46 protein-coding genes, 1 tRNA gene and 3 rRNA genes (2 of these 50 running past the window's edge) are annotated in these 57,671 nt (G+C 50.5%); 31 read left to right on the top strand and 19 right to left on the bottom strand.

Annotation, left to right across the window (positions count from 1 at the left end; translation table 11 throughout):
• The 3 genes from rsgA to mscM form a co-directional block, all read left to right on the top strand.
• Positions 1-530 carry the 3' portion of a small ribosomal subunit biogenesis GTPase RsgA gene (gene rsgA, locus LG384_RS02115; RefSeq protein WP_190284551.1) on the top strand. It extends 523 nt beyond the left edge of the window, so only the last 530 of its 1,053 coding nucleotides appear in the window; its start codon lies off the left edge, out of view; its stop codon occupies positions 528-530.
• A 93-nt stretch (positions 531-623) separates the two neighbouring features.
• Positions 624-1,592 (top strand): archaetidylserine decarboxylase, encoded by a 969-nt coding sequence (gene asd, locus LG384_RS02110; RefSeq protein WP_045438907.1) that lies wholly within the window; start codon positions 624-626, stop codon positions 1,590-1,592.
• 17 nt (positions 1,593-1,609) lie between these two features.
• Positions 1,610-4,924, top strand: a complete 3,315-nt coding sequence (gene mscM, locus LG384_RS02105; protein ID WP_136345329.1) for a miniconductance mechanosensitive channel MscM — start codon at positions 1,610-1,612, stop codon at positions 4,922-4,924.
• A gap of 49 nt (positions 4,925-4,973) precedes the next feature.
• On the opposite strand, the gene yjeM is transcribed toward mscM, so the two are convergent.
• Complete coding sequence (gene yjeM / locus LG384_RS02100) at positions 4,974-6,476, bottom strand: glutamate/gamma-aminobutyrate family transporter YjeM (protein WP_045438901.1); 1,503 nt, start codon at positions 6,474-6,476, stop codon at positions 4,974-4,976.
• A 221-nt stretch (positions 6,477-6,697) separates the two neighbouring features.
• Positions 6,698-7,675, bottom strand: a complete 978-nt coding sequence (gene epmA / locus LG384_RS02095; RefSeq protein ID WP_045438899.1) for an elongation factor P--(R)-beta-lysine ligase — start codon at positions 7,673-7,675, stop codon at positions 6,698-6,700.
• A gap of 324 nt (positions 7,676-7,999) precedes the next feature.
• On the opposite strand from epmA, the gene frdA reads away from it, so the two are divergent.
• Genes frdA through frdD form a run of 4 tightly spaced genes read left to right on the top strand, consistent with a single transcriptional unit; the run spans position 8,000 to position 11,293 of the window.
• The gene (gene frdA / locus LG384_RS02090) at positions 8,000-9,790 is read left to right on the top strand and encodes a fumarate reductase (quinol) flavoprotein subunit (RefSeq protein ID WP_045438896.1); all 1,791 of its coding nucleotides are present in this window, start codon (positions 8,000-8,002) and stop codon (positions 9,788-9,790) included.
• Positions 9,783-10,517: a fumarate reductase iron-sulfur protein gene (frdB, locus tag LG384_RS02085; protein ID WP_045438893.1), complete on the top strand. Its 735-nt coding sequence runs from the start codon at positions 9,783-9,785 to the stop codon at positions 10,515-10,517. Before frdA ends, frdB begins: the two co-directional genes overlap by 8 nt.
• Positions 10,518-10,527: 10 nt before the next feature.
• Positions 10,528-10,923: a fumarate reductase subunit FrdC gene (gene frdC, locus LG384_RS02080; RefSeq protein ID WP_045438890.1), complete on the top strand. Its 396-nt coding sequence runs from the start codon at positions 10,528-10,530 to the stop codon at positions 10,921-10,923.
• A 10-nt stretch (positions 10,924-10,933) separates the two neighbouring features.
• Entirely contained in the window at positions 10,934-11,293 is a 360-nt protein-coding gene (gene frdD / locus LG384_RS02075; protein ID WP_045438887.1) for a fumarate reductase subunit FrdD, read from the top strand.
• Between the two features lie 41 nt (positions 11,294-11,334).
• Here the strand turns inward: frdD and ampR are convergent, their stop codons facing one another.
• The gene (gene ampR / locus LG384_RS02070; RefSeq protein WP_370637011.1) at positions 11,335-12,207 is read right to left on the bottom strand and encodes a LysR family transcriptional regulator AmpR; all 873 of its coding nucleotides are present in this window, start codon (positions 12,205-12,207) and stop codon (positions 11,335-11,337) included.
• A gap of 134 nt (positions 12,208-12,341) precedes the next feature.
• Between ampR and blaCMY the strand changes: the two genes are divergently transcribed.
• A complete protein-coding gene (blaCMY, locus tag LG384_RS02065; RefSeq protein ID WP_225760384.1) occupies positions 12,342-13,487 on the top strand; it encodes a CMY-2 family class C beta-lactamase in 1,146 nt (381 codons plus the stop codon).
• 94 nt (positions 13,488-13,581) lie between these two features.
• Positions 13,582-14,115: a lipocalin family protein gene (locus LG384_RS02060; protein ID WP_045438873.1), complete on the top strand. Its 534-nt coding sequence runs from the start codon at positions 13,582-13,584 to the stop codon at positions 14,113-14,115.
• Here the strand turns inward: LG384_RS02060 and sugE are convergent.
• Positions 14,112-14,429 carry a quaternary ammonium compound efflux SMR transporter SugE gene (sugE, locus tag LG384_RS02055; RefSeq protein ID WP_045438872.1) on the bottom strand — a complete coding sequence of 106 codons (318 nt, stop codon included), beginning with the start codon at positions 14,427-14,429 and terminating at the stop codon, positions 14,112-14,114. The two genes, LG384_RS02060 and sugE, sit on opposite strands and share 4 nt — an antisense overlap.
• Positions 14,430-14,685: 256 nt before the next feature.
• On the opposite strand from sugE, the gene LG384_RS02050 reads away from it, so the two are divergent.
• Complete coding sequence (locus LG384_RS02050; RefSeq protein WP_045438869.1) at positions 14,686-15,285, top strand: LuxR C-terminal-related transcriptional regulator; 600 nt, start codon at positions 14,686-14,688, stop codon at positions 15,283-15,285.
• Positions 15,286-15,315: 30 nt separating this feature from the next.
• Here the strand turns inward: LG384_RS02050 and ecnB are convergent, their stop codons facing one another.
• The 3 genes from ecnB to efp all read right to left on the bottom strand — a co-directional run bounded on the left by ecnB (position 15,316) and on the right by efp (position 16,328).
• Complete coding sequence (gene ecnB, locus LG384_RS02045) at positions 15,316-15,462, bottom strand: lipoprotein toxin entericidin B (protein ID WP_003025482.1); 147 nt, start codon at positions 15,460-15,462, stop codon at positions 15,316-15,318.
• Positions 15,463-15,569: 107 nt separating this feature from the next.
• Complete coding sequence (gene ecnA, locus LG384_RS02040; protein WP_045438864.1) at positions 15,570-15,704, bottom strand: lipoprotein antitoxin entericidin A; 135 nt, start codon at positions 15,702-15,704, stop codon at positions 15,570-15,572.
• A gap of 57 nt (positions 15,705-15,761) precedes the next feature.
• Positions 15,762-16,328 (bottom strand): elongation factor P, encoded by a 567-nt coding sequence (efp, locus tag LG384_RS02035; protein ID WP_005120972.1) that lies wholly within the window; start codon positions 16,326-16,328, stop codon positions 15,762-15,764.
• 41 nt (positions 16,329-16,369) lie between these two features.
• On the opposite strand from efp, the gene epmB reads away from it, so the two are divergent.
• Positions 16,370-17,398 (top strand): EF-P beta-lysylation protein EpmB, encoded by a 1,029-nt coding sequence (epmB, locus tag LG384_RS02030; protein WP_045438859.1) that lies wholly within the window; start codon positions 16,370-16,372, stop codon positions 17,396-17,398.
• Between the two features lie 99 nt (positions 17,399-17,497).
• Here the strand turns inward: epmB and LG384_RS02025 are convergent, their stop codons facing one another.
• The 3 genes from LG384_RS02025 to LG384_RS02015 all read right to left on the bottom strand — a co-directional run bounded on the left by LG384_RS02025 (position 17,498) and on the right by LG384_RS02015 (position 20,087).
• Positions 17,498-17,851 (bottom strand): DUF4156 domain-containing protein, encoded by a 354-nt coding sequence (locus tag LG384_RS02025; RefSeq protein WP_045438856.1) that lies wholly within the window; start codon positions 17,849-17,851, stop codon positions 17,498-17,500.
• A gap of 252 nt (positions 17,852-18,103) precedes the next feature.
• Positions 18,104-19,750 carry a chaperonin GroEL gene (groL, locus tag LG384_RS02020; RefSeq protein WP_045438854.1) on the bottom strand — a complete coding sequence of 549 codons (1,647 nt, stop codon included), beginning with the start codon at positions 19,748-19,750 and terminating at the stop codon, positions 18,104-18,106.
• Positions 19,751-19,793: 43 nt separating this feature from the next.
• Positions 19,794-20,087 (bottom strand): co-chaperone GroES, encoded by a 294-nt coding sequence (locus LG384_RS02015; protein WP_000027827.1) that lies wholly within the window; start codon positions 20,085-20,087, stop codon positions 19,794-19,796.
• Between the two features lie 278 nt (positions 20,088-20,365).
• Here LG384_RS02015 and yjeH point away from each other — a divergent pair, with 278 nt between their 5' ends.
• Positions 20,366-21,613, top strand: coding sequence for an L-methionine/branched-chain amino acid transporter (gene yjeH / locus LG384_RS02010; protein WP_045438850.1), 1,248 nt, complete (start codon positions 20,366-20,368; stop codon positions 21,611-21,613).
• A 32-nt stretch (positions 21,614-21,645) separates the two neighbouring features.
• Here yjeH and LG384_RS02005 read toward each other — a convergent pair whose 3' ends face one another.
• Entirely contained in the window at positions 21,646-22,125 is a 480-nt protein-coding gene (locus tag LG384_RS02005; RefSeq protein ID WP_045438843.1) for an FxsA family protein, read from the bottom strand.
• 337 nt (positions 22,126-22,462) lie between these two features.
• On the opposite strand from LG384_RS02005, the gene aspA reads away from it, so the two are divergent.
• From aspA to LG384_RS01975, 6 genes are all read left to right on the top strand, one after another.
• Positions 22,463-23,899: an aspartate ammonia-lyase gene (gene aspA, locus LG384_RS02000; protein WP_040232935.1), complete on the top strand. Its 1,437-nt coding sequence runs from the start codon at positions 22,463-22,465 to the stop codon at positions 23,897-23,899.
• 115 nt (positions 23,900-24,014) lie between these two features.
• The gene (locus LG384_RS01995) at positions 24,015-25,316 is read left to right on the top strand and encodes an anaerobic C4-dicarboxylate transporter (protein ID WP_045438837.1); all 1,302 of its coding nucleotides are present in this window, start codon (positions 24,015-24,017) and stop codon (positions 25,314-25,316) included.
• A gap of 128 nt (positions 25,317-25,444) precedes the next feature.
• Positions 25,445-25,792, top strand: a complete 348-nt coding sequence (gene cutA, locus LG384_RS01990) for a divalent cation tolerance protein CutA (protein ID WP_045438833.1) — start codon at positions 25,445-25,447, stop codon at positions 25,790-25,792.
• Positions 25,768-27,471, top strand: coding sequence for a protein-disulfide reductase DsbD (locus LG384_RS01985; RefSeq protein WP_200042228.1), 1,704 nt, complete (start codon positions 25,768-25,770; stop codon positions 27,469-27,471). Before cutA ends, LG384_RS01985 begins: the two co-directional genes overlap by 25 nt.
• Before the next feature lie 35 nt (positions 27,472-27,506).
• Complete coding sequence (locus tag LG384_RS01980; protein ID WP_225760383.1) at positions 27,507-28,082, top strand: transcriptional regulator; 576 nt, start codon at positions 27,507-27,509, stop codon at positions 28,080-28,082.
• A gap of 203 nt (positions 28,083-28,285) precedes the next feature.
• Positions 28,286-28,361: transfer RNA gene (locus LG384_RS01975), tRNA-Phe, on the top strand.
• 408 nt (positions 28,362-28,769) lie between these two features.
• Here LG384_RS01975 and rrf read toward each other — a convergent pair.
• The 3 genes from rrf to LG384_RS01960 form a co-directional block, all read right to left on the bottom strand.
• Positions 28,770-28,885: ribosomal RNA gene (gene rrf, locus LG384_RS01970) — 5S ribosomal RNA — on the bottom strand.
• A 91-nt stretch (positions 28,886-28,976) separates the two neighbouring features.
• Positions 28,977-31,883 (bottom strand): 23S ribosomal RNA (locus LG384_RS01965).
• A 233-nt stretch (positions 31,884-32,116) separates the two neighbouring features.
• Positions 32,117-33,658: ribosomal RNA gene (locus tag LG384_RS01960) — 16S ribosomal RNA — on the bottom strand.
• Together the 16S, 23S and 5S rRNA genes form the textbook arrangement of a ribosomal RNA operon.
• 610 nt (positions 33,659-34,268) lie before the next feature.
• On the opposite strand from LG384_RS01960, the gene LG384_RS01955 reads away from it, so the two are divergent.
• The 5 genes from LG384_RS01955 to LG384_RS01935 all read left to right on the top strand — a co-directional run bounded on the left by LG384_RS01955 (position 34,269) and on the right by LG384_RS01935 (position 41,243).
• Entirely contained in the window at positions 34,269-35,900 is a 1,632-nt protein-coding gene (locus LG384_RS01955) for a sensor histidine kinase (protein ID WP_045438823.1), read from the top strand.
• Positions 35,897-36,616, top strand: a complete 720-nt coding sequence (gene dcuR / locus LG384_RS01950; RefSeq protein WP_045438821.1) for a two-component system response regulator DcuR — start codon at positions 35,897-35,899, stop codon at positions 36,614-36,616. The genes LG384_RS01955 and dcuR overlap by 4 nt, the downstream gene beginning before the upstream one ends.
• 750 nt (positions 36,617-37,366) lie before the next feature.
• Positions 37,367-38,707 (top strand): anaerobic C4-dicarboxylate transporter DcuB, encoded by a 1,341-nt coding sequence (gene dcuB / locus LG384_RS01945; RefSeq protein ID WP_045438818.1) that lies wholly within the window; start codon positions 37,367-37,369, stop codon positions 38,705-38,707.
• A gap of 96 nt (positions 38,708-38,803) precedes the next feature.
• Complete coding sequence (fumA, locus tag LG384_RS01940; RefSeq protein WP_045438812.1) at positions 38,804-40,450, top strand: class I fumarate hydratase FumA; 1,647 nt, start codon at positions 38,804-38,806, stop codon at positions 40,448-40,450.
• Positions 40,451-40,610: 160 nt separating this feature from the next.
• On the top strand, positions 40,611-41,243 hold the full coding sequence (locus LG384_RS01935) for a DUF2238 domain-containing protein (protein ID WP_045438810.1): 633 nt from the start codon (positions 40,611-40,613) through the stop codon (positions 41,241-41,243).
• A 54-nt stretch (positions 41,244-41,297) separates the two neighbouring features.
• On the opposite strand, the gene melA is transcribed toward LG384_RS01935, so the two are convergent.
• Positions 41,298-42,653 carry an alpha-galactosidase gene (gene melA / locus LG384_RS01930; protein WP_225760382.1) on the bottom strand — a complete coding sequence of 452 codons (1,356 nt, stop codon included), beginning with the start codon at positions 42,651-42,653 and terminating at the stop codon, positions 41,298-41,300.
• Positions 42,654-42,921: 268 nt separating this feature from the next.
• Here melA and melR point away from each other — a divergent pair, with 268 nt between their 5' ends.
• From melR to pmrB, 7 genes are all read left to right on the top strand, one after another.
• Positions 42,922-43,854 carry a transcriptional regulator MelR gene (melR, locus tag LG384_RS01925; protein ID WP_225760381.1) on the top strand — a complete coding sequence of 311 codons (933 nt, stop codon included), beginning with the start codon at positions 42,922-42,924 and terminating at the stop codon, positions 43,852-43,854.
• 200 nt (positions 43,855-44,054) lie between these two features.
• Entirely contained in the window at positions 44,055-46,322 is a 2,268-nt protein-coding gene (adiA, locus tag LG384_RS01920; protein ID WP_225760380.1) for an arginine decarboxylase, read from the top strand.
• A gap of 320 nt (positions 46,323-46,642) precedes the next feature.
• Positions 46,643-47,404: an AraC family transcriptional regulator gene (locus LG384_RS01915; RefSeq protein WP_225760379.1), complete on the top strand. Its 762-nt coding sequence runs from the start codon at positions 46,643-46,645 to the stop codon at positions 47,402-47,404.
• 127 nt (positions 47,405-47,531) lie between these two features.
• The gene (adiC, locus tag LG384_RS01910) at positions 47,532-48,869 is read left to right on the top strand and encodes an arginine/agmatine antiporter (RefSeq protein ID WP_045438795.1); all 1,338 of its coding nucleotides are present in this window, start codon (positions 47,532-47,534) and stop codon (positions 48,867-48,869) included.
• A 147-nt stretch (positions 48,870-49,016) separates the two neighbouring features.
• On the top strand, positions 49,017-50,654 hold the full coding sequence (eptA, locus tag LG384_RS01905) for a phosphoethanolamine transferase EptA (RefSeq protein WP_225760378.1): 1,638 nt from the start codon (positions 49,017-49,019) through the stop codon (positions 50,652-50,654).
• Between the two features lie 4 nt (positions 50,655-50,658).
• A complete protein-coding gene (gene pmrA, locus LG384_RS01900) occupies positions 50,659-51,327 on the top strand; it encodes a two-component system response regulator PmrA (protein WP_200012879.1) in 669 nt (222 codons plus the stop codon).
• A gap of 9 nt (positions 51,328-51,336) precedes the next feature.
• The gene (gene pmrB / locus LG384_RS01895; protein ID WP_200012946.1) at positions 51,337-52,410 is read left to right on the top strand and encodes a two-component system sensor histidine kinase PmrB; all 1,074 of its coding nucleotides are present in this window, start codon (positions 51,337-51,339) and stop codon (positions 52,408-52,410) included.
• Here the strand turns inward: pmrB and pmrR are convergent.
• Both pmrR and proP read right to left on the bottom strand, forming a co-directional pair.
• Positions 52,404-52,493, bottom strand: coding sequence for an LpxT activity modulator PmrR (gene pmrR, locus LG384_RS01890; RefSeq protein WP_003826741.1), 90 nt, complete (start codon positions 52,491-52,493; stop codon positions 52,404-52,406). The two genes, pmrB and pmrR, sit on opposite strands and share 7 nt — an antisense overlap.
• A gap of 104 nt (positions 52,494-52,597) precedes the next feature.
• The gene (proP, locus tag LG384_RS01885) at positions 52,598-54,100 is read right to left on the bottom strand and encodes a glycine betaine/L-proline transporter ProP (protein ID WP_045438776.1); all 1,503 of its coding nucleotides are present in this window, start codon (positions 54,098-54,100) and stop codon (positions 52,598-52,600) included.
• Positions 54,101-54,799: 699 nt separating this feature from the next.
• Between proP and kdgT the strand changes: the two genes are divergently transcribed.
• Positions 54,800-55,798, top strand: a complete 999-nt coding sequence (gene kdgT / locus LG384_RS01880) for a 2-keto-3-deoxygluconate transporter (protein WP_045438773.1) — start codon at positions 54,800-54,802, stop codon at positions 55,796-55,798.
• A 29-nt stretch (positions 55,799-55,827) separates the two neighbouring features.
• Here kdgT and LG384_RS01875 read toward each other — a convergent pair whose 3' ends face one another.
• Both LG384_RS01875 and crfC read right to left on the bottom strand, forming a co-directional pair.
• Complete coding sequence (locus LG384_RS01875) at positions 55,828-56,721, bottom strand: diguanylate cyclase regulator RdcB family protein (protein ID WP_200012880.1); 894 nt, start codon at positions 56,719-56,721, stop codon at positions 55,828-55,830.
• A protein-coding gene (gene crfC, locus LG384_RS01870) for a clamp-binding protein CrfC (RefSeq protein ID WP_045438762.1) crosses the window boundary here: on the bottom strand, positions 56,718-57,671 show its end. The gene runs 1,401 nt beyond the window's last position; the window shows 954 of its 2,355 coding nt (coding positions 1,402-2,355); its start codon lies beyond the right edge, outside the window; its stop codon occupies positions 56,718-56,720. The genes LG384_RS01875 and crfC overlap by 4 nt, the downstream gene beginning before the upstream one ends.

Below are 57,671 nucleotides of genomic sequence, written 5' to 3'. Positions count from 1 at the left end.
AGCAGATGGATATCTATCGCAATATTGGCTATCGCGTATTGATGGTATCAAGCCGCACAAAAGACGGTCTGAAACCGCTTGAAGAGGCATTGACCGATCGTATCAGCATTTTCGCCGGTCAGTCTGGCGTAGGTAAATCCAGCCTACTCAACAACCTGCTTGGCCTGCAGGAAGAAATCCTGACCAATGATGTCTCCGACAACTCCGGCCTTGGACAACACACGACTACCGCTTCTCGCCTGTACCACTTCCCGCACGGCGGTGACGTCATCGACTCCCCCGGCGTACGTGAGTTTGGGCTGTGGCACCTTGAACCGGAACAAATCACGCACGGCTTTGTCGAATTCCATGATTACCTGGGCCATTGCAAATACCGCGACTGCAAACATGATGCAGATCCAGGCTGCGCTATCCGTGAAGCTGTAGAGAAAGGGGCGATAGCCGAAGTTCGCTTTGAGAATTATCACCGTATCCTCGAAAGCATGGCTCAGGTAAAAACGCGTAAAAACTTTTCTGATACAGACAACTGACAACTAAGCTAAGCATCGCTAGAATCGTCCCCTTTTTTTCCAGGATCCGGCCCACACGCTGGATCAGGAACAAATTATGGCCTGGAGGCTACCTTGTTAAACTCATTTAAGCTTTCGCTACAATACATTCTGCCAAAACTATGGCTCACTCGCCTGGCGGGTTGGGGTGCGAGCAAACGAGCAGGATGGCTAACTAAGCTGGTTATCGATCTGTTCGTGAAATACTACAAGGTCGATATGACAGAGGCGCAAAAGCCGGACACCGCCAGCTATCGCACCTTCAATGACTTCTTTGTCCGCCCATTACGTGACGATGTACGCCCTATTAATACCGATCCAAATGTTCTGGTCATGCCGGCTGATGGCGTGATTAATCAACTGGGAAACATCGAAGAAGATAAACTTCTGCAGGCCAAAGGGCATAGCTATAGCCTTGAAGCGCTGCTGGCAGGCAACTACCAGATGGCGGACAAATTCCGCAATGGTACGTTTGTAACCACTTACCTCTCGCCGCGTGATTACCACCGCGTACATATGCCGTGTAACGGTATCCTGCGGGAAATGCTGTATGTGCCTGGCGACCTTTTCTCAGTAAATATCCTGACCGCGCAAAACGTACCGAACCTGTTTGCCCGTAACGAGCGCGTTATTTGTCTGTTTGATACTGAATTCGGCCCGATGGTACAGATTCTGGTTGGCGCAACCATCGTCGGTAGTATTGAAACGGTTTGGGCCGGCACCATTACTCCGCCGCGTGAAGGAGTCATTAAACGCTGGACATGGCCTGCCGGTGAAAGCGAAGGTTCCGTGGCGCTGCTAAAAGGTCAGGAAATGGGCCGCTTTAAGCTCGGTTCAACCGTTATTAACCTGTTTGCACCAGGCAAAGTTAACCTGGTTGAGCAGTTGCAGGATCTTTCGGTCACTAAAATCGGTCAACCGATGGCAATTTCTACCGAGTCTTTCGTAACGCCAGAAGCTGAACCTAACCCACTTCCGAAGGAAGAGATCGAAGCAGAACACGACGTCAGCCCGCTGGTTGATGACAAAAAAGACGAAGGTTAAACATAGGAATCGCTGCTGTGCGCCTGATTATCACTTTACTGATGGCCTGGTGCCTCAGCCTGGGGGCGCACGCTGCGACGGCCCCCGATGCCAAACAAATCACTCAGGAACTGGAGCAGGCCAAAGCGGCTAAGCCCGCTCAGCCAGAAGCCGTTGAGGCGCTCCAGTCCGCGCTGAATGCCCTTGAGGAGCGTAAAGGCTCCCTTGAGCGTGCCGAACAGTATCAGCAGGTTATTGATAACTTCCCCAAACTGTCTGCAACGTTACGCGCGCAGCTTAGCAATCTGCGTGACGAACCGCGCAGCGTGCCGACTGGCCTGACTACTGATGCGTTAAACCAGGAGATCCTCCAGGTCAGCAGCCAGTTGTTGGAAAAAAGCCGCCAGGCCCAGCAGGAACAAGATCGCGCTCGCGAAATCGCCGACTCATTAAGCCAGCTTCCGCAACAGCAAACCGATGCGCGCCGTCAGTTAAATGATATTGAGCGACGTCTGGGGGCAGCCAGCAGCAACTCTCCACTGAATCAGGCGATGCAGGCTGAATCGGCCAAACTCAAAGCCCAGGTCGATGAGCTGGAACTGGCACAGCTTTCCGCGAACAACCGCCAGGAACTGGCGCGCATGCGCTCCGAACTGGCAGAAAAACAGAGCCAACAACTCGACGCGTACCTGCAGGCATTACGTAATCAACTCAATAGTCAGCGTCAGCGTGAAGCCGAGCGGGCGCTGGAAAGCACCGAACTACTGGCAGAGAACAGTGCGGGGCTGCCAGAAGGCATTGTTGACCAGTTCAAGGTTAACCGTGAGCTGTCTCAGGCCTTAAACCAGCAGGCGCAGCGTATGGACCTGGTCGCCTCTCAACAGCGGCAGGCCACCAGCCAAACGCTGCAGGTGCGACAGGCATTAAATACGTTGCGGGAGCAGTCACAGTGGCTTGGTGCCTCGAATATGCTGGGAGAAGCCCTGCGCGCGCAAGTCTCCCGCCTGCCAGAAATGCCTAAGCCTCAACAGCTAGATACAGAAATGGCGCAACTTCGCGTACACCGAATGCGCTATGAAGATCTCCTTAATAAACAGCCGCAGTTGCGCCAGATCCATCAGGCCGATGGACAACCACTTACCGCAGAGCAAGAGCGTATCCTCAACGCCCAACTGCGTACTCAGCGTGAACTACTGAACTCCCTGTTACAGGGCGGCGATACGCTGATCCTCGAATTGACCAAGCTGAAAGTCTCCAACAGCCAACTGGAAGATGCGCTGAAAGAGGTCAATGAGGCAACTCACCGCTATCTGTTCTGGACGTCTGACGTCAGCCCAATATCACTTTCCTGGCCTGTCGACTTAGTCCAGGATCTGCGTCGTCTTATCTCATTAGACACGTTTAATCAGCTTGGCAAAGCCAGCATTATGATGTTGACCAGCAAGGAAACGCTGCTGCCGCTTTTCGCAGCGCTGGTGTTGGTTGGGTTTAGCCTCTATTCGCGTAAGCACTTCACTCGCTTTCTCGAACGATCGTCAGCGCGGGTGGGAAAAGTAACCCAGGATCATTTTTGGCTGACGTTGCGCACAGTGTTTTGGTCGATACTCGTCGCTTCCCCATTGCCGGTACTGTGGGCAACTCTGGGTTATGGTTTGCAGGAAGCCTGGCCCTATCCTCTGGCCGTCGCGATAGGAGATGGCGTTACCGCAACGGTTCCAATGCTGTGGGTAGTGATGATTTGCGCTACCTTCGCACGCCCTAACGGTTTGTTCATTGCCCACTTTGGCTGGCCGCGTAACCGTGTCGCTAAGGCAATGCACTATTACCTGATGAGTATCGGACTGATTGTCCCGCTCATCATGGCGGTGATCATGTTTGATAATCTCAATGACCGGGAATTCTCCGCCTCTCTGGGGCGCCTGTGCTTTATTTTGATTTGTGGGGCACTGGCGCTCGTGACCCTGAGTCTGAAACGCGCCGGAATACCGTTATATCTCGATAAAGAGGGCAACGGTGACAACATGGTCAACAGTATGCTGTGGAATATGCTGATGGGCGCACCACTCATTGCGATTCTCGCGGCTGCCGTAGGCTACCTGGCAACGGCGCAAGCACTGCTGGCTCGTCTGGAAACATCCGTAGCTATCTGGTTCTTATTGTTGGTGATTTATCACGTCATTCGCCGCTGGATGCTGATTCAGCGCCGCCGTCTGGCATTCGATCGCGCCAAACATCGACGGGCAGAAATGCTGGCACAACGCGCACGTGGTGAAGAAGAACCGCCGCATTCCACCAGCCTTGAAGGGGCGATTGATGTCGATGAAAGCGAAGTGGATCTTGACGCTATCAGCGCACAATCACTGCGCCTGGTACGTTCTATCCTGATGCTGATCGCCCTGCTTTCGGTTATCGTGCTGTGGTCAGAAATTCACTCTGCCTTCGGCTTCCTGGAGAACATCTCATTATGGGATGTCACCTCCACGGTACAAGGCGTAGAAAGCTTAGAGCCGATAACGCTGGGCGCGGTATTAATTGCGATTCTGGTGTTTATCATCACCACTCAGTTAGTACGTAACTTGCCCGCGCTGCTGGAGTTGGCACTGTTACAGCATCTGGATTTAACACCCGGCACGGGTTATGCCATCACCACCATTACCAAATACCTGCTGATGCTGATTGGTGGCCTGGTTGGCTTCTCAATGATTGGTATTGAGTGGTCCAAACTGCAATGGCTGGTTGCCGCGCTCGGTGTGGGGTTGGGTTTCGGTTTGCAGGAGATCTTCGCCAACTTTATTTCCGGCCTGATCATCCTGTTTGAAAAACCCATCCGCATTGGCGATACGGTGACAATTCGCGATCTTACCGGTAGCGTGACGAAAATTAACACCCGCGCCACCACAATCAGCGACTGGGACCGTAAAGAAATCATCGTGCCCAACAAAGCGTTCATCACCGAACAGTTCATCAACTGGTCGCTATCCGACTCGGTCACTCGTGTGGTGTTAACTATTCCGGCACCGTCGGAGGCCAACAGCGAGGAGGTCACGCAAATCCTGCTTACCGCCGCGCATCGCTGTTCGCTGGTTATCGACACCCCGGCACCGGAAGTCTTCCTGGTTGATCTTCAGCAAGGGATTCAGATCTTCGAATTGCGTATCTATGCCGCAGAAATGGGACACCGCATGCCATTGCGCCATGAGATCCATCAGTTGATTCTGGCGGGCTTCCGTGAGCATGGCATTGATATGCCATTCCCACCATTCCAGATGCGTCTGGAAAGCCTGAATGGTAAGCAAACAGGGAGAACGTTAAGTTCTGCGGGCAGAGGCAGTCGTCCGGCTGGAAGCTTGTAATGGGTGTCTTGCCGGATGGCAGCGCTAACGCGTCTATCCGGCAAGATGATTACTCAGCCGCCCACTCTGGCTCACAGGCCATGCGACGACTGTAGTTCTGATAAATCGCCATGGCCAGCAGTGAGAAGAATATCGGGCCACCTATCATCCACAGCGCACTGTTCCAGTCTCCGGCTTCAATCACTGGCTGGATGATGGTAAATACGTTGGCAAACGTTACCACCAGCACCACCACGCTCGTTGCCAGCAACGTTGCGGCCCGGGTTTTAAAAATCACAAACGGCCTTTCCAGCCCCTCACGGGATTTAAAGAAAGGGAAAGCCAGTGCAAGGAACAGATACGGCAACGTCATTGATACGTTCGCCATCAGCGTCAGTTTGTTATAAAACGCGGAAGCAGTATCGCCACCAAATGAAACCAACAGAATAAACAGGCTCACCAGCAGACACTGCATCCACATTGCCATCGTCGGCATACCCATGGTATTGAGCTTCGTCATTGGCGCAGGCCACAATGCTTTTGGCGTTCCCTGAATAATTGCTTTCAATGGCGAGTAGCTGAGCGTAAAGAAAGCACCGGTATAAGCGAGGAACATGGAAAGCCCAGTGATACGCGCAAACCAAATGCCCATGGTCATCGCAGATTCAGGAGACAAATGCAATGCATTACCCAACGTCACCCCCAGACTCTTCATCAGGATATAAGTAATATTGCCAAGGTTAACCGAGCTATTACTTAATACCTGCTGCCAGTTGGTGCTAACGCCCCATAAAAATATGGCCAGCGAATAACCAATTGAAATCACTATTGCGGCAAAAACAATTCCTTTTGCAAAATTCTTTTCTGGTTTATCCGTTTTATCAACCAGCCCACCCACAGCTTCAATTCCACCATAAGCAAAAATAGCAAATACAACAAATGACAACATGGCCAGACCGGACTGATATCCCGGATTGGGTGAGGAGACAAAATTAATATCCTGCGCAAAGTGACCACCTGTTAATAACAAAATAGCGATACTCGCTAACAACAAAACTAAATTAAGACACATTACGGCAATTCCGCCCACAGCCGTAATACGGGCAATTTTATTAATACCTTTGGAAGCGACACCCGTCACCAAAATCATCCAGCCTACGGCGAGCAACCCAACAACCTGCGTTGGCTCAAGTCCCGCGATACGCCATTGCTGCGTCATATCTGCGCCGAATAAAAAGGTGGAAAAAGGCACCCAGACTTTTGCCGCGGTGCTCACCATCCAAATCACATAAGAGGAGAACCACATAAACGTACCGATAAACGCATAGCGCGGTCCAACGCTATTATTCATCCACGAATAGATCCCCCCTTCTTCTTTACGATAGGCAGATCCCATTTCCGCCATCATTAAGGCAAATGGAATAAAGAATAATAATGCAGAAAATACATACCATGGAATGGCGCTATAACCCATTAAATAAAAAGCTGAAGGGCTATTTGCAAATCCGAAAACTGACGTGAATATCATAAGGATGAGGCCTGACAGGCTCATCTTCTTTATTGTTTGGGTCATTAAACTATCCCTTACTCTGGAACGCGCAGGTTAAACCGCGTCCACATGTTTACACTGTCCTCCAGGCGGAGGTCAGCCATCAAAAAATCAAACCAGAATTGATACCTGAATAACGGCAAATATCCAGATTTAAACTGTGTCTATAAAGATGAAATTGAAAAAAAAAACTACAAAATGGCGCATTACGCGCCATTTATTTTACTGCGGGGAGATTTTCAGATTCACGCCCTATCGACGGTAAAGGCGATAACATCGGCCAGGCTATCAGCACCCAGCGCCAGCATCACCAGACGATCAACCCCAAGCGCCACACCGGAACAATCCGGCATACCGACCTTGAGCGCTTCAAGCAGGTTGTTGTCGATTGGCTGCTGCGGCAAGCCACGAGCGGCACGTTTGCGATTATCCTGCTCGAAGCGTTGCTGCTGCTCACGCGCATCGGTCAGCTCATGGAAACCATTCGCCAGTTCAATACCCTTGTAGTAAACCTCAAAACGTTCAGCAACACGGTGATCTTCGGTACTAATTTGTGCCAGCGATGCCTGGCTGGCCGGGAAGTGATACACAAACGCCGGTTTGTCTTTCCCAATATGTGGCTCAACACCCATCGTAAACAGCAACTGTAACAGGGTATCCCGGTCTTCTTCTGTATCAGCGATGTTGCTGAGATCCAATTTAGCCGCCACTTCACGCAATTGCGTCTTATCCGCTGACAGCGGATCGATTTCCAGATGACGCTGGAAGGCTTGCTGGTATGAGAGGCTTTCCGCAGGGGAACAATCCAGCACTTGCTGGAGTAAATCATCCACTTCATTCATCAGGCGATACATGTCGTAATGGGGACGATACCACTCGAGCATGGTGAATTCAGGGTTGTGATGACGTCCCATCTCTTCATTACGAAAGCTTCTGCACAGTTGATATACCGGGCCGCATCCTGCCACCAGCAGGCGCTTCATATGGTATTCCGGGCTGGTCATTAAATAGAGGTTCATCCCCTGAGAATGTCCAGGGCCAACGAAACGCGTTTCGAACGGGAACAGGTGAATGTCCGTAACCGTCGCCTGACTCATACAAGGTGTCTCAACCTCAAGCACGCCACGATCGGCAAAAAAGCGACGAATCTCCGCTATAATTGCAGCTCGTTTTAACAGATTGGGGATGGACGCGCTCGGCTGCCAGGTTGCCGTTTCGCTCATGGTTATTTCTCCGATTTAAGACAAGGGCACGAAGTCTACTCGTATCGCGTTAGCGAGACAAATTTCACGCGGGAATAATAAACACTGGCTGGCGGGTAAAAAAAGCAACATTGGGTGGTTTAGTAATTAAATTAATCAAATTCAATGATAATTCAGCCCTCTGATACGCTAAAAAAATCGAACACGTCAAATTTCCCTCACATCCCTAAGACTATACTATTGTACCTATAAAGGAGCAGTGGAAACGCGTTCATAACCTGTCTGAATCAGATTAAGCATCTGATTGCAGGCAGGGATGAAATAACAACAATCTGGAGGAATGTCGTGCAAACCTTTCAAGCCGATCTTGCCATTATAGGCGCCGGTGGCGCGGGATTACGTGCTGCAATTGCTGCTGCGCAAGCAAATCCCAACGCTAAAATCGCACTGATCTCAAAAGTGTACCCAATGCGCAGCCATACCGTTGCTGCCGAAGGCGGCTCTGCTGCTGTCGCGCAGGATCATGACAGCTTTGACTACCATTTTCACGATACGGTAGCAGGCGGAGACTGGCTGTGTGAGCAGGATGTCGTGGATTACTTTGTCCACCACTGCCCAACTGAAATGACGCAACTGGAACAATGGGGTTGCCCATGGAGCCGCCGTGAAGACGGTAGCGTCAACGTACGTCGCTTCGGCGGCATGAAAATTGAGCGTACCTGGTTTGCCGCGGATAAAACCGGCTTCCATATGCTGCATACTCTGTTCCAAACTTCTTTGCAGTTCCCTCAAATTCAGCGTTTTGACGAACATTTCGTTCTGGATATCCTGGTTGATGACGGTCATGTTCGCGGCCTGGTTGCCATGAACATGATGGAAGGCACTCTGGTACAAATCCGTGCTAACGCAGTGGTGATGGCAACGGGCGGCGCAGGCCGTGTATACCGTTACAACACCAACGGCGGCATCGTAACTGGTGACGGTATGGGTATGGCGCTGAACCACGGCGTTCCGCTGCGCGATATGGAGTTCGTTCAGTATCACCCGACTGGTCTGCCAGGATCCGGTATCCTGATGACCGAAGGCTGCCGTGGTGAAGGCGGTATTCTGGTCAACAAAGATGGCTACCGTTATCTGCAGGACTACGGCATGGGCCCGGAAACTCCGCTGGGTGAGCCGAAGAACAAATATATGGAACTGGGTCCGCGCGACAAAGTTTCTCAGGCTTTCTGGCATGAATGGCGCAAAGGCAACACCATCTCCACTCCGCGTGGCGATGTCGTTCACCTCGACCTGCGTCACCTCGGCGAGAAAAAACTGCTCGAACGCTTACCGTTTATCTGCGAACTGGCGAAAGCCTACGTGGGTGTCGATCCGGTTAAAGAACCGATCCCGGTACGTCCGACCGCACACTACACCATGGGCGGTATCGAAACCGATCAGAACTGCGAAACTCGCATTAAAGGTCTGTTCGCTGTCGGTGAATGTTCATCTGTAGGTCTGCATGGTGCTAACCGTCTGGGCTCTAACTCCCTGGCTGAACTGGTGGTCTTTGGTCGTCTGGCCGGTGAACAAGCGATGGAACGTGCGTCTACAGCGAGCACCGCTAACGATGCAGCACTAAATGCGCAGGTTGCCTCCGTTGAACAACGTCTGAAAGATCTGGTTAACCAGGAAGGTAACGAGAACTGGTCGAAGATCCGCGACGAAATGGGCATCTCCATGGAAGAAGGTTGCGGTATCTACCGTACACCAGAACTCATGCAGAAAACCGTTGATAAGCTGGCTGAACTGCAGGAACGCTTCAAACGCGTACGTATCACCGACACTTCCAGCGTCTTCAACACTGACCTGCTGTACACCATCGAACTGGGTCACGGTCTGAACGTTGCTGAATGTATGGCGCACTCTGCTCTGGCGCGTAAAGAATCACGCGGCGCGCATCAGCGTCTGGATGAAGGCTGCACCGAGCGTGACGACGTCAACTTCCTTAAACATACCCTCGCCTTCCGCGATGCTGATGGCACAACTCGCCTGGAATACAGCGACGTGAAAATCACCACTCTGCCGCCAGCTAAACGTATGTACGGTGGCGAAGCGGAAGCAGCCGATAAGAAGGAGAAGGCGAATGGCTGAGATGAAAAACCTGAAAGTTGAGGTGGTGCGCTATAACCCGGAAGTGGACACCGCACCGCACAGTGCTTTCTATGAAGTTCCTTATGATGAAACAACGTCACTGCTGGATGCGTTGAACTACATCAAAGATAACCTGGCACCGGACCTGAGCTATCGCTGGTCTTGCCGTATGGCTATCTGCGGCTCCTGCGGCATGATGGTCAACAACGTGCCTAAACTGGCGTGCAAAACCTTCCTGCGTGAATACACCAACGGCATGAAGATTGAAGCGCTGGCTAACTTCCCGATTGAACGCGATCTGGTCGTCGATATGACGCACTTTATCGAAAGTCTGGAAGCTATCAAGCCGTACATCATTGGTAACCCGCGTACACCGGATCAGGGTCCAAACACCCAGACTCCAGCGCAGATGGCGAAGTATCATCAGTTCTCCGGTTGCATCAACTGTGGTCTGTGCTACGCAGCGTGCCCGCAGTTCGGCCTGAACCCTGAGTTCATTGGACCGGCCGCGATTACGCTGGCACATCGTTATAACGAAGATAGCCGCGACCATGGTAAGAAGGAGCGTATGGCTCAGTTGAACAGCCCGAACGGCGTTTGGACCTGTACTTTCGTGGGCTATTGCTCCGAAGTCTGCCCGAAACACGTCGATCCGGCTGCGGCCATTCAGCAGGGTAAAGTAGAAAGTTCAAAAGACTTTCTTATCGCAACCCTGAAACCACGCTAAGGAGTGCAAGATGACGACTAAACGCAAACCCTATGTGCGGCCAATGACGTCCACCTGGTGGAAAAAGCTGCCATTTTATCGCTTTTACATGCTGCGCGAAGGTACAGCGGTTCCGGCAGTCTGGTTCAGTATTGAACTGATTTTCGGTCTGTTTGCTCTCAAGCATGGTGCTGAATCCTGGATGGGCTTTGTCGGCTTTTTGCAAAACCCGGTAGTGGTGATCCTCAATCTGGTTGTTCTGGCAGCAGCGCTGTTGCATACCAAAACCTGGTTTGAACTGGCACCGAAAGCTGCCAACATCATCGTAAAAGACGAAAAAATGGGGCCAGAGCCGATCATCAAAGGTCTCTGGGTAGTTACTGCGGTTGCGACCGTAGTCATTCTGTATGTTGCCCTGTACTGGTAAGGAGTCCGGGATGATTAATCCAAATCCAAAACGCTCTGACGAACCCGTATTTTGGGGCCTGTTCGGTGCAGGTGGTATGTGGGGCGCAATCATTGCGCCGGTAGTGGTTCTGCTGGTTGGCATTATGCTGCCGCTGGGGCTTTTCCCGGGCGATGCGCTGAGCTATGAGCGCGTGCTGGCATTTGCCCAGAGCTTCATCGGACGGGCATTTCTGTTCCTGATGATCGTTCTGCCGCTGTGGTGCGGTTTACACCGTATGCACCATGCCATGCATGACCTGAAAATCCACGTGCCAGCTGGCAAGTGGGTATTCTACGGTCTGGCTGCAATCCTGACGGTAGTAACAGCGATCGGTATTCTGACTATCTAATCACATGCGTGACTTATCAGGCCCGCCACTGGCGGGCCTTTTTATTTGTGCACAACACCGGTTAACCAACGGGAAAACTCGCACATGGCAGGCGTCTCCGGGCGGGATTGTAAACGCGTTATCCAGTAACTCCCCAGATCAATCTGCGTTGAAAACGGCTGTACTATACGTTCACTGTTCAGCAAATGAGTGAACATTCTTACGGGGGCAATAGCAACGCCCATCCCTGCCTGCGCCGCTTCCAGCATCGTGACAGACGAATCAAACACTATCACGTTATGCGTTGGTGAAGGGGGAAGTTCCCCCGCAGCCTGCATCCAAAGGGCCCATTCATCACGGCGGTAAGATCGTAATAGCGGAAATTTCAGGACATCCGTAGGGACCTGAATCTGAGATGCCAATTCAGGTGAGCAAAGCGGAGACATCGGGGCACTACATAAGTATTGCGCATCAGTATCGTGCCAGGCACCACCACCGTAGCGAATAGTGTAATCCAGTCCCTCAGCGGCAGGATCCACGCGATTATTGTGGGTGGAAAGATGCAAATCAATATGCGGGCAACTCCGCTTAAAATCGGCCAGTAAAGGAAAAAGGCAACCAACCGCAAAGGTACCCACCACACCAATCTTAAGCTTTTCCTGGATCTGATTGCGGGCAAAACGGTCCAGCGTCCCCGCAATACGATCAAAAGAGTCATTAAGTACAGGTAACAGACTTTCACCTTCTGTTGTCAGCATCAACCCCCGTGAAACTCGAACAAAAAGCTGACAATTTAGTTGTTTCTCCAGCGCTTTCACATGCTGGCTGATGGCGGAATGCGTAACGTTCAGCTCAATCGCTGCGCGGGTAAAACTGAGATGTCTGGCGGCCGCTTCAAAAGCCCGCAGCGAATTAAGTGGGATATAGCTACGCATGGTCATTGTTCCCGTTAGAAAAACTTATATCTGCTGCTAAATTTAACCGTTTGTCAACACAGTACAAATCAAACAAACTGAGCGCGTCTGATGGGCCCGGACACCCTTTCGCTTTTTATTACGGAAATAATTTCATGATGAAAAAATCGTTATGCTGTGTGCTGCTACTGACAGCATCTTTCTCAACGCTTGCCGCCTCGAAAACAGAACAACAGATTACCGATATCGTTAATCGCACCATCACACCACTGATGAAAGAACAAGCGATTCCGGGTATGGCCGTGGCAATCATCTACCAGGGAAAACCGTATTATTTTACCTGGGGTAAAGCTGATATTGCCAATAATCGCCCTGTTACACAGCAAACGCTGTTTGAACTCGGATCGGTCAGTAAAACCTTCAATGGTGTGCTGGGTGGCGACGCTATCGCTCGCGGTGAAATCAAACTTAACGATCCAGTCACCCGATACTGGCCCGAACTGACAGGCAAACAGTGGCAGGGTATCAGCTTGCTGCACCTGGCCACTTACACAGCAGGTGGCCTGCCGCTTCAAATACCCGACGAAGTGACTGATAAGGCCGCATTGCTGCACTTCTATCAAAACTGGCAGCCACAATGGGCTCCGGGAGCTAAGCGTCTCTACGCCAACTCCAGTATTGGCCTGTTTGGCGCACTGGCTGTAAAACCTTCGGGAATGGGTTATGAAGAGGCGATGATCAACCGCATCCTACAACCATTAAAACTAAAGCATACCTGGATTACTGTTCCTCAGAGTGAGCAAAAGGATTACGCATGGGGCTATCGCGAAGGCAAGCCCGTGCATGTTTCTCCGGGTCAACTTGATGCCGAAGCGTATGGTGTAAAATCCAGTATTATGGATATGGCTCGCTGGGTTCAGGTCAATATGGACGCCAGCCACGTGCAGGAGAAAACCCTCCAACAGGGCATCGAGCTTGCGCAGTCACGTTACTGGCGTATTGGCGAGATGTACCAGGGGTTAGGCTGGGAGATGCTGAACTGGCCAGTGAAAGCCGACATAGTTATCAACGGCAGCGACAGCAAAGTCGCTTTGGCTGCGCTTCCGGCCGTTGAGGTAAACCCACCCGCACCTGTAGTAAAAGCCTCGTGGGTACATAAAACGGGTTCGACTGGCGGATTTGGTAGCTATGTTGCCTTCATCCCGGAAAAAAATCTTGGCATCGTGATGCTGGCAAACAAAAGTTATCCTAACCCTGCCCGCGTAGATGCTGCCTGGCGCATCCTCGAAAAACTGCAATAACTGAGTTTGAGGTCCGAATCTTCGGGCCTCCTTTCTTCCTCTACTTTTCCTGCCGTCATCTACACTTAACAAAAAATACAGCAAGGAAAATCCCATGCGCATTCTGCCTGTCGTTGCTGCGGTCGCGGCTGCATTTCTGGTTGTTGCTTGCAGTACCCCCACTCCGCCAAAAGGCGTTACCGTTGTGAACAACTTTGATGCCAAACGCTATCTCGGAACCTGGTATGAAATCGCGCGCTTCGACCATCGTTTTGAGCGAGGGCTGGATAAAGTCACCGCGACCTACAGTTTGCGTGATGATGGTGGTATCAACGTGATCAACAAGGGCTACAACGCAGACCGGGGTATGTGGCAAAAAACGGAAGGTAAAGCTTATTTTACCGGGGAACCTTCACGTGCCGCACTCAAAGTCTCATTCTTCGGCCCGTTTTACGGAGGGTATAACGTAATTGCTCTCGACAGAGAGTATCGGCATGCGCTGGTCTGTGGTCCGGATCGCGACTACCTGTGGATCCTTTCGCGTACCCCTACTATTTCAGATGAGATGAAACAGCAGATGCTGGCAATCGCAACCCGAGAAGGGTTCGATGTGAATAAACTGATTTGGGTAAAACAACCTGGCGCTTAATGGGTGCTGAGCTTCAGACCAACAATTCCGGCAACAATCAACCCAAGACTCAACAAACGCGCCGGGCTGGCGGATTCACCGAGTAACAGAATACCGGTAATAGCAGCCCCCACCGCACCAATACCGGTCCAGACGGCATAGGCCGTCCCAACCGGCAGTGTTCTCATCGCCCACGAAAGCATGGCGATACTGACGATCATTGCCACCACGGTAATGATGCTCGGCGTCAGGCGGGTAAAACTATGGGTATACTTCAAGCCAATCGCCCATACAACTTCGAGCAGACCAGCAATGAGTAAAATGATCCAGGACATATAAGGCTCCAGAACAATGGGGCCGTCCCCGGTGAAAGAAGCGTTTGCAGGCCGTCCTGCAAAGCAGAAGTATGAAAAGGCATTTTTGCCCGAGAGAAAATGAATTTCAACCTTTTTATTAACTGCATACTTAAAGCAAGAATTAAGCACAATTAGCAGCGTAGTTCCCGCATTTGGCTCACATTGGATTTCTCTATGATGAAGGGCTTTCTGAATTCAGGAAGCCGTGTGCCCCTCTTCTGAATGCGAAAAGTTTATGCTTAAAATTTTAGTGATTGACCGATGCCACTACACCCGTACAGGGTTAGAGGCTTTGCTCAATCATTCTGGGATGTTCAACTCTTCATTTCTGGTGTCAGGAATTAATAATCTCCTGCTGGCAAAAGAGCATATTTTGCAGTGGAAGCCACATCTGGTGATCGCCGATTTATACAGTTTTCTCAGCGATGCTCATTCCAGTCCGCCGATAGCACCTTTTTTTATGAGTTGTGGCATGATCCCCCTGATCCTGCTGCGACCAGGAGATCGAGAGCACATACCCGCCCACAACCCTCAATATTCAGTCCACTCGGTATTATCCAAACGCGCCACGCTGGCCGAATTGTCAGACAACATTCAGGATGCATTACATGTTCGCCCCACGTTAGAGACAGCAAAAAACGTTACACCATTGCTTACGCCGCAGGAGGAAAAAGTATTGTCGATGTGGATGGATGGCGTGGGTAACAATGAGATAGCAGCAGCACTTTGTATTCATGGCAAGACGGTCTACACCTATAAACGCAATATCCGAATGAAACTGCATTTGGGAAACCGTTTCTCACCGTTTCTGTCACTGCCGGAGAAAATGAATTAACGGTACGACACAACGTCGTACCGTTCATGGTTATTGCTGGGCTTTGGTCGCTGCACCAGAAATGGCACTACCACCTTCAGAAATATCCTGCCCTACGCCTCGCGTGGTATTACACGCGGTTAATACAGAAGAAAGTACCAACACAGAAAAGATCGCAGCAATTGTCTTTTTAACCATAACGTCTTCCTTTTCTAGCCAATATTGTTTGTGTATAGCTACTTAATGATAGACAAGATCCGAAAGGTTGACGGATAAACGGGCGTTTTTAAGACAATATGAGAAGATCAGCTAGCGGCGTGAGAGATTGAATTACCAAGGTGTTTGATATCTTCACCGAAGCCACGCGCAGTGTTACAGCCCGTCAGGAGAGTACTGGTGAAAAGGATGAACATTACAAGACCGAGAAGACGTTTCATCATTCCTGCCCTGGAAAAAGTATGGCGCAGCAATCTGCGCCATAGATCAAATAGGATGTATTACTTAACGCGGGAAACGTATTCGCCTGAACGCGTATCCACTTTGATCACTTCGCCGATCTGTACGAACAGCGGAACTTTAACTACAGCACCAGTGGACAGAGTAGCCGGTTTGCCACCAGTACCTGCGGTGTCGCCTTTCAGACCTGGATCAGTTTCGATGATTTCCAGCTCAACGAAGTTCGGCGGGGTCACAGAGATAGGCTGACCATTCCACAGGGTCACGATGCACTCAGCCTGATCCAGCAACCATTTAGCGCTGTCACCTACCGCTTTCGCGTCAGCTGCAAGCTGTTCGAAAGTAGAGTTGTTCATGAAATGGTAGAATTCACCATCGTTGTACAGGTAAGTCAGGTTCATATCTACAACGTCTGCGCCTTCAGCGGAGTCAGTAGATTTGAAAGTTTTCTCTACACGAGTACCGGTCAGCAGACGGCGCAGCTTAACGCGCGCGAAAGCCTGGCCTTTACCCGGTTTAACGAATTCACTGGCTTCAACCGCATAAGGTTCGCCGTCCATCATGATTTTAAGACCGGCACGAAAATCGTTGCTATAGTAAGTCGCCATAAGGCCCTCTGAAAATTGTTAACTGGTAGCTAAGCCACAAAATGGCGCATATTGTAACCCTAAACACCCCATCCAGAGAAGATTGGTTAGTACAACTTGCCGATGTTCTCACCGATCCGGATGAACTATTACGTCTTTTGAATATAGACGCTGATGAAAACTTGCTCGCAGGTCGCGAGGCAAAACGTCTTTTTGCTCTACGCGTACCGCGATCGTTTATCGCTCGTATGGAGAAAGGTAACCCCAACGATCCCCTGCTGCGTCAGGTACTCACCTCACAGGATGAATTCGTCGCCGCACCTGGATTCTCTACTGACCCGCTGGATGAACAACACAGCGTCGTGCCAGGATTGCTGCATAAATACCGCAATCGGGCGTTACTGCTGGTAAAAGGCGGCTGCGCGGTAAACTGCCGTTACTGTTTCCGTCGCCATTTCCCTTATGCCGATAATCAAGGGAATAAGCGTAACTGGCAGGTCGCATTAGATTACATCGCCACCCACCCGGAACTCGATGAAATTATCTTTTCTGGTGGCGATCCGCTAATGGCCAAGGATCATGAACTGGACTGGTTGCTAACGCAACTGGAAGCCATTTCGCATATAAAACGTCTGCGTATTCACAGCCGTCTGCCGATTGTTATCCCGGCACGTATCACGGAAAAGCTGGCAACCCGGTTCGAACAATCACGTCTGCAAGTTCTGCTGGTAAATCATATTAACCACGCTAACGAAATCGATGAAGAATTTCGTCAGGCGATGACCCGATTGCGCAAAGCGAACGTCACGCTGCTCAACCAAAGCGTATTGTTGCGTGGTGTAAATGATAACGCGCAAACGCTGGCCGATCTCAGCAATGCGCTGTTTGATGCGGGAGTGATGCCTTATTATCTGCACGTACTGGATAAGGTACAGGGAGCTGCCCACTTTATAGTCAGTGACGATGAAGCGCGGCAAATAATGCGCGAACTGTTGACGCTGGTGTCAGGTTATATGGTGCCCAAACTGGCACGCGAAATTGGCGGGGAGCCAAGCAAGACACCGCTGGATTTGCAATTACGACAAAACTGATAATACCCGTCGAGGCTACGCTTATCAGGCCTACGGTCACTTGCACCTGTAGGCCTGATAAGACGCTTTAGCGTCGCCATCCGGCAACGCCAGCGTTTATCAGTTAGGGCACTTATAAACCTGACCAATCATCTCACTGGCAGTCGGGACAAAACTGGATAGCATCCCTTGCGATGGGCTGCTGACACCATAAATCACGTTACCGCCCATTGCCGCAGCCTGATTACGCAGGTCATTTGCCGCACCGCGCATAGAGCCACCTTCTTCGCCATGCTGACCAGAAAGCCAGTTGCTTTGTTTACCGGTCGCAGTACCAACCAGTTGACACTCCGCGCCAGGCTTCTCTTCGACAAAGCGTACGCTTTGTCCGGCTGAACTCAGTTCGTTGCTGGAGCTACAACCCGCCATCAGTAGCGCGGCACCAACGATCCCTGCTAAATATTTCACGTGCATGTTATTCCCCATAATCAATGAGCTGGACCTTTTGTCCGTAGCTGAATCATATACTAAAAAGATGACCAAAAGAAAAACCCCCGGACATTTCTGTCTGGGGGTTTTTCATTTATGGGAGATGAACACCCAAATCATTCTGGTTGCAGCAAGGCGGCAAGTTTGTTTATCCCCAGGAGCTTACTAGAGTAAGCAACAGGGGTTAGCAAACGCAGCCAACACATCTGCAACCTGAAGGATGCAGGGTGTGGGCAATTACATCATGCCGCCCATTCCACCCATGCCGCCCATTCCACCAGCAGCACCTAAGTCAGGCGCATCGCCTTTCGGCAGGTCGGTAACCATGCACTCGGTGGTGATCATCAGACCCGCAACAGAAGCCGCGTACTGCAGAGCAGAACGGGTTACTTTGGTCGGATCCAGAATACCCATGTCGATCATGTTGCCGTATTCTTCAGTTGCAGCGTTGTAACCGTAGTTACCGTCGCCTGCTTTCACAGTGTTAGCCACAACAGACGGCTCTTCACCGCAGTTCAGAACGATCTGACGCAGCGGAGCTTCCATTGCGCGCAGCGCAACTTTGATACCCACGTTCTGGTCTTCGTTCTGGCCACGCAGTTCGCTCAGTTTGGACGCTACGCGAATCAGCGCTACGCCACCACCAGCAACAACACCTTCTTCTACCGCAGCACGGGTAGCGTGCAGGGCATCTTCAACGCGTGCTTTCTTCTCTTTCATTTCAACTTCGGTAGCAGCACCTACTTTGATAACTGCAACACCGCCTGCCAGTTTCGCTACGCGCTCCTGCAGTTTTTCACGGTCGTAGTCGGAAGTTGCTTCTTCGATCTGCTGGCGAATCTGAGTCACACGACCCTGGATTGCCGCTTCTTCACCCACGCCATCAATGATGGTGGTGGTGTCTTTGTTGATCACAACGCGTTTTGCCTGGCCCAGGTCTTCCAGGGTCGCTTTTTCCAGCTCCATACCGATCTCTTCAGAGATAACGGTACCACCAGTCAGAGTAGCGATATCCTGCAGCATCGCTTTACGGCGATCGCCGAAGCCAGGAGCTTTAACTGCAGCCACTTTCACGATACCACGCATGGTGTTCACAACCAGCGTAGCCAGTGCTTCGCCTTCAACATCTTCAGCGATGATCAGCAGCGGTTTGCCAGCTTTAGCAACGGCTTCCAGAACCGGCAGCATTTCGCGGATGTTGGAGATTTTCTTATCAGCCAGCAGGATGAACGGGCTTTCCAGCTCTACAGCACCTGTTTCCGGCTTGTTGATGAAGTAAGGGGACAGGTAGCCGCGGTCAAACTGCATACCTTCAACCACGTCCAGTTCGTCCTGCAGACCGGTACCGTCTTCAACGGTGATCACGCCTTCTTTACCGACTTTATCCATCGCTTCTGCGATCAGCTTACCTACGGTTTCGTCGGAGTTAGCGGAAATAGTACCAACCTGAGCAATAGCTTTAGAGTCGGAGCACGGTACGGACAGTGCTTTCAGCTCTTCAACCGCAGCAGCAACAGCTTTGTCGATACCACGTTTCAGATCCATCGGGTTCATACCCGCAGCAACAGCTTTCAGGCCTTCAGTGATGATAGACTGAGCCAGAACGGTCGCGGTGGTGGTACCGTCGCCTGCAGCGTCGTTCGCTTTAGAGGCAACTTCTTTCACCATCTGTGCGCCCATGTTTTCGAACTTGTCTTCCAGCTCGATTTCACGTGCTACAGAAACACCATCTTTAGTAATGGTTGGTGCACCGAAAGATTTATCCAGAACTACGTTACGACCTTTCGGGCCGAGGGTAACTTTCACTGCGTCTGCCAGTACGTTTACGCCGCGCAGCATTTTCACACGAGCGTCGTTACCGAATTTTACGTCTTTAGCTGCCATTTTCTCTTTCCCTTAAATTCGTATGTTCAGTGTCGTTCGCGGATTAAGCTTCAACAATCGCCAGAATGTCGCTTTCAGACATGATCAACACTTCTTCATTGTCGATCTTCTCAGATTTAACACCGTAGCCATCGTTGAAAATTACGATATCGCCGACTTTTACGTCCAGCGGCTGTACAGTACCGTTGTCCAGGATGCGACCCTTACCGACAGCGATGATTTCGCCACGAGTTGATTTACCCGCTGCAGAACCGGTCAGTACGATGCCGCCAGCAGATTTGGATTCAACTTCTTTACGTTTGACGATCACACGATCATGTAACGGACGAATACTCATTGATAGCTCTCCTTTGAGAAAGTCTTTATCAGTTATGGGTGACGCCGGCCCGTAAACGGTTTCCCGGCTAGTGCCCAGAGAGATGGGGATGAGAATTTGTGCCTTCAAGGGGGCAAGCGAAAAAAAATTTATATCAGGATAAAATCCCGTCAAAACACCGACGCACCTCACATTTCATAACGATTTCTGCCATCTCGTCATAAGCAAATCCGATTGTGATAACATCGAAAAACTGCGTAGTTGCCTGACTTTCAGGCATAACCGGACAATAACTAATTATGAGTGGACTGAAACAAGAACTGGGGCTGGCTCAGGGTATCGGCTTGTTATCGACATCATTACTCGGTACGGGCGTATTTGCCGTTCCCGCACTGGCCGCGTTAGTCGCTGGCAATAACAGCCTGTGGGCATGGCCAGTTCTCATCGTTTTAGTCTTTCCCATCGCCATTGTCTTTGCCGTACTCGGTCGCCATTTCCCCAGCGCGGGTGGTGTGGCGCATTTCGTCGGAATGGCTTTTGGCCCACGTCTGGAACGCGTCACCGGCTGGCTATTTTTATCGGTTATTCCCGTTGGCCTCCCTGCTGCACTCCATATTGCTGCCGGATTCGGTCAGGCGATGTTTGGCTGGCATGGTTGGCAACTGTTGCTGGCAGAACTCGGTACGTTGGTCCTGGTGTGGTACATCGGTTCACGCGGTGCCAGCTCCAGCGCTAACCTGCAAACGGTGATTGCCGGGCTGATTGTTGCTCTTATTGTCGCTATCTGGTGGGCTGGAGAGCTAAGGCCGGGCGAAATCCCCTTCCCTTCTGTCAGTAATATTGAACTTCCCGGATTGTTCGCGGCGCTGTCGGTAATGTTCTGGTGTTTTGTCGGCCTTGAAGCGTTTGCACACCTGGCGTCCGAATTCAAAAACCCCGAGAGAGATTTCCCGCGCGCGCTGATGACAGGCCTGCTGCTGGCCGGTACCGTTTACTGGGCGTGTACGGTGGTAGTACTCCATTTCGGTGCTTACGGTGAGCAGATGGCTGCGGCGGCTTCACTGCCCGAAATTGTCGTGCAGCTGTTTGGCGTGCAAGCGCTGTGGGTAGCCTGTGTCATTGGTTATCTGGCCTGTTTTGCCAGCCTGAATATTTATATTCAGAGTTTCGCCAGACTGGTGTGGTCACAAGCACAATATAAACCGGACCACTATCTGGCTCGCCTGTCCCCTCGTCATCTTCCGCGCAATGCGCTGAACGCAGTGTTGGGCTGCTGCGTGGTCAGTACATTGTGCATTTATGTGCTGCAAATCAATCTCGACGCATTAATCGTCTACGCTAACGGCATCTTTATTATGATCTATCTACTGTGCATGCTGGCAGGATGTCGATTACTGAAAGGACACTATCGCGCTTTAGCGGTTATTGGTTGTCTGCTGTGCCTGCTGTTGCTGGCTATGGTCGGTTGGAAGAGTATGTATGCGTTGATTATGCTGGCAGCACTGTGGCTGTTTTTACCCAAGCGGAAGCAGGCTGAGGCCCGGTAAGCTTAGCGCTACCGGGCGATCATTTCAGAGAGTTAATCCCGACGATCATCGTCTTTATGGTCAAGACGGTTGCGATCGTCGTCTTTGCGTTGAAATTCTCCGTCAAACGTCTCACCACCGCCGGTTCCGGCGCCAAAACCGCCACCAGGCATACGAGAAAAACGCAGGTGCGGCAGGAGCTTCATGGTCAGATGCTTCTGTACTGGAGGTAATAAAAGAAGAAGACCAAGGAAGTCGGTGAAGAAGCCAGGAAGCACCAGCAGCAAGCCAGCAATAATCAGCGACACGCTTTTAATCATTTCTGCAGCGGGGCTTTCACCTGCCGCCATCTTTTGCTGCATCAGCAGAAAATTCTTGAACCCTTGGTTGCGTACCAGCGACATCCCGATGACCGAAGTGAAGATAACCAGGAGCAGGGTCATCAGAACGCCTAACACATGGGCGACCTGGATAAAGATAGAAATCTCAATGTAAACATAAAGAAAGATGGCAAGTAATGGTATCCAGCGCAAAGGACTCTCCTGTAAATAACAGCCGTTTTCGCAACGCCTGTCTGAATGGTTGTGCGACTCGCATTAGTCAGATGTTGAGGTCGTTAGCAAAATTTCAAGCTGTTTGTACACTTATATTTGGTATTAATCCTAAAGGGGTGATCTATTTCACATAATAATAAATAAGGGGTAAATTCCACACTTTAAGTGATCCAGATTACGGTAGAAATCCTGAAGCAGCATATGATCTCGGGTATCAGACCGATGCAGGGGATAATCGTCGGTCGAGAAACAATCGAAATCACATATATCCTGTGTGTTTAGTAAAATCATTGGCAGCTTGAAAAAGAAGGTTCACATGTTAAACAACATTCGTATCGAAGAAGATTTGTTGGGTACCAGGGAAGTTCCAGCGGACGCCTACTACGGTGTTCATACTCTGAGAGCGATTGAAAACTTCTACATTAGCAATAACAAAATCAGTGATATTCCTGAATTTGTTCGCGGTATGGTAATGGTTAAAAAGGCAGCGGCCCTGGCCAACAAAGAGCTGCAAACCATTCCTAAGAGTGTGGCAAATGCCATTATCGCAGCGTGTGATGAAGTCCTGAATAACGGAAAATGCATGGATCAGTTCCCGGTAGACGTTTACCAGGGCGGTGCGGGTACCTCCGTCAACATGAATACCAACGAAGTGCTGGCCAATATCGGTCTGGAACTGATGGGTCACCAGAAAGGTGAATATCAGTACCTGAACCCGAACGACCACGTGAACAAATGTCAGTCCACCAACGACGCTTATCCGACCGGTTTCCGTATCGCTGTTTACGCATCTATCATCAAACTGATTGATGCTCTGAACCAGTTGCGCGAAGGCTTCGAACAAAAAGCCGTTGAATTCCAGGACATCCTGAAAATGGGCCGTACCCAGTTGCAGGATGCTGTACCGATGACCCTCGGTCAGGAATTCCGTGCTTTCAGCGTACTGCTGAAAGAAGAAGTGAAAAACATTGGTCGTACCGCAGAGCTGCTGCTGGAAGTTAACCTCGGCGCAACAGCAATCGGTACTGGTCTGAACACACCGAAAGAGTACTCTCCGCTGGCAGTGCAAAAACTGGCTGAAGTTACTGGTTTTGCCTGCGTTCCGGCTGAAGACCTGATTGAAGCAACCTCCGACTGCGGCGCATACGTTATGGTGCATAGTGCACTGAAACGTCTGGCTGTGAAGATGTCCAAAATCTGTAACGACCTGCGTTTGCTCTCCTCTGGCCCACGTGCTGGTCTGAACGAGATCAACCTGCCGGAATTGCAGGCTGGCTCTTCCATCATGCCGGCAAAAGTGAACCCGGTTGTTCCGGAAGTCGTAAACCAGGTATGCTTTAAAGTCATCGGTAACGATGTCACCGTCACCATGGCGTCTGAAGCAGGTCAGCTGCAGCTGAACGTAATGGAACCGGTAATCGGCCAGGCAATGTTCGAATCTATCCATATTCTGAGCAACGCTTGCTACAACCTGCTGGAAAAATGCGTTAGCGGCATCACCGCTAACAAAGAAGTGTGTGAAGCATTCGTATACAACTCCATCGGTATCGTCACCTACCTCAACCCGTTCATCGGTCACCACAACGGCGACATCGTCGGTAAAATTTGTGCCGAAACAGGTAAGAGCGTACGTGAAGTTGTCCTGGAGCGCGGCCTGTTGACCGAAGCAGAACTGGACGATATCTTCTCTGCACAAAACCTGATGCACCCTGCTTATAAAGCAAAACGTTATACTGATGAAAGCGAACAGTAATCGTGTAGGGTAGTACCAGAGAAGGCACGTCATGATGACGTGCCTTTTTTCTTACTCGAAGTTACTTAAAAACAACAATTTAATATCAACTTGTTAAACAACAAGGAAGGCTAATATGATAGTTTTAGAACTTATCATCGTTTTGCTGGCAATCTTTTTGGGTGCCAGACTTGGGGGTATCGGTATTGGATTCGCAGGTGGGCTGGGTGTTCTGGTTCTCGCCGCTATCGGCGTAAAACCGGGTACAATTCCGTTCGACGTTATTTCCATTATCATGGCGGTTATCGCAGCCATTTCAGCCATGCAGATTGCCGGTGGTCTGGACTATCTGGTTCATCAGACTGAAAAACTGCTGCGCAAAAACCCGAAATACATCACGATCCTTGCTCCTATCGTGACCTATTTCCTGACTATCTTTGCTGGTACAGGCAACATCTCTCTGGCAACGCTGCCGGTTATCGCTGAAGTGGCGAAGGAACAAGGGATCAAACCTTGCCGTCCTCTGTCTACTGCGGTGGTTTCTGCACAGATTGCGATTACCGCATCACCTATCTCCGCAGCCGTGGTTTATATGTCTTCCGTAATGGAAGGTCATGGAATCAGCTACATCCACCTGCTGTCTGTGGTCATTCCATCCACCCTGCTGGCGGTTCTGGTGATGTCTTTCCTGATCACCGCACTGTTCAACTCCAAACTGTCTGACGACCCGGTTTACCGTAAACGTCTGGAAGAAGGTTTGGTCGAACTGCGCGGCGAAAGACAAGTTGAAATCAAAGCCGGTGCGAAGACCTCCGTATGGTTGTTCCTGCTGGGTGTAGTTTGTGTAGTCGTTTATGCCATCGTCAACAGCCCAAGCCTCGGTCTGGTCGCTAAACCGCTGATGAACACCACTAACGCAATTCTGATCATCATGCTGAGCGTCGCGACGCTGACCACGATTATCTGCCGCGTTGAAACTGACGCCATCCTGAACTCCAGTACCTTCAAAGCCGGTATGAGCGCCTGTATTTGTATCCTGGGTGTGGCATGGCTGGGTGATACCTTCGTATCTCACAACATCGACTGGATCAAAGATACTGCAGGTAGCGTGATTCAGGGTCATCCGTGGCTGCTGGCCGTCATCTTCTTCTTTGCTTCTGCACTGCTGTACTCTCAGGCAGCAACGGCTAAAGCACTGATGCCGATGGCTCTGGCACTGAACGTTTCTCCGCTGACGGCTGTAGCATCTTTCGCCGCCGTTTCTGGCCTGTTCATTCTGCCAACTTACCCAACGCTGGTTGCTGCGGTTCAGATGGATGACACCGGTACAACCCGCATCGGTAAATTCGTCTTTAACCATCCGTTCTTCATCCCTGGTACTCTGGGTGTGGTTCTGGCGGTTTGCTTCGGCTTCTTGCTGGGCAGCTTCATGCTTTAAGTTTTACCTGCAGGGCGTGCAAGCGCCCTGCAGTTCTTTCCCCTCACCTCGCTTTAACTAACATCCTTCCCTCGTCCGTTGTATAGTGACCCTTCTCTTGCTGGTTACTCTGTTCTTTCGAGGTGTTTATGCTTGATGTAAAGAGTCAGGATATCCCCATCCCCGATACCGTTGTGGTGCTCTGCACCGCCCCGGACGAAGCAACAGCCCAGGATCTGGCCGCTAAAGTGCTGGCTGAAAAACTGGCCGCCTGCGTAACACTTCTGCCTGGCGCGACCTCCCTCTATTATTGGGAAGGCAAGCTTGAGCAGGAATATGAAGTCCAGATGATTTTAAAAACCGCAGTAACGCATCAGCAAGCCCTTCTCGATTGCCTGAAGTCTCATCACCCGTACCAAACCCCTGAGCTTCTGGTTTTACCCGTCACTCATGGAGACTTTGATTACCGCTCATGGCTCAACGCATCCTTACGCTGATCCTGCTGCTGTGCAGCACATCCACCTTTGCCGGATTATTCGACTCGCCTGGCCGCTCGCAGTTCGTCCCTGCCGATCGGGCATTTGTTTTTGATTTCCAGCAAAACCAACACGACCTGAACCTCTCCTGGCAGGTCAAGGACGGCTACTATCTCTATCGTAAACAGGTAAGCATTACGCCATCTCAGGCCAGTATTGCCGAAGTAAAACTACCGCCAGGTATTTGGCATGAAGATGAGTTTTACGGCAAGAGTGAAATTTACCGCCAGCAGTTGAACATTCCGGTTACGGTAAATCAGGCCACATCTGGCGCTACAATCACGGTCACTTATCAGGGTTGTGCCGACGCCGGATTTTGCTATCCGCCGGAGACCAAAACCATACCGTTAAGCGAAGTTGCCGCCCTTACAGATACAACACCAGTCACGGTATTGCCGGAAGAAAAATCACAGCCAGAGCCAGAGACCGAGCTTCCCTTTTCCGCCCTGTGGGCATTGTTGATCGGAATTGGCATCGCCTTTACGCCTTGCGTACTACCGATGTATCCGCTGATATCCGGCATAGTACTGGGTGGGAAGCAACGCTTATCAACCGGGAGAGCGCTGCTGCTGACCTTCATCTACGTGCAGGGAATGGCGCTCACCTACACCGCGCTGGGTCTGGTCGTTGCAGCGGCAGGCCTACAGTTCCAGGCTGCACTACAGCATCCTTATGTACTGATTGGCCTTGCCGTCATCTTTACACTGCTAGCTCTGTCGATGTTTGGTCTGTTCACGCTGCAGCTACCTTCTTCACTGCAAACGCGGCTCACGCTGATGAGCAATCGCCAGCAAGGCGGCTCTCCCGGAAGCGTGCTTGCGATGGGAGCGATTGCAGGGCTGATCTGTTCTCCTTGCACCACCGCACCACTGAGCGCAATTTTGCTTTACATCGCCCAGAGCGGAAACATGTGGCTGGGAGGCGGCACGTTGTACCTGTATGCACTAGGGATGGGGTTACCCCTGATGCTAATTACCGTATTTGGTAACCGACTTCTGCCCAAAAGCGGACCATGGATGGAACATGTTAAAACAGCTTTTGGGTTTGTCATCCTTGCGCTCCCCATATTTTTGCTTGAACGCATTACCGGCGACGAGTGGGGAATACGCTTGTGGTCACTGCTGGGCGTCGCATTCTTTGGCTGGGCATTTATCACCAGTCTACAGGCGAAGCGTACGTGGATGCGTATCGTCCAAATTATTCTGTTAGCTGGCGCTCTGGTGAGCGTGCGTCCGTTACAGGACTGGACGTTTGGTGCTCCACATGCGCAAACTCAGACACATTTGAACTTCACTAAAGTAGCATCGGTGGAAGAATTAAATCAGGCTCTGGAACAAGCTAAAGGTCGCCCGGTCATGTTGGATCTGTACGCTGACTGGTGCGTTGCCTGTAAAGAATTTGAGAAGTACACCTTCAGTAATCCGCAGGTTCAACAAGCCTTAGGCGATACGGTACTGTTGCAAGCAGATGTCACAGCAAACAGTGCGCAGGATATCGCTCTGCTAAAACATCTACAGGTATTAGGATTGCCAACGATCTTGTTTTTTGATGCGCAGGGTAAAGAACATCCGGACGCCCGCGTTACCGGCTTTATGGATGCCGCGACCTTCAGTGCGCATTTGCACAATCACCAACCGTGAGCAACACTTGCAAAAGGAAAACGGAGGAGAATACCGTGCAACGTGAAGATGTCCTGGGAGAAGCCCTGAAATTACTTGAGGTTCAAGGTATAGCCAATACCACGCTGGAAATGGTGGCTGAACACATTGATTATCCCCTTGATGAGCTAGAGCGTTTCTGGCCCGATAAAGAAGCCATTTTGTATGACGCGCTACGTTACCTCAGTCAACGAGTGGATATCTGGCGACGTCAGCTTCTGCTGGATGATACCCTGAGTGCTGAGCAGAAACTCCTGGCACGCTACAACGCCCTTGCCGAATGTGTGAGCAACAATCGCTATCCAGGCTGCCTGTTCATTGCTGCCTGTACGTTTTACCCCGACCCAGAGCATCCTATCCATCAGTTAGCTGGACAGCAAAAAAAAGCGGCACATGACTTTACCCACGAACTGCTGACTATGCTGGAAGTTGACGACCCGGCGATGGTTGCCAGGCAGATGGAGCTGGTGCTGGAAGGCTGTCTCAGCCGCATGCTGGTCAATCGTAGCCATGCGGACGTGGAAACGGCACACCGCCTGGCTGAAGATATCCTGCGCTTCGCCCAATGCCGCCAGGGTGGTGCGCTGACTTAAGCGTGCATTCCTGTCTACGATGAAATAAACGGGTATTGCGCATTGGGAAAAAAGTGCAGACACGGTTTAAATCGCATCAGACCGGTGGATTTGTGCAAACTTCAGGCAAAAACGCACAGATTGCCGTAATATTAAGCGGTTGAACAGCTTTTCCTGAAATTTGATTGACTGGCAGACGTGAATACGGTTTAATGCGCCCCGTTGCCCGGATAGCTCAGTCGGTAGAGCAGGGGATTGAAAATCCCCGTGTCCTTGGTTCGATTCCGAGTCCGGGCACCACTATTTAAAGAACCCAGCCTATGGCTGGGTTTTTGCTTTTCAGCATATCCCTGATATTTATCCGTCATCAACACGCCATGCTTCCCCCTTCAACCAGCGCAACTAACGCGCAAATTTTGCCAATACAGTTACCGTACAACATGATAAGCAGCTGTAGAGATCTATAAAAACAATTGTAACTGTCCCTGCACAGCAATACGGGTACATACATGACGGATATCAGAAAGATATGTGTATTTACGCGCACTGATATCTGTCTGTAGGGTAGTACGGTAGAGGAAAAAGAGACGGTTTTATCGATCCCGGCGGGATAAAGAGGGGCAAAACAGTGCCGGACGGCAGTATTTCCTGCAGTCCGCAGACGCAAAAAAGCCCATCCGGCAGGATGGGCTTCTTCACTGGTTTGATGCCTGGCAGTTCCCTACTCTCGCATGGGGAGACCCCACACTACCATCGGCGCTACGGCGTTTCACTTCTGAGTTCGGCATGGGGTCAGGTGGGACCACCGCGCTACAGCCGCCAGGCAAATTCTGTCATTAACCCGCTTATCGCCGGTTAATAGTATCTGTATCAAGCTGAAATTTCGTCTCTTCGCCAAAACAGCTTCGGCGTTGTAAGGTTAAGCCTCACGGTTCATTAGTATCGGTTAGCTCAATGTATCGCTACACTTACACACCCGACCTATCAACGTCGTCGTCTTCAACGTTCCTTCAGGAGACTTAAAGTCTCAGGGAGAACTCATCTCGGGGCAAGTTTCGTGCTTAGATGCTTTCAGCACTTATCTCTTCCGCATTTAGCTACCGGGCAATGCCATTGGCATGACAACCCGAACACCAGTGATGCGTCCACTCCGGTCCTCTCGTACTAGGAGCAGCCCCCCTCAATTCTCCAGCGCCCACGGCAGATAGGGACCGAACTGTCTCACGACGTTCTAAACCCAGCTCGCGTACCACTTTAAATGGCGAACAGCCATACCCTTGGGACCTACTTCAGCCCCAGGATGTGATGAGCCGACATCGAGGTGCCAAACACCGCCGTCGATATGAACTCTTGGGCGGTATCAGCCTGTTATCCCCGGAGTACCTTTTATCCGTTGAGCGATGGCCCTTCCATTCAGAACCACCGGATCACTAAGACCTGCTTTCGCACCTGCTCGAGCCGTCACTCTCGCAGTCAAGCTAGCTTATGCCTTTGCACTAACCTCCTGATGTCCGACCAGGATTAGCTAACCTTCGTGCTCCTCCGTTACTCTTTAGGAGGAGACCGCCCCAGTCAAACTACCCACCAGACACTGTCCGCAACCCGGATTACGGGTCTACGTTAGAACACCAGCCATTAAAGGGTGGTATTTCAAGGTTGGCTCCATGCAGACTGGCGTCCACACTTCAAAGCCTCCCACCTATCCTACACATCAAGGACCAGTGTTCAGTGTCAAGCTATAGTAAAGGTTCACGGGGTCTTTCCGTCTTGCCGCGGGTACACTGCATCTTCACAGCGAGTTCAATTTCACTGAGTCTCGGGTGGAGACAGCCTGGCCATCATTACGCCATTCGTGCAGGTCGGAACTTACCCGACAAGGAATTTCGCTACCTTAGGACCGTTATAGTTACGGCCGCCGTTTACCGGGGCTTCGATCAAGAGCTTCTCCTTACGGATAACCCCATCAATTAACCTTCCGGCACCGGGCAGGCGTCACACCGTATACGTCCACTTTCGTGTTTGCACAGTGCTGTGTTTTTAATAAACAGTTGCAGCCAGCTGGTATCTTCGACTGATTTCAGCTCCATGAGTAAATCACTTCACCTACATATCAGCGTGCCTTCTCCCGAAGTTACGGCACCATTTTGCCTAGTTCCTTCACCCGAGTTCTCTCAAGCGCCTTGGTATTCTCTACCTGACCACCTGTGTCGGTTTGGGGTACGATTTCGTGTTACCTGATGCTTAGAGGCTTTTCCTGGAAGCAGGGCATTTGTTACTTCAGCACCGTAGTGCCTCGTCATCACACCTCAGCGTTAATAAGGTACCGGATTTACCTGGAACCTCCGCCTACATGCTTAAACCGGGACAACCGTCGCCCGGCTAACATAGCCTTCTCCGTCCCCCCTTCGCAGTAACACCAAGTACAGGAATATTAACCTGTTTCCCATCGACTACGCCTTTCGGCCTCGCCTTAGGGGTCGACTCACCCTGCCCCGATTAACGTTGGACAGGAACCCTTGGTCTTCCGGCGTGCGGGTTTTTCACCCGCATTATCGTTACTTATGTCAGCATTCGCACTTCTGATACCTCCAGCATCCCTCACAGGACACCTTCAACGGCTTACAGAACGCTCCCCTACCCAACAACACATAGTGTCGCTGCCGCAGCTTCGGTGCATGGTTTAGCCCCGTTACATCTTCCGCGCAGGCCGACTCGACCAGTGAGCTATTACGCTTTCTTTAAATGATGGCTGCTTCTAAGCCAACATCCTGGCTGTCTGTGCCTTCCCACATCGTTTCCCACTTAACCATGACTTTGGGACCTTAGCTGGCGGTCTGGGTTGTTTCCCTCTTCACGACGGACGTTAGCACCCGCCGTGTGTCTCCCGTGATAACATTCTTCGGTATTCGCAGTTTGCATCGGGTTGGTAAGTCGGGATGACCCCCTAGCCGAAACAGTGCTCTACCCCCGAAGATGAATTCACGAGGCGCTACCTAAATAGCTTTCGGGGAGAACCAGCTATCTCCCGGTTTGATTGGCCTTTCACCCCCAGCCACAAGTCATCCGCTAATTTTTCAACATTAGTCGGTTCGGTCCTCCAGTTAGTGTTACCCAACCTTCAACCTGCCCATGGCTAGATCACCGGGTTTCGGGTCTATACCCTGCAACTTAACGCCCAGTTAAGACTCGGTTTCCCTTCGGCTCCCCTATTCGGTTAACCTTGCTACAGAATATAAGTCGCTGACCCATTATACAAAAGGTACGCAGTCACCCCATAAAGAGGCTCCCACTGCTTGTACGTACACGGTTTCAGGTTCTTTTTCACTCCCCTCGCCGGGGTTCTTTTCGCCTTTCCCTCACGGTACTGGTTCACTATCGGTCAGTCAGGAGTATTTAGCCTTGGAGGATGGTCCCCCCATATTCAGACAGGATACCACGTGTCCCGCCCTACTCTTCGAGTTCACAACATGTGTGATTTTGTGTACGGGACTATCACCCTGTACCGTCGGACTTTCCAGACCGTTCCACTACCACACATGCTGATTCAGACTCTGGGCTGCTCCCCGTTCGCTCGCCGCTACTGGGGGAATCTCGGTTGATTTCTTTTCCTCGGGGTACTTAGATGTTTCAGTTCCCCCGGTTCGCTTCATTACGCTATGTATTCACGTAATGATAGTGTGACGAATCACACTGGGTTTCCCCATTCGGAAATCGCCGGTTATAACGGTTCATATCACCTTACCGACGCTTATCGCAGATTAGCACGTCCTTCATCGCCTCTGACTGCCAGGGCATCCACCGTGTACGCTTAGTCGCTTAACCTCACAACCCGAAGATGTTTCGTAAAACACCATCGTGTTGCGAAAATTTGAGAGACTCGAACACACCATTTATCTGTTCTTATTACGGAGAACAGACACAGTGTGTCGTTTCAATTTTCAGCTTGATCCAGATTTTTAAAGAGCAAAACTTCTTAATGCACTCGAAAGTACATTCAGAAGTTCATCATTCATCAGACAATCTGTGTGGACACTACAAGGAACGGTTCTTTAAGGTAAGGAGGTGATCCAACCGCAGGTTCCCCTACGGTTACCTTGTTACGACTTCACCCCAGTCATGAATCACAAAGTGGTAAGCGCCCTCCCGAAGGTTAAGCTACCTACTTCTTTTGCAACCCACTCCCATGGTGTGACGGGCGGTGTGTACAAGGCCCGGGAACGTATTCACCGTGGCATTCTGATCCACGATTACTAGCGATTCCGACTTCATGGAGTCGAGTTGCAGACTCCAATCCGGACTACGACATACTTTATGAGGTCCGCTTGCTCTCGCGAGGTCGCTTCTCTTTGTATATGCCATTGTAGCACGTGTGTAGCCCTACTCGTAAGGGCCATGATGACTTGACGTCATCCCCACCTTCCTCCAGTTTATCACTGGCAGTCTCCTTTGAGTTCCCGGCCGAACCGCTGGCAACAAAGGATAAGGGTTGCGCTCGTTGCGGGACTTAACCCAACATTTCACAACACGAGCTGACGACAGCCATGCAGCACCTGTCTCACGGTTCCCGAAGGCACTAAAGCATCTCTGCTAAATTCCGTGGATGTCAAGAGTAGGTAAGGTTCTTCGCGTTGCATCGAATTAAACCACATGCTCCACCGCTTGTGCGGGCCCCCGTCAATTCATTTGAGTTTTAACCTTGCGGCCGTACTCCCCAGGCGGTCGACTTAACGCGTTAGCTCCGGAAGCCACGCCTCAAGGGCACAACCTCCAAGTCGACATCGTTTACGGCGTGGACTACCAGGGTATCTAATCCTGTTTGCTCCCCACGCTTTCGCACCTGAGCGTCAGTCTTTGTCCAGGGGGCCGCCTTCGCCACCGGTATTCCTCCAGATCTCTACGCATTTCACCGCTACACCTGGAATTCTACCCCCCTCTACAAGACTCTAGCCTGCCAGTTTCGGATGCAGTTCCCAGGTTGAGCCCGGGGATTTCACATCCGACTTGACAGACCGCCTGCGTGCGCTTTACGCCCAGTAATTCCGATTAACGCTTGCACCCTCCGTATTACCGCGGCTGCTGGCACGGAGTTAGCCGGTGCTTCTTCTGCGAGTAACGTCAATCACTAAGGTTATTAACCTTAATGCCTTCCTCCTCGCTGAAAGTACTTTACAACCCGAAGGCCTTCTTCATACACGCGGCATGGCTGCATCAGGCTTGCGCCCATTGTGCAATATTCCCCACTGCTGCCTCCCGTAGGAGTCTGGACCGTGTCTCAGTTCCAGTGTGGCTGGTCATCCTCTCAGACCAGCTAGGGATCGTCGCCTAGGTGAGCCGTTACCCCACCTACTAGCTAATCCCATCTGGGCACATCCGATGGCAAGAGGCCCGAAGGTCCCCCTCTTTGGTCTTGCGACGTTATGCGGTATTAGCTACCGTTTCCAGTAGTTATCCCCCTCCATCGGGCAGTTTCCCAGACATTACTCACCCGTCCGCCACTCGTCACCCAAGGAGCAAGCTCCTCTGTGCTACCGTTCGACTTGCATGTGTTAGGCCTGCCGCCAGCGTTCAATCTGAGCCATGATCAAACTCTTCAATTTAAGTTTGATGCTCGTGAATTAAACTTCGTAATGAATTACGTGTTCACTCAGAGACTTGGTATTCATTTTTCGTCTTGCGACGTTAAGAATCCGTATCATTGAGTGCCCACACAGATTGTCTGATAAATTGTTAAAGAGCAGTTGCGACGCGCTTTGGCGCGAGGTGGCGTATATTACGCTTTCCTCTTTCAGAGTCAACCCTGAATGTCAGGATTTTTCTCTTCAACCGGACCGGCTGTTTGTGTGAAGTGATTCACATCCGCCGTGTCGATGGAGGCGCATTATAGGGAGTTCTCCGGCGCCCGCAACCCTTAAATGTCAGAAAAATGACTGACTGCTGCATTCCACAGCAAAACCCTGCCTTATACCTGTTTACACACAGAGTTATCCACAAAGATGCTGGTATTTCCTGTTCTCTCCCCAGGGAGAAAGACCAAATCTGACGTAAATAACCCTCAACGTCAGCCATATCGTTCAGATTTATGCATCTCCGTTTCTACTACTCTATATAAGCAGTGCTGGCTTCAGCCCTCATAATCCCGGTTCCATCTTTGAATTACGTACTTCATAAAGCGATAATACCCATACAAACAGTGATTCCTGGACCACGATGAGACACACTCTGCAACGCTACGCTATACGTAAACGCCCAATGAAACTCGGTACAACCGTGATTCTCATGGTCAGTGCCGTACTCTTTTCCGTGCTGCTTGTCGTTCATCTGATTTACTTCTCACAAATCAGCAATATGACGCGTGATGCGTTAGCAAGCAAAGCGCTGGCTGTCGCGCGAACACTGGCAGACTCTCCAGAGATCCGCCGCGGTCTGGCAAAAAAGCCCAAAGAGAGTGGTATTCAGGAAATTGCCCTGGCGGTAAATAAGAGCAACGATTTCTTGTTCATCGTTGTCACTAATATGCAAAGCATCCGTTATTCGCACCCTGAAGCGCAGCGAATCGGTCAACCGTTTAAAGGTGACGACATTTTACTGGCGCTACAAGGGAAAGAGAACGTCGCCATTAATCGCGGCTTTCTGGCTAAAGCACTACGCGTCTTTACTCCTATCTATGATGAAAATCACCGGCAGATTGGCGTCGTGTCGATCGGCCTGGAGCTAAGCAGGGTCACCGAACAGATCAATGACAGTCGCGGTAGCATCATTTGGTCCATCTTATTTGGTGTTCTGGTTGGGTTGTTGGGCACATGGGTGTTGGTTAAGGTCCTTAAGCGCATTCTGTTTGGCCTGGAGCCTTATGAAATATCCAACCTGTTCGAACAACGCCAGGCAATGTTGCACTCTATAAAGGAAGGCGTTATTGCCGTTGACGAAAGTGGTGAAGTGACACTGATAAACCAGGCAGCGCAGGAGCTTCTTGATTACCGTAAATCACAAGACGATGAGCAGCTCTCAACGCTCAGCCATGCGTGGTCGCAAGTGGTCGATCTTTCAGAAGTATTACGTGATGGGACGCCACGCCGTGATGAGGAGATCACGGTAAAAGATCGGCTACTCTTAATCAACACCGTGCCGGTACTCAGTAACGGTAAGATCATCGGGGCCATTTCAACGTTCAGAGATAAGACGGAAGTCCGTAAGCTCATGCAACGTCTGGATGGTATGGTCAACTATGCCGATGCACTTCGTGAACGATCCCACGAATTCATGAATAAGTTGCACGTGATTCTGGGCTTATTGCACCTGAAAAGTTATAAGCAGTTGGAGAATTATATCATTAAGACTGCGAACAATTATCAGGAAGAGATCGGCTCACTGTTAGGCAAAATAAAATCCCCGGTGATCGCGGGTTTTTTACTCAGTAAGATTAATCGCACATCAGATTTAGGCCATTCCCTGGTTATTAGTAATGAAAGCCAATTGCCGGAAAACAGTAATGAAGATCAGGTGGCTGTACTGATTACCGTTCTGGGGAATTTGATTGAAAACGCTCTGGAGGCGCTAGGTCAAGAACCGGGTGGGGAGATCAGCGTATCCTTACACTATCGACACGGCTGGTTGCATTGTGAAGTGAATGACGATGGCCCGGGGATCGCCCCCGAGCATATTGATCACATCTTTGAGAAGGGCGTTTCGTCAAAAGGAACCGAACGGGGAGTAGGTTTAGCGCTTGTTAAACAGCAGATTGAAAGCGTTGGCGGCAATATTTCCGTCGAGTCTGAACCAGGGATCTTCACCCAATTTTTTGTACAGTTACCGTGGAATGGTGAGAGGGCCAGCAGATGATCAATGTCTTAATTGTCGATGACGATGCAATGGTAGCGGAATTAAACCGTCGATATGTGGCGCAACTCTCCGGTTTTCATTGCTGTGGGACCGCCTCTACGCTGGAGAAAGCCAAAGAGATAATTTTTCAAGGCGAGCACCACATTGATCTGATTTTACTTGATATTTATATGCAGAAAGAAAACGGTCTGGACCTGTTGCCCGTTCTGCATAGTGAAGGCTGCAAGTGTGATGTCATTGTCATCTCCTCCGCCGCCGACGCCACAACCATCAAAGACTCACTCCACTACGGTGTGGTTGACTATCTGATCAAACCGTTTCAGGCATCCCGTTTTGAAGAAGCGCTTACCAGTTGGCTGCACAAGAAGACGGAGATGGAAAAACACCAATACTATGAACAGTCAGAGCTTGACCAACTGATCCATGGCAACTCTTCCAGCGAACAGGAAACGCGGCGCTTGCCCAAAGGGTTAACCCCCCAGACGTTACGTACGCTATGCCAGTGGATTGATGAGCACCAGGATCAAGAGTTTTCTACGGACGAACTGGCAAACGAGGTCAATATCTCCCGCGTCTCTTGTCGTAAATACCTCATCTGGTTAGTCAATTGTCACATCTTATTTACCAGCATCCATTATGGCGTTACTGGCAGACCAGTTTATCGTTATCGTGTTCAAGCCGAGCATTACTCATTGCTTAAACAATATTGCCAATAAAACACATATCTGGGATTATTCGTTATATAAAAGTAACAATTATTAAGATAATGAAAAATCCCTTTTTTGTTTGCTGACGCAGTAAAATAGTGATTTGCGTTAGATCAAATATATTTGTATATGATATGTTAATGCATTATTTTAATATTGACAAACGTCACACTGTTTTTAATTTCAAAATCGCTAACAAAAGTTAATTAAGTATTATCTAACTCACAGAGTGTGTATTTTTACCCATAAAGGATTAGTCTGAAATTAACCAGACATAAAAATCTAGCTGGTAGCAATGGAGAACATGCTACGTACTATGGACACCGTACATTTTTGTGAGCAAATAAAAGTATCCGCGAGCCAACCTCATTACATCATGAACTGGCGTGAGCGTGATCACACAAATAATCCTCTCACCCATTGTGCCGGTGGTTCACGTAATAGCGGAAAACATAAAGCTGATGATAAGCGCCTGGATAACCAGGACAAAATACAGACTGTACAGCGTCAGCCACTGCTCTTCATAACAAGCCCTGCTTCCCATCGCCTGAGGATTCTCTCCTCTGAACAAAGCCACAGAAAGAAAGTTTAATATTTCTAATAATCATAAAGAAACATTTTAACCAGACATTTGAACATTAATCGCAAATACGGACATACCGAATATTGACCATTTTCTGATGCTTATTCCAGCACAAAAGAATGTGGTGCAGATCCATTTTTTAAAAATTGACTGGTTTTTTCGCGAGGGTAAATAAAATGTTATTTAGTATACAACTTCTCATAATATTAATATGTTTGTTTTATGGCGCCAGAAAGGGCGGTATCGCGTTAGGTTTGTTAGGCGGTATCGGTCTGGTCATCCTGGTTTTTGTTTTCCATCTCCAGCCAGGTAAACCACCTGTAGACGTTATGCTGGTTATTATTGCCGTAGTGGCCGCGTCTGCAACCTTGCAAGCCTCCGGCGGTCTTGACGTTATGCTGCAAATTGCTGAAAAGCTGCTGCGCCGTAACCCAAAATACGTTTCCATCCTGGCACCGTTTGTTACCTGCACCCTGACCATTCTTTGCGGTACAGGCCATGTGGTATACACCATTCTGCCAATCATTTATGACGTAGCCATTAAGAACAATATTCGCCCGGAACGTCCGATGGCGGCGAGTTCTATTGGCGCACAAATGGGGATTATCGCCAGCCCGGTTTCCGTAGCCGTTGTGTCACTGGTCGCAATGCTGGGCAACGTGACGTTTGAAGGCAAGCATCTTGAGTTCCTCGACCTGCTCGGTATCACTATTCCGTCTACCCTGTTGGGTATCCTGGCTATCGGTATCTTCAGCTGGTTCCGTGGTAAAGATCTGGATAAAGACGAAGAGTTCCAGAAGTTTATCTCTGTGCCGGAAAACCACCATTATGTGTATGGCGACACCGCGACTCTGTTAGACAAAAAGCTGCCGAAGAGCAACTGGCTGGCAATGTGGATCTTCCTGGCCGCTATCGCCGTTGTTGCCGTGCTCGGCGCAGTATCTGAACTGCGTCCTTCTTTTGGCGGCAAACCGCTGTCGATGGTTCTGGTTATTCAGATGTTCATGCTGCTGACTGGCGCACTGATTATCATTCTGACGAAAACCAATCCCGCATCTATCTCAAAAAATGAAGTCTTCCGTTCAGGTATGATCGCGATTGTAGCGGTGTACGGTATTGCCTGGATGGCGGAAACCATGTTCGGCGCGCATATGTCTGAAATTCAGGGCGTACTGGGCGACATGGTGAAAGAGTATCCATGGGCCTATGCGGTTGTTCTGTTATTGGTCTCTAAGTTTGTAAACTCCCAGGCTGCAGCGCTGGCGGCTATTGTTCCGGTTGCGCTGGCAATCGGGGTAGATCCAGCGTACATCGTTGCCTCTGCTCCGGCATGCTACGGTTACTACATTCTGCCGACCTACCCGAGCGATCTGGCGGCCATTCAGTTTGACCGTTCCGGCACCACCCACATTGGCCGCTTCGTTATCAACCACAGCTTCATTCTGCCTGGTTTGATCGGCGTAAGCGTATCCTGTGTCTTTGGCTGGGTATTCGCCGCAATGTACGGTTTCCTGTAATCACACTTCGCGTGCCGTCCAGTTTTGTACGGCACGCCACCTTTAAGATACAGAGAATTTTTAAATTCCTGATAAAAATGAAAAGGCTGGAAGCAAATGTCAAAAGTTGAATTCACTTACCAGGCGCCTTTCCCGCTGGGGGAAGACAAAACTGAGTACTACCTGCTGACATCCGATCACGTCAGCGTCGGCGAGTTTGAAGGCGAATCAATCCTGAAAGTAGCACCTGAAGCACTTACGCTACTGGCTCAGCAAGCCTTCCACGATGCCTCCTTCATGCTCCGCCCCGAACACCAACAGCAAGTCGCCTCCATTCTCCATGACCCAGAAGCCAGCGAAAATGATAAGTACGTTGCGCTGCAATTCCTGAGAAACTCCGAAATTGCCGCCAAAGGCGTATTGCCAACCTGCCAGGATACCGGCACGGCAATTATCATGGGCAAAAAAGGCCAACGCGTCTGGACTGGCGGCGGTGACGAAGCTGCACTCTCCAAAGGCGTATTTAATACCTATATTGAAGATAACCTGCGCTATTCACAAAACGCGGCGCTGGATATGTACAAAGAGGTGAATACCGGCACCAACCTGCCTGCACAAATTGATTTGTACAGCGTGGACGGTGACGAATACAAATTCCTCTGTGTCGCCAAAGGCGGCGGCTCTGCCAACAAAACCTATCTGTATCAGGAAACCAAAGCGCTGCTGACTCCCGGGAAGCTGAAGAATTTCCTGGTAGAGAAGATGCGCACACTCGGAACTGCCGCTTGCCCGCCGTACCACATCGCATTTGTAATTGGCGGTACTTCAGCGGAAAGCACGCTCAAAACAGTAAAACTGGCCAGCACGCACTATTACGACGCGCTGCCGACTGAAGGTAATGCCCATGGTCAGGCATTCCGCGATATTCAACTGGAACAGGAACTGCTGGAAGAAGCCCAGAAACTTGGCCTCGGTGCACAGTTTGGCGGAAAATATTTCGCTCATGATATCCGCGTAATCCGCCTGCCTCGCCACGGTGCATCCTGCCCTGTAGGTATGGGGGTCTCCTGCTCTGCTGACCGTAACATCAAGGCTAAGATTAACCGCGAAGGCATCTGGATTGAAAAGCTGGAACATAACCCAGCCCAGTACATTCCAGAATCACTGCGTCAGGCGGGCGAAGGCGAAGTGGTTAAGGTCAACCTTAACCGTCCGATGAAAGAGATCCTCGCCCAGCTTTCTCAATACCCGGTTTCTACCCGCCTGTCTCTGAGCGGCACCATCATTGTGGGTCGTGACATCGCCCACGCTAAGCTGAAAGAACGTATTGATTCCGGCGAAGGTCTGCCACAGTACGTGAAAGATCACCCAATCTACTACGCAGGGCCGGCAAAAACGCCAGCGGGTTATCCATCAGGCTCCTTAGGCCCAACTACTGCGGGTCGTATGGACTCTTATGTCGATCTGCTGCAGTCCCACGGCGGTAGCATGATCATGCTGGCGAAAGGTAACCGTAGTCAGCAAGTGACAGACGCCTGCCACAAACATGGTGGTTTTTACTTAGGTAGCATCGGCGGTCCGGCAGCGGTGTTGGCGCAGCAGAGCATCAAGCATCTGGAATGCGTGGAGTACCCTGAGCTGGGGATGGAAGCCATCTGGAAAATCGAAGTCGAAGATTTCCCGGCCTTCATCCTGGTTGATGACAAAGGTAACGATTTCTTCCAGCAAATCGTGAGCAAACAATGCGCTAACTGCGCGAAATAAGCCATTCGGCCCGGCACTGGACTGCTCCCAATAGTTGGATACTCAACCATTGGGGTCAGTCCGGTGATCCCCCCGGGCCAACTTTCCCCCTTAATTACTGGCATTGAAATTTTATCGTTCCCGGTAAATAGTAGACTTTTCCACTCGTTGAAAAGTCACCATGAACCGCACACTCAACACATCGCTGCTCAACGCTGGCGCATTGCTGCTGGCGCTTATCCTTATCTACACCGGTTTTAGTGCCACAGAAAAAATCACCTGGTTGATGGAAGTTACGCCGGTCATTATTGTCGTGCCGCTGTTACTTGCCACGGTAAAGCGCTATCCATTAACACCACTGCTCTACACGCTGATTTTCTTTCACGCCATCATTCTGATGGTGGGCGGCATGTATACCTACGCCAAAGTTCCCATCGGTTTTGAAGTTCAGGAGTGGCTGAATCTGAGTCGCAACCCTTACGACAAACTGGGGCACTTCTTCCAGGGACTGGTCCCTGCACTGACGGCGAGAGAAATTTTAGTGCGCGGCAATATTGTCCATGGGCGTAAGATGCTGGCATTTTTAGTCTGCTGCGTAGCCCTGGCGATTAGCGCTACCTATGAACTGATTGAATGGTGGGCAGCGCTGGCGATGGGTCAGGGTGCTGATGACTTCCTTGGCACACAGGGAGATCCGTGGGACACCCAGTCGGATATGTTCTGCGCCCTGCTCGGAGCATTGACTACAGTAATTTTTCTGGCGCGTATTCATTGTCGACAGCTGCGGCGTTATGCATTAATTGCCACCAACTGATTGCCGGATGTTGTTCACGCTAATCCGGCCTGTGCATGACTGATGTAAATGACCTTATCGATGTAACCAGCCCGGTAACCAGTCACCGTGTGCTGCGATCAGGTCATCCACCAGCGCATAAATTTCCTCAATCCCCAATACCGCAGCGGTGTGCGGATCCATCATTGCCGCGTGATAAACACGATCGCGATTTTCCGTCAGGATGGCTTCCGTCAGCAGTGTCTGCACATTGATATTGGTTTGCATCATTGCCGCCAAATGCGACGGGAGGGTACCAACTTTTGTCGGCTGAATGCCGTTAGCATCGACCAGACAAGCCACTTCAACACAGCAACCTGAAGGCAGATTATCGATCAGGTTGTCATTACGAACGTTGCCATAAATTACGCTCGGTTCACCAGTCCAGAGAGCGTTCATGATAGTGCTGGCATATTCTCGCGACGGTTTAATATCAATACGCGCAGCCGTTTTGTACTCTTCCAGCTCTTGATGCCAGTTAGCCAGTTGTTCCACGCAACGTTTCGGGTATTCATCCAACGGAACCCTGTAGCGCTCAATCAGATCCTCGCGTCCCGGTTTGATAAACCACGGTGTATATTCAGCAAAGTGTTCAGACGACTCGGTGACGAAATACCCTAATTTTTTGAACATTTCATAACGCACAATGTTCTGACAACGCGTATTACCGTGAATATTCGGTTTCGGAGCCTGCCCTGCTTCATAGGCTGCCAGCAGTTCCGGGTAAAGATCCACATAGCTGCCATCGGCAGTTTTGCGTTCCAGCTCCAGATAAAACGCCATATGGTTGATCCCGGCGCTGCGATAGCGCAAAGAGGCTGGGTCGATATTCACATCGCGGGCCAGCTCCTCCGCCGTTCCCTGTACTGAATGGCACAACCCCACCTGCTTAATATGCGGATAACGGGCATACATTGCCCAAGTGTTCATCGCCATGGGGTTGACGTAATTAAGCAGAGTGGCATGTGGGCAGACTTCGGTCATGTCTTCACAAATCTGCCATAAATGTGGAATGGTGCGCAGCGCACGCATAATGCCGCCGGGCCCTAACGTGTCAGCAATAGTTTGCTCGAGCCCGTGACGCTTACAAACCGCAAAATCGGTGACGGTACACGGCTCATAACCACCAATCTGGAACGCGACAACCACAAAATCGGCATCCTGCAATGCCGGTTTTTGTTCAGTATGGCAAGTGATGTGACCGGAAGCGCCAGCTGAATCCATCAGCTTACGCACCACAATATGCGACTCTTCAAGGCGGGTCGCATCGATATCCATTAAGGCAATATGCGCCGATTTCAGCGCCTCACGATGAAAGACATCCCCGAGAATATTTTTTACAAAGATCGTGGAACCGGCGCCGATAAAGGTAATTTTAGGTGCAGACATCATCACTCTCCAGAACGTTGTTGAATATCGTCATGGTGGCACGGGGTTTCCATGAAAACTTCCGGCTTCTGTAATGAGCACTCCCAAAAACTCAGATCCCCCTTCCGTCAACGAACAATCTGAGTTTATGGGATAAAATTGACCAAAAAGCAGAGTATGCGACCCAAAAATCTGACTATCTACACTCGCAGTGGAGCGATTTGCGCCTCAATTCTCAGTCTTATCCATCGGCAAATGGCATGATTCTGATAATTCAGGAAATGGAGCAACCATGAATACGCTGCCAACGCCACACCTCCCCCTTGATCCGCACATGTGCAATAGTGATGAACCGCAGACTCGTAGCCCGCTAACGCTGTACTCTGAATATCAACGTATGGATATAGAACTGCGCCCGCCGCAAGCCATGACCACCAGCCACTGGCATGGCCAGGTGGAGGTCAACGTCCCGTTCGATGGTGATGTTGAGTATCTGATCAATAACGAAGTGGTGCAGATAAAACAGGGCCATATCACGCTATTCTGGGCCTGTACACCGCATCAGTTGGCGCGTATCGGCACCTGCCAGAACATGGCGATATTCAATTTACCTATGCACCTGTTTCTCTCCTGGCCACTGGACCGCGAGCTGATCAATCACATCACCCACGGCATGGTGATAAAATCACTGGCCACACAGCAGTTGAGCACTTTTGAAGTTCAGCGCTGGCAGCAGGAACTGAGCAGCCCGAACGAACAAATCCGCCAGCTTGCCATCGATGAAATTGGCCTGATGCTTAAGCGGTTTAACCTTTCTGGCTGGCAGCCAATCCTGGTCAATAAAACCTCGCGCACACACAAAAACAGCGTATCCCGGCACGCCCAGTTTTACGTAAGCCAGATGCTGAGCTTTATCGCTGACAACTACGATCAAGCACTCACCATCAACGATGTTGCGGAACACGTAAAACTCAATGCCAATTATGCGATGGGGATTTTCCAGCGCGTAATGCAACTCACCATGAAGCAATACATTACCGCAATGCGTATCAACCACGTCCGCGCACTGCTTAGCGATACCGATAAAACAATTCTGGATGTCGCACTGACCGCTGGGTTTCGCTCCAGCAGCCGCTTTTACGACACCTTCAACAAGTTCGTTGGTATGTCGCCACAGCAATACCGCAAGCTGAGCCAACAACGGCGGCAATCCTCAACGACCTGAGCACCTGGCAATATCACTATCAGCCAAAAAAATAATTCCCCTGTCGATAAACAGGGGACAGAAACGGCTTAATCCTTTATCTAATGAATTGTTTATAAAGGATAAAAACCTAAAACAGTTTGTTTATTGACCGCTTTACTCACTTATTTATCAGGTAAATACTTGCCCTCGTCACACATCCTCCACTACGGGAAAAGACGATGAAAGTATTAATTGTTGAAAGTGAATTTCTGCATCAGGACACCTGGGTCGGTAGCGCTGTCGAACGTCTGGCTGATGCTTTAAGTCGGCAAAATGTTACCGTCATTAAGTCCACCTCATTCGACGACGGTTACGCCATCCTCGCCGCGAATGAAGCCATTGATTGCCTGATGTTCAGCTATCAAATGGAACAACAAGATGAACACCTGAATGTCAGGCAATTGATCGGTAAGCTTCACGAACGCCAACAAAACGTCCCTGTTTTCCTGTTGGGCGATCGGGAAAAGGCCACCGCGTCACTGGATCGCGACCTGCTGGAGCTTGTCGATGAATTCGCCTGGATTCTTGAAGACAGCGCTGACTTTATCGCGGGTCGCGCCATGGCGGCGATGACCCGTTACCGTCAACAGTTATTACCACCGCTGTTCAACGCCCTGATGAAATACAGCAATGTCCATGAATATTCCTGGGCAGCGCCCGGTCACCAGGGCGGTGTCGGTTTCACCAAAACGCCTGCTGGTCGCCTGTACCATGACTACTACGGTGAGAATCTGTTCCGTACCGACATGGGGATTGAACGTACCAATCTCGGGTCTTTACTCGACCACACAGGCGCATTTGGTGAAAGCGAAAAAAATGCCGCCCGCGTGTTCGGCGCAGACCGTTCCTGGTCCGTGGTAGTCGGAACCTCCGGCTCTAACCGTACTATCATGCAGGCATGCATGACCGATAACGACGTGGTGGTGCTGGACCGTAACTGCCATAAATCTATCGAACAGGGGTTAATCCTCACCGGAGCAAAACCGGTGTATATGGTGCCAAGCCGCAACCGCTACGGCATTATCGGGCCTATCTACCCGCAGGAAATGCAGCCAGAAACTCTGCAGAAAAAAATCAGCGAAAGCCCGCTGACTAAAGGTAAAGCAGGACAAAAACCGTCATACAGCGTTGTAACCAACTGCACCTACGACGGTGTGTGCTACAACGCGAAAGAGGCGCAGGATCTGTTAGCGCAAACCAGCGATCGCATTCACTTCGATGAAGCCTGGTACGGCTATGCCCGCTTCAACCCGATCTATTCCGATCACTACGCAATGCGTGGCGAGCCTGGCGACCATAACGGCCCAACCGTTTTTGCCACCCACTCGACCCATAAACTGCTGAATGCTCTCTCTCAGGCCTCTTACATTCACGTTCGTGAAGGTCGCGGTGCCGTCAATTTCTCCCGCTTTAACCAGGCGTATATGATGCACGCCACCACCTCACCGTTATATGCCATCTGCGCATCGAACGACGTGGCAGTCTCCATGATGGACGGCAACAGCGGCCTGTCGCTGACTCAGGAAGTGATCGACGAAGCAGTCGACTTCCGTCAAGCCATGGCGCGGTTATACAAAGAGTTCACTACCGAGGGAGACTGGTTCTTCAAACCGTGGAACAAAGAGGTCGTAACCGATCCGCAGACCGGCAAAACCTATGACTTTGCTGACGCGCCAACCCAACTCCTGACCACTGACCAAAATTGCTGGGTGATGCGGCCGGGTGAATCCTGGCACGGTTTTAAAGACCTGCCGGATAACTGGAGCATGCTGGACCCGATTAAAGTCAGCATTCTGGCACCGGGTATGGGCGACGATGGCGAACTGGAAGAGTCCGGCGTACCGGCAGCTCTGGTCACAGCCTGGCTTGGACGTCACGGTATCGTGCCAACACGTACTACCGATTTCCAGATTATGTTCCTGTTCTCAATGGGTATCACCCGTGGGAAATGGGGCACATTAATCAACACACTGTGCTCTTTCAAACACCACTACGATGCCAATACTCCGCTGTCGCAGGTTATGCCTGAACTGGTAGCGGAACATCCCGACTCTTACGCAAACATGGGCATTCACGACCTGGGCGACACCATGTTTGCATGGCTGAAAGAAAACAACCCTGGCAGCAAACTCAATGCGGCCTACTCCGGCCTGCCTGTCGCGGAAATCACCCCGCGTGAAGCTTATAACGCGATAGTAAGCGACAACGTTGAGATGGTGGCCATCGAAAATCTGCAGGGCCGTATCGCAGCAAATTCCGTAATTCCTTACCCACCGGGAATTCCTATGCTGCTGTCCGGTGAAAATTTTGGCGACGCCAACAGCCCGCAGATCGGATACCTGCGTTCGTTGCAGTCCTGGGACCATCACTTCCCTGGCTTTGAACATGAAACCGAAGGAACGGAAATTATTGACGGTGTGTATCACGTCATGTGCGTGAAAGCATAAGTCTTTTTTTGCTTAGTCTGCTTTTCTGCTTTCAAGGTTGACACATGATAATTGAGTAATTCCTGAGTATTGCTGCAAAACAATAACATTGTCATACCTTTTTGCGCGGGACCACCCCGCGCTTTTTTTATACAAAAAAAGCGTATTGCCACTTGCGTAAATAATTATGTACACCGCGATAATTCCTAAAAATATTGTAATTACTTTAAATCACGCTATTTTAACGCAGGTCTTGATTCATCATACAATTCCATTTAACCGGTATTGTTCACCCCTTGGTGAGCAACGGTATTTTATGTTCATATTCCAGGAGTTCGGGTATGAGGGTTTGCAGCAAAGAAGCTTGTGTTGTTGTATTAACGGAGAAAGATGTTTGGTTAAGGATTAACGGAAAAGAAGCCATCAGTTTAAAAGCTAACCATATGGCGTTATTAGCTTGTGAAAATAATATTATCGACTTCTCTTCACTCAATAATGCGCTGGTTGTCCATATCAGCCGCAGTATCATTAAAGATTACTTACGGTTCTTAAATAAAGATCTGTCACAGATCCCCCTCTGGCAACGCAGTGCCAACCCGGTAATGACCGCCGTCTGCCTGACGCCGGATGTCTTTCGGGTCGCCGCTCAACACAGCGTGATGGATAGCCAGAATGAAAGCGAATCCGAACGTAAACGCTCGTTGTTATTCACTGTGTTATCACGTTTTCTCGACAGTAAAAAGTTTATCGCCCTCCTCATGCATATGCTACGCAACCGTATCAGCGACTGCGTTTACCACATCATTGAGAGCGATATTCATAAAGACTGGAATTTAAGCATGGTCGCCAGTTGCTTATGCCTGAGCCCCAGTTTGTTAAAGAAAAAGCTTAAAAGTGAAAATACAAGTTACAGTCAAATAATTACTACCTGTCGAATGCGATATGCAGTTAATCAATTAATGATGGACGGAAAAAATATTTCACAGGTATCTCAGTTGTGCGGATATAACAGCACGTCATATTTTATTTCCGTATTCAAAGAGTTCTATGGCATGACGCCACTGCATTATGTAAGTCATTATCGGGAACGTTCGGCTGCCTGATTTTTAACCATTAAGCGATAAGCCACAATAATATCAGCATTAGCGATACCCCTTTTCCGACATCATAAAATAGCCGTATGAAGAGGTATGATACGTCGTCATTTATCCTTATCAGGAGTAAAAAAATATGTCGACGGATGCTGATGCTCACAAAGTGGGCTTAATCCCCGTCACCCTTATGGTGTCGGGGAATATTATGGGTTCCGGTGTATTCCTGCTACCCGCAAACCTTGCGTCAACTGGCGGGATTGCAATCTACGGATGGTTGGTCACTATTATCGGTGCTCTGGCACTGTCGATGGTATACGCCAAAATGTCGTCCTTAGACTCCAGTCCCGGTGGTTCATACGCTTATGCACGCCGTTGCTTCGGGCCTTTTTTAGGCTACCAGACTAACGTGCTGTACTGGCTGGCCTGCTGGATCGGTAACATCGCAATGGTGGTGATTGGCGTTGGTTACCTGAGCTACTTCTTTCCTGTCTTAAAAGACCCACTGGTCTTAACGCTAACCTGCGTGGCCGTACTGTGGATCTTCGTTTTGCTGAATATCGTCGGGCCGAAAATGATCACCCGCGTGCAGGCCGTGGCGACCGTGCTGGCGCTGGTGCCTATTGTCGGGATTGCGGTCTTCGGCTGGTTCTGGTTCCGTGGTGAAACCTATATGGCAGCCTGGAACGTCAGCGGCATGAACACCTTCGGCGCAATCCAAAGCACTTTAAACGTCACTCTGTGGTCATTTATCGGGGTGGAAAGTGCCTCTGTGGCAGCAGGCGTAGTCAAAAACCCCAAACGTAACGTTCCTATCGCCACTATTGGCGGGGTGCTAATTGCCGCCGTCTGCTACGTACTCTCCACAACGGCGATTATGGGTATGATCCCTAACGCTGCACTGCGCGTCTCTGCCTCTCCGTTCGGTGATGCAGCACGAATGGCGCTGGGTAACACCGCCGGGGCGATCGTCTCATTCTGTGCGGCTGCAGGGTGCCTGGGGTCACTGGGCGGCTGGACGCTACTTGCTGGACAGACAGCAAAAGCAGCAGCTGATGATGGTCTGTTCCCGCCGATTTTCGCCCGCGTTAACAAAGCCGGTACCCCGGTTGCCGGGTTAATTATCGTCGGTATCCTGATGACTATCTTCCAGTTCAGTAGCATGTCGCCGAATGCCGCAAAAGAGTTTGGTCTGGTCTCTTCGGTATCCGTCATCTTCACGCTGGTACCGTATCTTTATACCTGCGCCGCCCTGTTGCTGCTAGGCCACGGTCACTTTGGTAAAGCGCGTCCACTGTACTTAGTGGTGACCTTCGTGGCATTTGTCTACTGCATCTGGGCCGTGGTTGGCTCTGGTGCCAAAGAGGTAATGTGGTCGTTCGTGATGCTGATGATCATCACCGCGCTGTATGCCCTCAATTACAACCGGATCCATAAAAACCCGTATCCGTTAGATGCTCCGGTTAACCGTAATTAATTTCGATGCTCACTGAAGCCCGATAGCACCAGCTCATCGGGCTTACTCATCACGCAACCAGCCGGTAAATGCAAACATTAAGAACTTAAGGTTGGCTTAATTTTACTTTGAGAGGATCTGCCCCACTTAGTTGATGGAACCCCCTTAATGTTCAAGCTCCTGTTTAAAAGACCGACTTTCGGGCAAATCAGCTGGCTTCTGCTGATCTCATTTTATCTTGCGACCTTCCTGAACATTGCGTTCTACAAACAGGTACTACAAGACCTGCCGCTGGATTCCCTGCGCAACGTACTGGTATTTTTATCAATGCCGGTAGTTGCCTTCAGCGTTATGAACATTGTACTGACGCTGGCCTCTTTCCTGTGGCTTAACCGCCTGCTGGCCTGCATTTTCATTCTGGCAGGCGCATCTGCCCAGTATTTCATTATGACTTACGGCATCATCATCGACCGCTCGATGATCACCAATATGATGGATACCACACCAGCGGAAACCTTCGCCCTGCTGACGCCGCAAATGATCGTGACGCTTGGATTCAGCGGCATCATGGCAGCGGTAATCGCTTGCTGGATCAAAATCAAACCGGCAGCGCCAGTATTGCGTAGCGTGTTGTATCGAGGGGCCAATATACTGGTATCCGCTCTGCTGATCGTGCTGGTCGCCGCCTTCTTCTATAAAGATTACGCTTCGCTGTTTCGCAATAACAAAGAGTTGGTTAAGTCCCTCAGCCCGTCTAACAGCATTGTGGCTACGTCGTCCTGGTATTCCCACCAACGGCTGGCTAATCTGCCACTGGTACGCATCGGTGAAGATGCTCATCGCAATCCATTGATGACAAAAGAAAAACGTAAAAACCTCACCATTGTGGTTCTCGGCGAAACCTCGCGCGCCGATAACTTCTCGCTGTCGGGTTATTCGCGCCAGACCAATCCTCTGCTGGAAAAAGATAACGTGGTCTATTTCCCGCGCACCACCTCCTGCGGTACGGCGACAGCCGTTTCCGTACCCTGCATGTTCTCCGACATGCCGCGCGCACATTATGATGAAGAGCTGGCGCACCACCAGGAAGGCATACTCGACATCATTCAACGGGCGGGGGTTAACGTGCTGTGGAATGATAATGACGGCGGCTGTAAAGGTGCATGTGACCGCGTACCGCATCAGAATATGACCGAGCTGAACCTGTCGGGGCAGTGTATTGACGGTGAATGCTATGACGAAGTCCTGTTCCACGGGCTGGAAGAGTACATTAATCAGTTGCAGGGTGATGGCGTGATTGTACTGCACACTATCGGCAGTCACGGTCCGACCTATTACAATCGCTATCCGCCACAGTTTAAGAAATTTACCCCCACCTGCGACACGAACGAAATCCAGACCTGCTCACAGCAACAACTGGTGAATACCTACGACAACACCATCCTGTACGTCGACTATATTGTTGATAAAGCGATTAATATACTGAAAGCGCATCAGGATAATTTCACTACCAGTCTGGTCTATCTTTCCGATCACGGTGAATCTTTAGGGGAAAATGGCGTCTATTTGCACGGCCTGCCGTATTCGATTGCACCGGACACACAAAAGCATGTACCGATGCTGCTTTGGTTGTCAGAGGATTACCAGCAGCGCTACCAGATCTCTCAGACATGTTTGCAAAAACGGGCAAACGCTGAAGATTTCTCACAGGATAATCTCTTCTCAACCCTGCTGGGATTAACAGGCGTACAGACAACCTATTACCAGGGCGCAGATGATATTCTGCAACCATGCAGGGGAGGCTAACCGAATGAAAATTTTGATTGTTGAAGACGATACGCTGTTGTTACAGGGGCTGATACTCGCCGCGCAAACGGAAGGTTACGCCTGCGATGGCGTGTCAACCGCCCGTGCAGCAGAGCATTGCCTGGAGACCGGACATTATAGTCTGGTAGTTCTGGATCTCGGTTTACCCGATGAAGACGGTCTGCATTTTCTGAACCGTATCAGGCAGAAGAAATATACCCTACCGGTACTGATCCTCACCGCTCGTGACACGCTCAAAGACCGTATCAACGGACTGGACGTCGGTGCCGATGACTATCTGGTAAAACCCTTCGCCCTGGAGGAACTGCACGCCCGCATCCGGGCGCTATTACGTCGTCATAACAACCAGGGTGAGAGTGAACTTATTATCGGTAACCTGACGCTGAATATTGGTCGTCGCCAGGTGTGGTTGGACGGACAAGAGGTTATCTTAACGCCCAAAGAGTACGCGCTACTGTCGCGGTTGATGCTCAAAGCGGGCAGCCCGGTACACCGGGAAATTCTGTATAACGACATCTACAGTTGGGATAACGAGCCGTCGACAAATACGCTTGAAGTCCACATTCACAATCTGCGCGACAAAGTCGGGAAATCACGCATCCGCACGGTCAGAGGATTTGGCTACATGCTGGTTGCTACCGGGGAAAGCTAAGTGAAGCTGATACATTTTTTAAAACAACCGCTCCCGCTTCGTCACCGCCTGATGCTGACGATTGGCCTTATTCTGCTGGTCTTTCAGCTGATTAGTACCTTCTGGCTATGGCACGAAAGCACTGAACAAATACAGCTGTTCGAGCAGGCGTTACGCGAAAACCGTAACAACGATCGCCACATCATGCATGAGATCCGCGAGGCCATCGCCAGCCTGATCGTCCCCGGTATCTTTATGGTCAGCCTGACGCTGATTATTTGCTATCAGGCAGTACGGCGTATTACCCGTCCCCTTGCTGATTTACAAAAAGAGTTAGAAGCACGTACGGCAGATAACCTGACTCCTATCGCTATTCGCAGCTCGACCATTGAGATCCAGGCGGTAGTCTCGGCCCTCAATCAACTGGTGACGCGACTGACCACCACCATCGAAAACGAACGTCTGTTTACCGCCGATGTCGCCCACGAGCTTCGAACGCCGTTATCCGGCGTTCGCCTGCACCTGGAACTGCTGTCAAAAGCCCACAACGTTGACGTTTCGCCGTTGATTGCCCGTCTTGACCAAATGATGGACAGCGTGTCGCAGCTACTGCAGCTCGCCCGTGTGGGTCAGTCGTTTTCCGCCGGGAATTACCAGCATGTGAAACTGCTGGAAGACGTGATATTGCCTTCCTACGATGAGCTCAGCACTATGCTGGACCAGCGGCAACAGACGCTATTACTACCAGAGAGCGCCACGGATGTCGTCGTCCGGGGTGACGTCACGCTGCTGCGTATGCTGCTGCGAAACCTGGTGGAAAACGCACATCGTTACAGCCCGGAAGGCACCAATATTACGATTGTCCTAAACACAGAACACGATGCGTTGATGGCCGTCGAGGATGAAGGGCCAGGAATTGATGAAAGTAAATGCGGGGAGTTAAGCCAGGCGTTTGTACGCATGGACAGTCGTTTCGGCGGCATTGGCCTGGGATTGAGTATTGTTAGCCGTATAACCCAGCTCCACCATGGCCAGTTCTTCTTGCAGAATCGCGCCGGAACCACTGGCACCCGAGCCTGGGTGGTGCTGGAGAAAGATCAGTAAGAGCTCACCCATACGTACAAAAAGCTGCTCACGATCAGCACGCTGCATACGGTGGTTAAACTTTCATAAATACGGGTTTTCATGACACTCTCCTCCAATAATCTGGAGGAGAGTTTGCCTGACAGAGATTAAGCCAACCTTAAGAGCCTGCCCTATTAGGCTCTAAGCCCTGGCTTACAGGAAAAGATTACTCATCAATACGCGGGTGCTGCTGTACCAGTCGCGAACGCTTGACCTGCAATTCAGCAATTTCCTGATCGATATCTTCAATCTTCTGCTCGATGTTATCGTAGTGCTCACCGAGGATTTCTTTCGCTTCCTGTATATCCGAAGCCGCAGGCGTCGCTCCTTTCAGTGGCTGATTAGCGGTCTCTTTCATGGTCACACCGGTAATTAAACCCACCACCGCAATCACCATCAGATAGTAAGCAGGCATCATCAGATTCTGCGAACTTTCCACCAGCCAGGCGGCCAGCGTTGGGGTCAAACCGGCAATCAATACCGAAATATTAAACGCCGCAGCCAACGCACTGTAACGAATGTGCGTCGGGAACATCGCCGGTAACGATGATGCCATTACCCCGGTAAAGCAGTTGAGGATCACCGCCAGCATCAATAAACCAGCGAAAATCAGGCCGATAATGTTGCTGTTAATCAAAATGAATGCCGGGATCGCCAGCACAAACAGCGCAATACTGCCCATAATAATAAACGGACGGCGCCCGAAACGGTCGCTGAGCAGCCCCATCACCGGTTGTACAAACAGCATCCCGATCATGATGGCGATAATAATCAGCACACCGTGATCTTCAGAATAATGCAGGTTATGCGACAGGTAGCTCGGCATATAAGTGAGCAGCATGTAATAGGTGACGTTTGTCGCAATCACCAGACCAGTACACGCCAGCAGGCTACGCCAGTGCTTGGTCGCAATTTCCTTAAAGGAGACTTTCGGCCCTTCCTGCAAACCCTGACGGTCGCCCTGCTCCAGCTTATCAACGTGCTGTTGAAACGCCGGAGTCTCTTCCAAAGCGTGACGCAGATACAGACCAATCAACCCTAACGGCAACGCGAGGAAGAACGGAATACGCCAGCCCCAGTCAAGGAAATTCTCCTCACCGACGACGGTGGAGATCAACACCACGACGCCCGCACCCAGCACAAATCCCGCGATGGAGCCGAAATCCAGCCAGCTCCCCATAAACCCACGCTTACGGTCGGGAGAGTATTCCGCGACGAAAATTGATGCGCCGGTGTACTCCCCACCCACTGAGAAGCCCTGCGCCATCTTACACAGCAGCAGCAGTATTGGCGCCCAGATACCAATGGAGGCATACGAAGGGATAAGTCCGATACAGAACGTACTTATCGACATAATCACAATCGTGATAGCAAGTATCTTCTGGCGACCATATTTATCGCCGAGCATACCGAAGAACAATCCGCCAAGCGGTCGAATCAGAAAGGGAACGGAGAAGGTGGCAAGTGCAGCAACCATCTGCACGCTGGGGTCAGCCCCCGGGAAAAACACTTTACCTAATGCGTAAGCTACAAACCCATAAACACCAAAATCAAACCACTCCATTGCATTACCTAACGACGCAGCGGTAATGGCTTTTCGCAGTTTACCGTCATCGATAATGGTAACGTCGCGAAGCGTGATAGGTTTTATTTTTTTCCTTTTTAGCATACCTGTCCTCTTAGACTTAGCCCTGTCGCGCACAGAACGAATCACTCAACGCAGCATGCGCTAAGGTCATCGGCCTTGCGGGGAATGCACTGGCGCAATCCCTGTAACAAGCGTAGCAGGTTTACTTACACTGACCTGAAGTGTGCAGTACAACCGAACCTGTTGACGCCTGATTGGGCGGTTAATGACCTCTTTACCCTAACAGTGTTTAAATTTGTGATCAACTTCACACATAGTTTTTCACTTCGTCAACATGCGTAAATAAGGTCATTCTTAGTCAGCTTTTTTACATAAAGTCGTTGCGATTTATTGGCAATTATCTACAAGAGAATCGCCCTGTCGCACCAACAATCACCGCAGTCATTATTATTCTGCTAGCGAAAAAAACATCTAATCCCTTCACAAAAAATTCACAGATTTTTTAATAGCCGGAAGCTTTAGGAATTTTTGCTCGGAATATGTGATGAAGATAACTAAAACACCGTTTTATTTTGATTGAATCATCGTTCTCATGAATGCACACTAATTCCAGACGCAATATCCCTGGGAGCAGTTAGATGCTCAACGTATGCCGCGTTAGATTTTATAAAACAAAGAGATAGCCGTTTTCTTTGTTGTTATTTTTAAGTAACCATTTGAATTTAAATAATTTTTAATTTCTTGCGCGTTTGATACCAGCGACAAGACATGAGGACGTTTATGAAAATTAAAGCCACGATTGAACGCATCCCCGGCGGAATGATGTTGATTCCACTGTTATTAGGCGCAGTATTAAATACGTTAGCTCCCGATACCGGTGCTTATTTCGGTTCATTTACAAAAGGAATGATCAGCGGCACCGTTCCGATTCTGGCTGTGTGGTTTTTTTGTATTGGCGCATCTATTGATTTACGCGCAACCGGAACGGTATTACGCAAATCCGGTACGCTGGTATTAACCAAAATAGCCGTGGCCTGGGCAGTGGCAATGATTGCCGCTTCATTTATCCCTGACACAGGTATTCAAACTGGTTTCTTTGCGGGTCTTTCCGTTCTGGCGATTGTCTCGGCAATGGACATGACCAACGGTGGTCTGTACGCCAGCCTGATGAATCAGTACGGTACTAAAGAAGAGTCCGGCGCATTCGTTCTGATGTCACTGGAGTCTGGCCCGTTAATGACTATGGTCATCCTGGGTTCTGCAGGCCTCGCTTCCTTCGAACCGCACCATTTCGTCGGTGCAGTCTTACCGTTCCTGATTGGCTTTGCGCTGGGTAACCTGGATCACGACCTGCGTTCCTTCTTCAGCAAAGCGACGCCGGTGCTGATTCCGTTCTTCGGCTTCGCGCTGGGTAACACCATTAACCTGAGCGTCATTGTTGATACCGGTCTGCTGGGTATCCTGCTGGGTGTCGCGGTAATCGTTATTACTGGTATCCCGCTGATTATTGCCGACCGTGTCATTGGCGGAGGGAACGGTACTGCGGGCGTTGCAGCCTCTTCTGCGGCAGGTGCTGCGGTGGCAAATCCGGTGATCATCGCTCAGATTAACCCGGCATTTGAACCCGTTGCCGCCTCAGCGACGGCATTGGTTGCCGCCAGCGTTATTGTCACTGCGATTCTGGTACCAATTATCACCGCGCTGTACGCCAAACGTTTTAACAAACAGCCGGTCGTCACAGAGACTGCGGCCACACCAGCGGATTCTCTGCACCACTAAGTTTGCCCCAACGTACTCACCGTCCCCTCTCAACCCATGAGAGAGGACGGTGCAAAAATCTCTTCAACCATCGCATCAACTAACCGCTTTGCCGAACACAGCCTCGGCATTCCCAACGCCACATTTTGCCAACGCTGCGTTACCGACCAGCTCACCGGATGCCGCTCTGCATCACACCAGTCACCAAGCCAGCTCAGCATATCGTTGTGTTCACTTGATCCGCCGACAGCAGGTGTACTGAGCCATTGGTGATAATAATGACGCGTAGTAGGTGCAGCATTTACGCTATGTGCCAGCGCCTGGGTAGCCATCGTGCGCAGATTGTCTTTTAGCATCGATACCACATCGGCATTCCCCAGCCGACAGGCATCTCCAAAGGCTCCCCAACGTAGCTCCTCCAGCGCGATGAAGCAGCGCCCCGGCAATGACCAGCCGTCATAAGCGCCAGCACGCCAGCGAGTAAAAATTTGTTCGCTATGTTCACCTGCCTGGACAGTCAGCCCTCGTTGGACAAGCGCCTTCTTTTTATAAGCGCTGCGTTGTGTAAACCAGTCGGAGAGTGCGCTTATCTGCAGCATTACGCCCTGGGTGGCATGACCGCGCGGATTTTCCATTTGATGCATAAACAACAGTCGTTCAGCAATACGCATCAGTGCCAGATGCCCCGGATCGATCATTCCCGCCAGTTTCTCCACCAGCTTAAGACGCATAACCAGGTGCTCGCTGGATACTCCCGCCATAACCCACGCCCGAAGCTGAGTCTGGGATAACACTTCTTGCGTCAGGCGCGCGCGCAGTCGCTTCTGCTGTTGCAGAAAACCGCCGGAACGTTTGGTTTCATCTCCCTGAACCAGATCGACCATAAACTTCGGGTAGACACACTCCAGCGTCCGCCCTGGGCCTTCCAGTAACACGTTAGTCATGTATGCTCTACTGCAAAAAGGGTGTGAATATCGTCACGTAGCAAGCGAGAATCTTCATAAATCCATGCCGCAGTCGCAATACGATGCTGTAATTGCTCACTCAGGGCATTCACTGCAGATTCATTTTGCTGACGCAGGGCCAAACTCTCACGCAGGCTCGCCTGTAATTGCGTCAGGCTCAGTGAAAAATCGGCAAAAAACGTTGCCATACCTGCCGTAACGGAAATATCGACCTGCGCCACTAAAGCTTTACGGATTTGTTGGCAAAACAGGGTGACGTACTGCACCAGGCTCTTGTGCAGTACGCTCATATCAATCAGGTAACGCGTTTTGGTTTCAACGTAATCATTCCATCCCCAGTTTGGCTGGTTCAGCCAGCGGGAGAAGGTGTCCCGCACGCCTCCCACCGTGGAGGTGGTATTTTCCGACGGCATATCCTGTTCAATGGCTTCGTTAAACAACTGGCGAGTATTGAAGTTGAACATCGCCGCATGAAATGCCGGAAAACGGATCCGCGCACGAAATCCGGTATGGCTCAGTTCCTCTTTCACCCGCAGCTCAATTGGCCTCATGGCCTCGTTTAACGTCCGCGACAGCGTCGACTCCAGTTGCTCAAAACGCAACGCCAAATCGCGACTGATATTCTCCTGCGCTGCCAGCAGAACGACTTCACAGGACGACCGGATTTTATCTAATACAATCTTCGCTTGCCCTTCGTCATGCAGCACCAGCATTTCACCCGCCATTTCCGCCGCTGCAATGGACGCTCCCATACCGTGTTGTGAAATCCTCAACACGTTTTCTTTTGCAAAGAACGCATTAATTCTAAAAAGAATATCGGCTTGCTGTTGATTGAGAAACGCCGTGGCAGATTCCAGCGCCAGCTCAACCTCGTGGTTAACTTCATCACTCACCCGCTCCTGGCTCACCTGAAGCTGCTGCATATCTTC

Source organism: Citrobacter sp. Marseille-Q3906 (genome assembly GCF_916618775.1).
In the GTDB taxonomy this organism is placed as follows: Bacteria; Pseudomonadota; Gammaproteobacteria; order Enterobacterales; family Enterobacteriaceae; genus Citrobacter; species Citrobacter murliniae.
Note: the sequence above shows the minus strand (reverse complement) of the source record. Positions and strands in the feature narration are given on the sequence as shown.

Coding starts and splice junctions, on each gene's coding strand:
- yjeM (WP_045438901.1), bottom strand. CDS start 6,476: ATGACCCAAACAATAAAGAAGATGAGCCTGTCAGGCCTCATCCTTATG.
- epmA (WP_045438899.1), bottom strand. CDS start 7,675: ATGAGCGAAACGGCAACCTGGCAGCCGAGCGCGTCCATCCCCAATCTG.
- frdB (WP_045438893.1), top strand. CDS start 9,783: ATGGCTGAGATGAAAAACCTGAAAGTTGAGGTGGTGCGCTATAACCCG.
- frdC (WP_045438890.1), top strand. CDS start 10,528: ATGACGACTAAACGCAAACCCTATGTGCGGCCAATGACGTCCACCTGG.
- frdD (WP_045438887.1), top strand. CDS start 10,934: ATGATTAATCCAAATCCAAAACGCTCTGACGAACCCGTATTTTGGGGC.
- ampR (WP_370637011.1), bottom strand. CDS start 12,207: ATGCGTAGCTATATCCCACTTAATTCGCTGCGGGCTTTTGAAGCGGCC.
- blaCMY (WP_225760384.1), top strand. CDS start 12,342: ATGATGAAAAAATCGTTATGCTGTGTGCTGCTACTGACAGCATCTTTC.
- LG384_RS02060 (WP_045438873.1), top strand. CDS start 13,582: ATGCGCATTCTGCCTGTCGTTGCTGCGGTCGCGGCTGCATTTCTGGTT.
- sugE (WP_045438872.1), bottom strand. CDS start 14,429: ATGTCCTGGATCATTTTACTCATTGCTGGTCTGCTCGAAGTTGTATGG.
- LG384_RS02050 (WP_045438869.1), top strand. CDS start 14,686: ATGCTTAAAATTTTAGTGATTGACCGATGCCACTACACCCGTACAGGG.
- ecnB (WP_003025482.1), bottom strand. CDS start 15,462: ATGGTTAAAAAGACAATTGCTGCGATCTTTTCTGTGTTGGTACTTTCT.
- ecnA (WP_045438864.1), bottom strand. CDS start 15,704: ATGATGAAACGTCTTCTCGGTCTTGTAATGTTCATCCTTTTCACCAGT.
- efp (WP_005120972.1), bottom strand. CDS start 16,328: ATGGCGACTTACTATAGCAACGATTTTCGTGCCGGTCTTAAAATCATG.
- epmB (WP_045438859.1), top strand. CDS start 16,370: ATGGCGCATATTGTAACCCTAAACACCCCATCCAGAGAAGATTGGTTA.
- LG384_RS02025 (WP_045438856.1), bottom strand. CDS start 17,851: ATGCACGTGAAATATTTAGCAGGGATCGTTGGTGCCGCGCTACTGATG.
- groL (WP_045438854.1), bottom strand. CDS start 19,750: ATGGCAGCTAAAGACGTAAAATTCGGTAACGACGCTCGTGTGAAAATG.
- LG384_RS02015 (WP_000027827.1), bottom strand. CDS start 20,087: ATGAGTATTCGTCCGTTACATGATCGTGTGATCGTCAAACGTAAAGAA.
- yjeH (WP_045438850.1), top strand. CDS start 20,366: ATGAGTGGACTGAAACAAGAACTGGGGCTGGCTCAGGGTATCGGCTTG.
- aspA (WP_040232935.1), top strand. CDS start 22,463: ATGTTAAACAACATTCGTATCGAAGAAGATTTGTTGGGTACCAGGGAA.
- LG384_RS01995 (WP_045438837.1), top strand. CDS start 24,015: ATGATAGTTTTAGAACTTATCATCGTTTTGCTGGCAATCTTTTTGGGT.
- cutA (WP_045438833.1), top strand. CDS start 25,445: ATGCTTGATGTAAAGAGTCAGGATATCCCCATCCCCGATACCGTTGTG.
- LG384_RS01985 (WP_200042228.1), top strand. CDS start 25,768: ATGGCTCAACGCATCCTTACGCTGATCCTGCTGCTGTGCAGCACATCC.
- LG384_RS01955 (WP_045438823.1), top strand. CDS start 34,269: ATGAGACACACTCTGCAACGCTACGCTATACGTAAACGCCCAATGAAA.
- dcuR (WP_045438821.1), top strand. CDS start 35,897: ATGATCAATGTCTTAATTGTCGATGACGATGCAATGGTAGCGGAATTA.
- dcuB (WP_045438818.1), top strand. CDS start 37,367: ATGTTATTTAGTATACAACTTCTCATAATATTAATATGTTTGTTTTAT.
- fumA (WP_045438812.1), top strand. CDS start 38,804: ATGTCAAAAGTTGAATTCACTTACCAGGCGCCTTTCCCGCTGGGGGAA.
- LG384_RS01935 (WP_045438810.1), top strand. CDS start 40,611: ATGAACCGCACACTCAACACATCGCTGCTCAACGCTGGCGCATTGCTG.
- melA (WP_225760382.1), bottom strand. CDS start 42,653: ATGATGTCTGCACCTAAAATTACCTTTATCGGCGCCGGTTCCACGATC.
- melR (WP_225760381.1), top strand. CDS start 42,922: ATGAATACGCTGCCAACGCCACACCTCCCCCTTGATCCGCACATGTGC.
- adiA (WP_225760380.1), top strand. CDS start 44,055: ATGAAAGTATTAATTGTTGAAAGTGAATTTCTGCATCAGGACACCTGG.
- LG384_RS01915 (WP_225760379.1), top strand. CDS start 46,643: ATGAGGGTTTGCAGCAAAGAAGCTTGTGTTGTTGTATTAACGGAGAAA.
- adiC (WP_045438795.1), top strand. CDS start 47,532: ATGTCGACGGATGCTGATGCTCACAAAGTGGGCTTAATCCCCGTCACC.
- eptA (WP_225760378.1), top strand. CDS start 49,017: ATGTTCAAGCTCCTGTTTAAAAGACCGACTTTCGGGCAAATCAGCTGG.
- pmrA (WP_200012879.1), top strand. CDS start 50,659: ATGAAAATTTTGATTGTTGAAGACGATACGCTGTTGTTACAGGGGCTG.
- pmrR (WP_003826741.1), bottom strand. CDS start 52,493: ATGAAAACCCGTATTTATGAAAGTTTAACCACCGTATGCAGCGTGCTG.
- proP (WP_045438776.1), bottom strand. CDS start 54,100: ATGCTAAAAAGGAAAAAAATAAAACCTATCACGCTTCGCGACGTTACC.
- kdgT (WP_045438773.1), top strand. CDS start 54,800: ATGAAAATTAAAGCCACGATTGAACGCATCCCCGGCGGAATGATGTTG.
- LG384_RS01875 (WP_200012880.1), bottom strand. CDS start 56,721: ATGACTAACGTGTTACTGGAAGGCCCAGGGCGGACGCTGGAGTGTGTC.